The sequence below is a fragment of the Rahnella inusitata genome (genome assembly GCF_018288855.1).
Taxonomy (GTDB): domain Bacteria; phylum Pseudomonadota; class Gammaproteobacteria; order Enterobacterales; family Enterobacteriaceae; genus Rahnella; species Rahnella inusitata.
In genome coordinates this window covers 1,782,952-1,840,622 of record NZ_CP065024.1, presented here as the reverse complement: position 1 = coordinate 1,840,622, position 57,671 = coordinate 1,782,952, and the positions used below count along the sequence as shown (strand labels likewise).

33 protein-coding genes (2 of these 33 only partly in view) are annotated in these 57,671 nt (G+C 56.1%); 12 read left to right on the top strand and 21 right to left on the bottom strand.

All coding sequences use genetic code 11. The features are described from left to right. Window positions 1-438, top strand: the final stretch of a protein-coding gene (locus tag I2123_RS08570; RefSeq protein WP_112166973.1) for a gluconeogenesis factor YvcK family protein. 471 nt of this gene lie to the left of the window's left edge; only the last 438 of its 909 coding nucleotides appear in the window; the start codon falls outside the window, past its left edge; it ends in the stop codon at window positions 436-438. Between the two features lie 78 nt (window positions 439-516). Here the strand turns inward: I2123_RS08570 and I2123_RS08565 are convergent, their stop codons facing one another. The 3 genes from I2123_RS08565 to uvrB all read right to left on the bottom strand — a co-directional run bounded on the left by I2123_RS08565 (window position 517) and on the right by uvrB (window position 3,607). Continuing rightward, window positions 517-1,041, bottom strand: coding sequence for an isochorismatase family protein (locus I2123_RS08565; RefSeq protein ID WP_213052202.1), 525 nt, complete (start codon window positions 1,039-1,041; stop codon window positions 517-519). Between the two features lie 98 nt (window positions 1,042-1,139). Next, on the bottom strand, window positions 1,140-1,523 hold the full coding sequence (locus I2123_RS08560; protein ID WP_213052201.1) for a VF530 family protein: 384 nt from the start codon (window positions 1,521-1,523) through the stop codon (window positions 1,140-1,142). A 77-nt stretch (window positions 1,524-1,600) separates the two neighbouring features. Then, entirely contained in the window at window positions 1,601-3,607 is a 2,007-nt protein-coding gene (gene uvrB, locus I2123_RS08555; protein WP_213052200.1) for an excinuclease ABC subunit UvrB, read from the bottom strand. A 989-nt stretch (window positions 3,608-4,596) separates the two neighbouring features. Here uvrB and I2123_RS08550 point away from each other — a divergent pair. After that, the gene (locus tag I2123_RS08550; protein WP_213052199.1) at window positions 4,597-5,307 is read left to right on the top strand and encodes an ABC transporter ATP-binding protein; all 711 of its coding nucleotides are present in this window, start codon (window positions 4,597-4,599) and stop codon (window positions 5,305-5,307) included. Between the two features lie 18 nt (window positions 5,308-5,325). Here I2123_RS08550 and bioD read toward each other — a convergent pair whose 3' ends face one another. From bioD to bioB, 4 genes are all read right to left on the bottom strand, one after another. After that, window positions 5,326-6,003, bottom strand: a complete 678-nt coding sequence (gene bioD / locus I2123_RS08545; RefSeq protein WP_112166963.1) for a dethiobiotin synthase — start codon at window positions 6,001-6,003, stop codon at window positions 5,326-5,328. A 63-nt stretch (window positions 6,004-6,066) separates the two neighbouring features. Beyond that, window positions 6,067-6,873 carry a malonyl-ACP O-methyltransferase BioC gene (gene bioC, locus I2123_RS08540; RefSeq protein WP_112166961.1) on the bottom strand — a complete coding sequence of 269 codons (807 nt, stop codon included), beginning with the start codon at window positions 6,871-6,873 and terminating at the stop codon, window positions 6,067-6,069. Next, entirely contained in the window at window positions 6,857-8,008 is a 1,152-nt protein-coding gene (bioF, locus tag I2123_RS08535; protein ID WP_112166959.1) for an 8-amino-7-oxononanoate synthase, read from the bottom strand. Before bioF ends, bioC begins: the two co-directional genes overlap by 17 nt. Before the next feature lie 3 nt (window positions 8,009-8,011). Continuing rightward, window positions 8,012-9,049 (bottom strand): biotin synthase BioB, encoded by a 1,038-nt coding sequence (bioB, locus tag I2123_RS08530; RefSeq protein WP_112166958.1) that lies wholly within the window; start codon window positions 9,047-9,049, stop codon window positions 8,012-8,014. Between the two features lie 137 nt (window positions 9,050-9,186). On the opposite strand from bioB, the gene bioA reads away from it, so the two are divergent. Next, the gene (bioA, locus tag I2123_RS08525; RefSeq protein WP_213052198.1) at window positions 9,187-10,464 is read left to right on the top strand and encodes an adenosylmethionine--8-amino-7-oxononanoate transaminase; all 1,278 of its coding nucleotides are present in this window, start codon (window positions 9,187-9,189) and stop codon (window positions 10,462-10,464) included. Window positions 10,465-10,475: 11 nt separating this feature from the next. Here the strand turns inward: bioA and I2123_RS08520 are convergent, their stop codons facing one another. Next, complete coding sequence (locus I2123_RS08520; protein ID WP_112166956.1) at window positions 10,476-11,438, bottom strand: LysR substrate-binding domain-containing protein; 963 nt, start codon at window positions 11,436-11,438, stop codon at window positions 10,476-10,478. 156 nt (window positions 11,439-11,594) lie between these two features. Between I2123_RS08520 and I2123_RS08515 the strand changes: the two genes are divergently transcribed. Beyond that, entirely contained in the window at window positions 11,595-12,749 is a 1,155-nt protein-coding gene (locus tag I2123_RS08515) for a methionine aminotransferase (protein WP_112166955.1), read from the top strand. Window positions 12,750-12,800: 51 nt separating this feature from the next. After that, entirely contained in the window at window positions 12,801-13,580 is a 780-nt protein-coding gene (locus tag I2123_RS08510; RefSeq protein ID WP_112166954.1) for an ABC transporter substrate-binding protein, read from the top strand. Window positions 13,581-13,687: 107 nt separating this feature from the next. Here the strand turns inward: I2123_RS08510 and I2123_RS08505 are convergent, their stop codons facing one another. From I2123_RS08505 to I2123_RS08490, 4 genes are all read right to left on the bottom strand, one after another. Further along, window positions 13,688-14,857, bottom strand: coding sequence for a beta-barrel domain-containing protein (locus I2123_RS08505; RefSeq protein WP_213052197.1), 1,170 nt, complete (start codon window positions 14,855-14,857; stop codon window positions 13,688-13,690). A gap of 17 nt (window positions 14,858-14,874) precedes the next feature. Continuing rightward, the gene (locus tag I2123_RS08500) at window positions 14,875-17,052 is read right to left on the bottom strand and encodes a type I secretion system permease/ATPase (protein WP_213052196.1); all 2,178 of its coding nucleotides are present in this window, start codon (window positions 17,050-17,052) and stop codon (window positions 14,875-14,877) included. Window positions 17,053-17,102: 50 nt separating this feature from the next. Beyond that, on the bottom strand, window positions 17,103-18,479 hold the full coding sequence (locus I2123_RS08495) for a TolC family outer membrane protein (RefSeq protein ID WP_112166951.1): 1,377 nt from the start codon (window positions 18,477-18,479) through the stop codon (window positions 17,103-17,105). Window positions 18,480-18,624: 145 nt separating this feature from the next. Next, a complete protein-coding gene (locus tag I2123_RS08490) occupies window positions 18,625-34,230 on the bottom strand; it encodes an Ig-like domain-containing protein (protein ID WP_213052195.1) in 15,606 nt (5,201 codons plus the stop codon). A gap of 621 nt (window positions 34,231-34,851) precedes the next feature. Here I2123_RS08490 and rcsD point away from each other — a divergent pair. Further along, window positions 34,852-37,542 (top strand): phosphotransferase RcsD, encoded by a 2,691-nt coding sequence (gene rcsD, locus I2123_RS08485; RefSeq protein ID WP_112166949.1) that lies wholly within the window; start codon window positions 34,852-34,854, stop codon window positions 37,540-37,542. Window positions 37,543-37,546: 4 nt separating this feature from the next. Further along, complete coding sequence (gene rcsB / locus I2123_RS08480; protein WP_112166948.1) at window positions 37,547-38,197, top strand: response regulator transcription factor RcsB; 651 nt, start codon at window positions 37,547-37,549, stop codon at window positions 38,195-38,197. Between the two features lie 91 nt (window positions 38,198-38,288). Here rcsB and rcsC read toward each other — a convergent pair whose 3' ends face one another. Together rcsC and gyrA are read right to left on the bottom strand one after the other, a co-directional pair. After that, window positions 38,289-41,165: a two-component system sensor histidine kinase RcsC gene (gene rcsC, locus I2123_RS08475; protein WP_213052194.1), complete on the bottom strand. Its 2,877-nt coding sequence runs from the start codon at window positions 41,163-41,165 to the stop codon at window positions 38,289-38,291. Window positions 41,166-41,308: 143 nt separating this feature from the next. Next, window positions 41,309-43,960: a DNA topoisomerase (ATP-hydrolyzing) subunit A gene (gene gyrA / locus I2123_RS08470; protein WP_112166946.1), complete on the bottom strand. Its 2,652-nt coding sequence runs from the start codon at window positions 43,958-43,960 to the stop codon at window positions 41,309-41,311. Between the two features lie 260 nt (window positions 43,961-44,220). Between gyrA and ubiG the strand changes: the two genes are divergently transcribed. From ubiG to yfaE, 4 genes are all read left to right on the top strand, one after another. Further along, window positions 44,221-44,970, top strand: a complete 750-nt coding sequence (gene ubiG / locus I2123_RS08465) for a bifunctional 2-polyprenyl-6-hydroxyphenol methylase/3-demethylubiquinol 3-O-methyltransferase UbiG (RefSeq protein ID WP_213052193.1) — start codon at window positions 44,221-44,223, stop codon at window positions 44,968-44,970. 504 nt (window positions 44,971-45,474) lie between these two features. Then, the gene (gene nrdA, locus I2123_RS08460) at window positions 45,475-47,757 is read left to right on the top strand and encodes a class 1a ribonucleoside-diphosphate reductase subunit alpha (protein WP_213052192.1); all 2,283 of its coding nucleotides are present in this window, start codon (window positions 45,475-45,477) and stop codon (window positions 47,755-47,757) included. Between the two features lie 64 nt (window positions 47,758-47,821). Next, window positions 47,822-48,952 (top strand): class Ia ribonucleoside-diphosphate reductase subunit beta, encoded by a 1,131-nt coding sequence (gene nrdB, locus I2123_RS08455; protein ID WP_213052191.1) that lies wholly within the window; start codon window positions 47,822-47,824, stop codon window positions 48,950-48,952. Further along, window positions 48,953-49,213: a class I ribonucleotide reductase maintenance protein YfaE gene (gene yfaE / locus I2123_RS08450; RefSeq protein WP_213052190.1), complete on the top strand. Its 261-nt coding sequence runs from the start codon at window positions 48,953-48,955 to the stop codon at window positions 49,211-49,213. 167 nt (window positions 49,214-49,380) lie between these two features. Here the strand turns inward: yfaE and I2123_RS08445 are convergent, their stop codons facing one another. Beyond that, on the bottom strand, window positions 49,381-50,586 hold the full coding sequence (locus tag I2123_RS08445; protein WP_112166941.1) for a nicotinamide mononucleotide deamidase-related protein YfaY: 1,206 nt from the start codon (window positions 50,584-50,586) through the stop codon (window positions 49,381-49,383). Window positions 50,587-50,716: 130 nt separating this feature from the next. Beyond that, window positions 50,717-51,262 carry a YfaZ family outer membrane protein gene (locus tag I2123_RS08440; protein WP_112166940.1) on the bottom strand — a complete coding sequence of 182 codons (546 nt, stop codon included), beginning with the start codon at window positions 51,260-51,262 and terminating at the stop codon, window positions 50,717-50,719. 337 nt (window positions 51,263-51,599) lie between these two features. On the opposite strand from I2123_RS08440, the gene I2123_RS08435 reads away from it, so the two are divergent. After that, a complete protein-coding gene (locus I2123_RS08435) occupies window positions 51,600-53,033 on the top strand; it encodes a catalase (RefSeq protein WP_112166939.1) in 1,434 nt (477 codons plus the stop codon). A gap of 109 nt (window positions 53,034-53,142) precedes the next feature. Here the strand turns inward: I2123_RS08435 and menE are convergent, their stop codons facing one another. The 5 genes in view from menE to menD are tightly spaced (each overlapping or abutting the next) and all read right to left on the bottom strand, a layout consistent with a single transcriptional unit that may run on beyond the window. Continuing rightward, the gene (gene menE / locus I2123_RS08430; RefSeq protein ID WP_244879900.1) at window positions 53,143-54,513 is read right to left on the bottom strand and encodes an o-succinylbenzoate--CoA ligase; all 1,371 of its coding nucleotides are present in this window, start codon (window positions 54,511-54,513) and stop codon (window positions 53,143-53,145) included. Further along, window positions 54,498-55,487 (bottom strand): o-succinylbenzoate synthase, encoded by a 990-nt coding sequence (menC, locus tag I2123_RS08425; RefSeq protein ID WP_112166937.1) that lies wholly within the window; start codon window positions 55,485-55,487, stop codon window positions 54,498-54,500. Before menC ends, menE begins: the two co-directional genes overlap by 16 nt. After that, a complete protein-coding gene (menB, locus tag I2123_RS08420) occupies window positions 55,487-56,344 on the bottom strand; it encodes a 1,4-dihydroxy-2-naphthoyl-CoA synthase (protein ID WP_213052189.1) in 858 nt (285 codons plus the stop codon). The genes menC and menB overlap by 1 nt, the downstream gene beginning before the upstream one ends. Beyond that, a complete protein-coding gene (menH, locus tag I2123_RS08415; protein ID WP_213052483.1) occupies window positions 56,331-57,128 on the bottom strand; it encodes a 2-succinyl-6-hydroxy-2,4-cyclohexadiene-1-carboxylate synthase in 798 nt (265 codons plus the stop codon). Before menH ends, menB begins: the two co-directional genes overlap by 14 nt. Continuing rightward, window positions 57,125-57,671: the 3' portion of a 2-succinyl-5-enolpyruvyl-6-hydroxy-3-cyclohexene-1-carboxylic-acid synthase gene (menD, locus tag I2123_RS08410; protein ID WP_112166934.1), read on the bottom strand. Its footprint extends 1,127 nt past the window's final position; only the last 547 of its 1,674 coding nucleotides appear in the window; its start codon lies off the right edge, out of view; its stop codon occupies window positions 57,125-57,127. Before menD ends, menH begins: the two co-directional genes overlap by 4 nt.

Sequence of the window (57,671 nt, the reverse complement as noted above, 5' to 3'; positions counted from 1 at the left end):
CAGAAAATACCGCGCGAACTGCTGCTGGAGCCGCAGGTGCCCGCCACCCGCGAGGCGATCCAGGCGATTGCCGAAGCCAACCTGATCCTGATTGGCCCCGGCAGTTTCTACACCAGCCTGATGCCGCTGTTGCTGATGAACGATCTCACCACTGCCCTGCGCCGCAGCCGCGCGCACATTGTGTACATTGGCAATCTGGGGAAAGAGCTGAGCGTCGCCGCCGCCTCGCTGACCCTGGACAACAAACTGGACATGATTGAGAAACGCATTGGCCGCCGTGCCGATGCGGCGATCGTCGGGCCAAAAGTACAGGTCGGCAACAGCGCTGCTGAACATCTGATTATTCAGAGCCCGCTGGAAGCCAGCGATATTCCTTACCGCCATGACCGCGAAATGTTACGCATGGCGCTGGAAGAAGCGCTGCAAAAGATGAAGTAACATTCTGCTTAAAAAACCTGCTTCATAAAATGACAAAGGCCGCACAATGCGGCCTTTGTCATTTTTGCGGGCAATGGCTTAAAGCCAGTCCGCCAGAATCTGCGCGGTGGTTTTCACCGTCACCGGATTGCCCGGCACCGACAGTCCTTCCCAGACTTCGTTATGATGAGCGATGAGCTGCTGCGCGGTCACGTGGGTGCGGTTACTGGTGGTATGCGCATCCGACGCCACGGTCACCGCGTAGCCTTTGCTGGCCGCGACTTTGATGGTGGTATCGACACAATAATCGGTGGCGCAGCCGCAAATCGCGAAACGCGTGGTATCCAGTTCTTTGAGAACAGATTCCAGTGTCGTGCGGTAGAAGGAATCACAGGCGGTTTTGGTGACAGAGATTGCGCCTTCCGGGCGATGCAGCTCCGGTAAAATATCCCACAGCGCGCTGCCTTCGGTCATTTCTCCTTCGGCATGCTGAATGAAAATGACGCGCCCTGCCCGGTCGATCAGCTGATTGATCAGTGCAGCACGTCCGGCACGATCATACCGTTCGGATTCAAACACGCCATTTTGCATATCGACCACAATCAGTACGTTTTGCTCTGCCACAATCCTTTCCCTCCAAAATCACATCCAAAGAATGAAAAAAGCCCCGCATCACTTTACACAATGCGGAGCTTTTTCACAGGCTGATAACAATGAATTTATCAGGAGGGATCGTCTTGTTTTTTCATCAACGGATGATCGTTCCACGGACTGTCGGCAGCCGGTTTGGCGGTGCTGACTTTTGGCTTTTGCGCTTTGAATTCAGACAGCGGCGTGCGGCGTTTGCTGCGGCTCATGTCCGGTCGCAGATGGCCTTCGATGAAATCCAGATACAGTGTTTCGACTTCCTTGCGCGCCCAAGGCGTGCGGCGCAGGAATTTCAGGCTGGATTTCACACTTGGATCGCTTTTGAAACAGTTGATGTTCACCTGCGAAGCCAGCGCCGGCCAGCCGAAGTTGTCCACCAGCGTTGTCAGCAGTTTTTCCAGCGTGACGCCGTGCAACGGATCTTTCGCCGCACCGGGGTTTTGTGGTGTATCAGTCATCAGCAAGCTCACTCAACAAAATTCAGGGCGCGCAGTCTAGCACTTTTGTTCGCTGCTGACACCGCGCGCCAGAGGGTTTACGACACGGCAATAAACTGTTCGCGCAGGGCATGCAGTTCGTCGCGGGTATTGGCCGCCTCTTCAAACTCCAGATTCTGTGCATGCGCATACATCTTGCTTTCCAGCTCCTTGATGCGTTGCTCCAGCGCTTTTGGCGTAAGGGATTTGAAGGTCTGCGCCGCTTCTGCATCGCGCTTGTCTTTGTTCTTTTTGGTCTTAGGCTGACCCAGTTGCAGAATGTCGGAAATCTTTTTGTTCAGCCCCATCGGCGTGATGCCATTTTCGAGGTTGTACTGTTCCTGTTTGGCGCGGCGACGCTCGGTCTCTTCGATGGCTTTCGCCATAGATTTGGTGATCCGATCGCCGTACAAAATGGCTTTACCGTTGAGGTTACGCGCCGCACGGCCAATGGTCTGGATGAGCGAGCGTTCAGAACGCAGGAAGCCTTCTTTGTCCGCATCAAGAATAGCCACCAGCGACACTTCCGGCATATCCAGCCCTTCCCTGAGCAAGTTGATGCCGACCAGCACGTCGAATTCGCCAAGACGCAAATCGCGAATGATCTCCACGCGCTCCACTGTATCGATGTCAGAGTGCAGGTAACGCACCTTCTCGCCGTGTTCTTCCAGATACTCGGTCAAATCCTCAGCCATACGTTTGGTCAGCGTGGTGACCAGCACACGCTCGTTCACGGCAACGCGTTTGCGTATCTCCGACAGCAGGTCATCAACCTGAGTGGTCACCGGACGCACTTCAATCAGCGGATCGAGCAGACCGGTCGGACGCACCACCTGTTCCACCACATCGCCACCGGATTTTTCCATCTCGTAGGTGCCTGGCGTGGCGGAGACGTAAATACTCTGCGGCGCGGCGGCTTCGAATTCTTCAAAGCGCATCGGACGGTTATCGAGCGCTGACGGCAGACGGAAACCGTATTCCACCAGCGTTTCTTTGCGCGAGCGGTCACCTTTGTACATCCCGCCGATTTGCGGAATGGTGACGTGGGATTCATCGACAATCAGCAGGCCGTCGGCTGGCAGATAGTCAAACAGCGTTGGCGGCGGCTGGCCAGGGCCACGTCCGGACAGGTAGCGCGAATAGTTTTCGATGCCGGAGCAATAGCCCAGCTCGTTCATCATTTCCAGATCAAACTGCGTGCGCTGGCTGATGCGCTGTTCTTCCAGCAGTTTGTTATTGTCGAGCAGCACTTTGCGACGGTCGGCCAGTTCCACCTTAATATCTTCCATCGCCTGCACGATACGTTCGCGCGGGGTAACGTAGTGTGTTTTCGGGTAGATGGTGAAACGCGGCACTTCATGCTGAACCTGACCGGTCAGCGGATCAAACAGCGATAGCCGCTCGACTTCCTGATCGAACAGCTCAATGCGCACCGCCAGATCGTCCGATTCCGCCGGGAAAACGTCGATTACTTCACCGCGCACGCGGAATGTACTGCGCTGGAAAGCCTGATCGTTGCGGGCATATTGCAGCTCGGCCAGACGGCGCAGGATCGAACGCTGATCGATGATCATGCCCTTGGTCAGGTGCAACATCATTTTGAGATACAAATCCGGATCGCCCAGACCGTAAATCGCCGATACCGACGCCACCACGATCACATCGCGGCGTTCTAACAGGGCTTTAGTGGCAGAAAGACGCATTTGCTCGATGTGTTCGTTCACCGAGGCATCTTTTTCGATAAAAGTGTCCGAGCTCGGGACATACGCCTCAGGCTGGTAGTAATCGTAGTAAGAAACGAAGTATTCAACGGCGTTTTCCGGGAAGAACTCTTTCATCTCGCCGTACAACTGCGCCGCCAGGGTTTTGTTGGGCGCCAGCACCATCGTCGGACGGTTGAGATCAGCGATGACGTTCGCCACGGTAAAGGTTTTGCCAGAGCCGGTCACCCCAAGCAACGTCTGGTGCGCCAGACCGTTCTCCAGCCCTTCTTCCAGACGACTGATCGCCTCAGGCTGATCGCCTGACGGTTTAAATTCGGAATGCAGTTTGAACACTTTACTCATGACGGGCTACCTGACTGAAGAAGAAAACGCAAAAGACCATTGGCAAAAACAGGACCTGGGGCGGAGGATCAGTATGGAAGACTCCGCGTTTTTTGCCACTGCTGATTTTTACCGCCCCTATATTACTGTATATAAAACCAGCCTCCAATGACTATTCATCACACAGTGTTTAACCGGTTGGCGTACCTGCACTTTTTTAGGTTATCGGGAAAAGCTTATTTTCACCATCAGATGACATTTATCACAGAAATTTATCCTCTGTTAACTTACTGACCACAGGTTGACGAAAACTGACACTGTCAGTGCGAACGAATTGCGGCCATATTGCTTTTAACTAACCCGTTGATAAAAAAGAACATCGCTAAAAAGCCGCGAATTCGGGCAAACCGAGCACAACCCGCGTCCCGTCTCGTCTGTAGCATCTTTTCTCACTCTCATGCACAAGGTTATCCACAGGAATAGTGGATAACTCACAGCACGCCGCATACAGCGGGAGTTGGTAAAAAACATCATTCGGGCTTCCGGAGCGACTTAGTGGTCTTTTTTAGTTATTTTTTATCTTTTTTATCTCCTTATATATGCCTATTTTGCCTAGATTTCAGCGTGGATGTTCCTTGCAAAAATTAATAAGGCCGTTCTAAAGGATCTCTGAACATTCGCGCACCGGATCCTTTGCACCAAAATCAGGGGGACCGGCACTGGCAAAGTGCAGCGCTATTCTCCATATGCACCGTGAGCGATATCAAAACCTGAGCAACGCTTATGAATAATCCGAAATCCCTGCCCCGCGTCGCGTTAACAGCCTGTTAACTTCTCTTTTTGCTGCACTTTATGAAACTTGGCCTGAGAGTTGCAAATTCCCTGCTGTGAGAGATTTTATGAAGCATTCCCCTGCAGAAGGCGTGAACAGTGGAATAAAAATGTCAGAAAAATGACAGTGGCCGTCAAAGTGATGTTCAGCGGAACGCTCCGTGAGCGAGGGAGGTCTGATGTTAAGTGTAAAATCGGTTAATCAGTATTACGGTCAAAAACATATCTTGTGGGATATCAATCTCGAACTTTACCGCGGGCAATGCACCGGTTTGATCGGGCGAAACGGCGTCGGTAAAACGACGCTGATTAACTGCATCATGGGGCATCTTCCGGTCAAGAGTGGCGCGATTTTCTGGCAGTCCGCTAATGAAGAACCGCAAAGTTTGCTCAATTTGCCGGTAGAAAGCCGGGCGCAAATGGGGATTGGCTACGTGCCGCAAGGGCGGCAGATCTTTTCGCAGATGAGCGTTGATGAAAATCTGCAAATTGCCATGATGTCCAGCCGCAATAAGACGCGTCGCGTGCCTGAGCAGGTCTACGACCTTTTTCCGGTACTTAAGGAGATGGGTTCCCGCAAGGCGGGTGAGCTTGATGAGAGTCAGCAACAGCAACTGGCGATCAGCCGGGCGCTGGTTCAGCAGCCGGAACTGCTGATCCTTGATGAGCCGACCGAGCACACCAGCGCGGCGATGGCGGCGAATATGGGGAACATCATTCACCGGCTTAATCGTGATCTCGGCCTGACGCTGCTGCTGGTCGGCCATAAGCTGCCGTTTATCCGCAGCGTCGCTGACCGGTTCTGTCTGGTGGATGGCGGGCGAAACGTCGCGCAGGGCACACTGGCGCAGCTCGACGATACGCTGGTCAAAAACTATCTGACCTTCTGATGCCTGTTTTTGACGGTTTTAGTGACTCAGGCGGCCGAGATCGAGATATTGCCCAAGATTGACGTCCGGCCCGGCACTCAGGTACGGGATCTCGCCCAGCAGTGGCGCAGGCAGCATACGCGTGAGCGTATCCATGTAGGCCTGATGATGCTTCCCCGTTTCCTGAACGTCGTTGGCAATCCATCCCGCCAGCTGTAATCCGCTCTGCGTGATGGCCTGTGCGGTCAGCACGGCGTGATTGATGCAGCCAAGGCGCATTCCGACCACCAGCACCACCGGTAACTGCTCGGCAACCACCCAGTCAGCAAAGGTGAATTCTGCGGTCAGCGGCGTATACCAGCCCCCCGCGCCTTCCACCACCACCCAGTCCGCCAGCGGTTCGAGATGCCGCAGCCCTGCCGATAATACCGCCGGGTCGATCGGGCATTTTTCCAGTTCGCTGACGATGTGCGGCGAGGTCGGTTCGATAAAGGTGCACGGATTCACTTCGTCATAGCGCAACCCTACGGTGCTGAACGCCTGCAATGCCAGCGCGTCGCTGTTGCGTGGTCCTTCGGCAGTCATTTCACTGCCGGATGCCACCGGTTTGTATCCGGCGGTGGTATGCCCGGCGCGCGCGGCAGCCTGTAAAAAAGCAGTGGTCGAGACGGTTTTACCGACTTCGGTATCGGTGCCGGTAATAAAATATTTTTTCATTTTTTTGTCGTTAAGTGCCTGGTGTTGGTTTGGCCGCCTCCCCTGCGCAAGGAGTGGCGCTTTTTAACGCGGGATCAGTTCTTCCACCTGCAAAATGCCGTAGACCATCCGGTAGTTAAGCGGCAGGATGCCGTCGCGGCGGACGTAATGTTTTTCCAGCAATTGCAGGCGTTCGCGCCCGCCCAGCCCGCCGATGCGACCATTTTTAATGTGCGTTGCACCGATGCCTTTGAGGGATCGCATCAGCGACATCACGTCGGGGAATTCGGCGATGTGATCGCTGAAAGTGACTTCATGGCGATACGGCGCGCAGGCTTCGGCGATTTTGTCCGGCGTCAGGAATTTGTTCACGTGGCGGCGCCCGTCGACTTTCATCCAGGCGGCGGCCAGTTCGTTGAGCGAACCTTCAGCCAGCGTGGAGAAAATCACCAGCCCGCCGTTGCGGGTGACGCGGTGCATTTCTTCCAGCGCGCGCGGCAACGCATTGCACCACTGCACGGCCAGATTGCTGAAACAGATGTCGATGGAGTTGTCGGCGAACGGCAAACGCTCGATATCACCGGGCACATACTCGTCGGCAGAATCCAGCTCGCGGGCACGCGTTAACATGCCCTCGGAGAGATCCAGCGCAATGACATGATTGCCCTGCGCCCGCCAGTGACGGCTAAAATAGCCGGTGCCACAGCCCGCATCCACCACGGTGTTTTTCACGCCGTCCAGCTCATGCATTTTCAGATACGGCGCGGCGAGAGAGAGTAATTCCTCCCCGACATCGCGCTGCAATTGCGCGGCATTTTCATAACTGATGGCGGCGCGACTGAACGCATCGGCCACCGCTTGTTTATTCACTAATTCAGTGACTGCACCCATGAAGGGACTCCAGCAAAAAATCGATATCTTCCGGCCTGTGCGCTGCCGTCAGGGTGATACGCAACCGCGCACTGCCCGGCGGCACCGTCGGTGGACGGATGGCGCTGACCCACAACCCGCGTTCGCGCAACCTTGCCGCCAGATCCAACGCGGGCTGATTTTCACCCACAATAACGGGCTGGATCGCGGTCTGTGAACCGGTCAGCCGGTAAGGCAATCCGGCGGCACCCGCGCGAAAACGGGCAATATTGGCAGCCAGTTTATCACGCAGACCGTCGTCTTGCTGGATCCGCGCCAGCGAGGCCTGCAAGGCGCAGACCTGCGCGGCGGGCATCGCGGTGCTGTAAATCAGATGGCGGGCGAACTGCAATAAATAGTCGGCGGTTGCGTCATCGCACAACACCGCCGCTCCGCTGCATCCGAACGCTTTGCCAAACGTCACCACCAGCAGCTCCGGGCGGACGCCCTGCTGCCAGCAACTGCCGCGCCCCTGCTCACCCGTCACCCCGACGCCGTGGGCATCGTCGACCATCAGCCAGCTGCCGTGCGCCTGCGACAAACGGTGCAAATCGGCAAGCGGCGCGGCATCACCGTCCATGCTGAATACGCCTTCGGTCACGACCAGCGTCTCACCGGTCACCGGTTTTTCCAGCAGCCCTTGCAGAGAATCCGGCTGATTGTGATGAAAACGCCGCAGCTGCGACGGTGCGTGCGCAGCGGCTTCCAGCAAAGACGCGTGGCTGAGTTTATCCGCCAGCACGCGGTCTTCGCTTTGCATCAGCGCCGCCAGAATCGCCTGATTGGCCGCAAAGCCGGAGATAAACAGCAGCGCGCGCGGATATCCCTGCCACGCGGCCAGTTGCTCCTCAAACTCAGCGTGTGCATCGCTGTAACCGGTAACGTGCCCGGAACCGCCGCTGCCCACGCCATATTTTTGCGCGCCCTGCTGCCACGCGGCGATCACCGCAGCGTCCTGACTCAGGCCGAGATAATCGTTACCCGAAAAATTCAGATAACGCAGGTCGCCCTGAGTCAGAAAGCGCGCGCTGCCGCCACGGTTAGGCTGACGCACGCGAAACGCGGCGGCCTGTTTACGGGCGGAGATCGCGGCATCGATCCGCGTTTGCCAGCTCATCGGTCAGACGGCGGCGTTGTAGAATTGCGGCGTATCGGCGTGAACCAGCTGTTCGGCCAGCGCGGCCTGCTGCTGGTTATCGCCCATTTCCGTTTCGAACACCTGTGGATTGAGGCCGAGTTTGCCGAAAAGAATCAGATCTTTATCTTCCGCCGGGTTGGGGGTGGTCAGCAGTTTGCAACCGTAGAAGATCGAGTTGGCACCGGCCATAAAGCACATCGCCTGGGTCTGCTCGCTCATCTGCTCGCGGCCTGCGGAGAGGCGCACGTAAGATTGCGGCATCATGATGCGCGCCACGGCAATGGTGCGGATAAAATCGAAAGGATCGACGTCGTCGTTATCCGCCAGCGGTGTGCCTTTGACCTTCACCAGCATGTTGATGGGCACGCTTTCCGGCGGCACCGGCAGATTCGCCAGCTGCATCAGTAAACCGGCACGGTCTTTGACCGTTTCGCCAAGGCCGACAATGCCACCTGAGCAGACTTTAATGCCCGCGCCGCGCACTTCCGCCAGCGTATCGAGACGTTCCTGATAGCTGCGGGTGGTGATGATGCTGCCGTAAAATTCCGGCGAGGTATCGAGGTTATGGTTGTAGAAATCCAGCCCGGCGGAGGCCAGACGCTGCGCCTGCGTGGTGTTCAGTGAACCGAGCGTCATGCAGGTTTCCATTCCCATCTCTTTCACGCCCTGCACCATCTGCTCGAGGTAGGGCATGTCACGGTCATGCGGGTTTTTCCACGCCGCGCCCATGCAGAAACGGGTCGAACCGGCGGCTTTCGCCTGACGCGCCGATTCCAGCACCTGTTCAACTTCCATCAGACGTTCGGACTCCAGCCCGGTTTTGTAACGGGAACTCTGCGGGCAATATTTACAGTCTTCCGGACAGGCACCGGTTTTGATCGACAGCAGCGTGCTGACCTGAACCTGGCGCGGATCAAAGTGCTGACGGTGGATCTGCTGAGCTTCGAACATCAGCTCAAGGAAAGGTTTGTTAAACAGTGCCTGAGTCTTCTCAAGCGTCCATTGGGTGCGGGTGGTCATCGCGACAACTCCAAAATAAATGTTTCGTGAACGTTTTTATGGTCGGTATACTGTCAACCATTCTCGATTCGTTTTAGTTTACGGTCAACGATAATTATATTTTTTAGTTTACAACTTTGCACCCGCAGGAATCTTTTATGACCCCCGCCGATCTCGAGTTCGACCAGCGCCATATCTGGCATCCCTACACCTCCATGACCAAACCGCTGCCCGCGTATCCGGTCGAATCGGCCTGTGGCGTGATGTTGCATCTCGCTGATGGCCGCCAGCTGGTGGACGGCATGTCCTCGTGGTGGGCGGCGATCCACGGTTACAACCACCCGCAGCTGAATCAGGCGGCGGTCGAGCAAATCGGCAAAATGTCGCACGTCATGTTCGGCGGGATCACCCATCCTTCGGCCATTGCGCTGTCACGACGTCTGGTGGAGATGACCCCTGCCGGGCTGGAATGCGTGTTTCTGGCTGATTCCGGTTCGGTCGCGGTGGAAGTCGCACTGAAAATGGCGATGCAGTACTGGCAGGCGCGCGGCGAGAAACGTCAGACGCTGCTGACGCTGCGCAACGGCTATCACGGCGACACCTTCGGCGCGATGTCGGTGTGCGATCCGCAAAATTCGATGCACAGTTTGTATCAGGGCTATCTGCCGCAGCATCTGTTTGCCGATGCGCCGCAAAGCCGTTTCGGCGGGGAATGGGATGAAGCGGATATCGCGCCGTTCGCCCGCTTGCTGGAAGAGAATCACCGCAAAATTGCCGCCGTGATTTTAGAGCCCGTGGTGCAGGGCGCGGGCGGAATGCGGATTTATCATCCGACTTACCTCAAGCGGGTACGCGAGCTGTGCGATGACTTCGGTGTACTGCTGATTGCCGATGAAATCGCCACCGGATTTGGCCGCACCGGCAAGCTGTTTGCCTGCGACCATGCGGGAATTTCACCGGATATTCTCTGCCTCGGCAAGGCCCTGACCGGCGGCTACATGACGCTTTCCGCCACCCTGACCACCCGCCACGTGGCGGAAGTCATCAGCAACGGCGAGGCCGGATGCTTCATGCACGGGCCAACCTTTATGGGCAACCCGCTGGCCTGCGCGGTTGCCGACGCCAGCCTGCGCTTACTCTCGGAAAACCGCTGGCAGGCACAGGTGTTTAGCATCGAAAAACAGCTGAAAACCGAACTGGAGCCGCTGGCGGAACACCCGGCGGTGGCGGACGTGCGCGTGCTGGGCGCGATTGGTGTGATGGAAATGCGTGAACCGGTGAACATGGCGCAGTTGCAGAAACACTTCGTCGCCGAAGGCGTGTGGATCCGCCCGTTCGGCAAGCTGATTTATCTGATGCCGCCGTACATCATTTCGCCCGCCGAACTGAGCCAGTTGACCGGCGCGATGGCCAGTGCGCTCCGCGCGTTGTACTGATCCGGGCTTAATTACACCGCGCTGACCAGGCGATGTGACGTTGAAAGCAGCGCGCTCAGCTTTTCACGGCTGAGCCGCGCTTCTTCAGTGAGATAGTCAATTGCCACCGTCAGCGCGGGCGTCGGATTTTCCGGGTACAACAGCGTATAAGCCGCGCCGCTGGCCACGCACAGCGGGAATGGCGCGATCACCCTCCCCGCCTGCAAATCATCTTCGATCAGTGTCAGATCGCCAATCGCCACGCCGTAACCCTGCAACGCCGAGTTGATCGCCAGATCCAGCGTATCAAAATGCTGCGATTTGGCCGAAGGCAGGCTCTGCACGCCCTCTTCGCGCAACCACATCAGCCAGTCGCGGCGATCCCGCGTCGGGTGCAGCAGGGTTTTATCCGCTAACTCACTCACGTCCGTGCGCCCGTTGTGCCGAGGCAAAAAGTCCGGCGTACACACCGGCGTCAGCACTTCATCAAACAAATGATGCGCGCGCCGCTGGGATTCAGGGGGGCGACCAAAAATTACCGCCGCATCAAAATGCTCATTGCTGAAATCCACACCGTGCGCAATGGACGCCGTTAACTCGATGCGCATATCAGGCCGGTCGTTTTGCAGCTGGATAACCCGCGGCAACAGCCAGCGCATCGAACAGGTCGGGCATTTGATGCGCAGCGTGTCCGGGTGCGAACCGACGCGTTTTAGCGCCTCGCCCATCAGCGCCAGCGCCTGTTGCACCGGCGGTAACAGCTGCGCGCCTCGCGGAGTCAGGGTCAGCCCGCGAGCCTGGCGTAAAAACAACGGATAGCCCAGCGACATTTCCAGCCCGGTTATCTGCCGGCTGACCGCGCCCTGCGTGATGTGCAGCAGCGTCGCGGCGTGCGTCAGATTGAGCGTCTGCGCCACCACGGCAAAGGTTTTCAGCACATTGAGTGACGGTAAATTCAGGGCATTCAGATGGGACAACTCGGAAGAAAGGGCCACATTCACCTCGGTTAAATCGTCATTAAGCCATGATCTGTGATCATGCCGAGTATGACAAATTTTCTATTGTCGGCACAGGGGAACTGTTGCTTAATCGTTGAACACCCGTTTTAACCCGCTTATGGCCGTCTGGCCTGATTTATTGGGAAGCCTGCTATGAAAAGCGCACTGTTACCGCAGTCAAAATTACCCGACGTCGGCACCACGATTTTCACCGTGATTGGTCAGCTGAGCGCCGAGCACAATGCCCTGAACCTGTCACAGGGCGCGCCGAATTTCTCCTGTCAGCCATCACTTATCGACAGCGTGACCAAAGCCATGCGCGAAGGTCATAACCAGTATGCGCCAATGAGCGGCGTGGCGGCACTGCGCCATGCGCTGTCGGCCAAAGTCGATGCGCTCTACGGCTGCCATTACGATGCCGACGCCGAAGTCACGGTGATGGCCAGCGCCAGCGAAGGGCTGTATTCCGCCATCAGCGCGCTGGTGCATCCGGGCGATGAGGTGATTTACTTCGAACCCTCGTTTGACAGCTACGCGCCGATTGTCCGCTTGCAGGGCGCGAAGCCGGTGGCGATTGCGCTGTCGATGGATGATTTCAGCATCGACTGGGATCAGGTGGCGAGCGCCATTAACAGCCGCACGCGGATGATCATCATCAACAGCCCGCACAACCCGACCGGCGCGATCTTTACCGATTTCGACATCGAACGTCTGACCGCGCTGACCGAAAACACCGACATCATCATTTTGTCCGATGAAGTGTACGAACACGTGGTGTTCGACGGCGAACGCCATGAGAGCATGGCCTGCCATCCGCAGCTGGCCGAGCGCAGCGTGATTGTGTCGTCATTTGGCAAAACCTATCACGTTACCGGCTGGCGCGTGGGTTACTGCCTTGCGCCCGCTGAACTGATGAGTGAAATCCGCAAAGTGCATCAGTTTATGATGTTCTCCGCCGATACGCCGATGCAGGTGGCCTTCGCCGAAGCGATGGCCGATCCGCAGAGTTATCTCGGCCTGGCGGATTTTTATCAGCAAAAACGTGATTTACTGGCCGATGCGCTCAGTGAATCCCGGTTTGAATTACTGCCCAGCCGTGGCAGCTTCTTTATGCTGGCGCGTTTTAGCCATTTCAGCCCGCTCTCCGACGACGAATTTGTGCTGAGTCTGATCCGTGATCATCAGATAGCCACCATTCCGCTGTCGGCGTTTTACAGCAATAACAAACCTACAGGGCTTATCCGCCTGAGTTTCGCAAAAGATAACGACACGCTGTATGAAGGCGCCCGCCGTCTGTGTCGCGTCTGAGCCTTTTCACTGACTTTTATCTGTCAACATAACGCTGGGGAAGTGTGAATAATGAAAAAATTGAAAATCGCATTGCTGTTAGGCTGCGCCGTGGCCTCCTTTTCCGCACTGGCCGACGGTTCTGCGCTGAAGTTTGGTCTGGAAGCACAGTACCCGCCGTTTGAATCTAAGAGTGCCACCGGCGAATTACAGGGTTTTGATATCGATCTGGGCAATGCCGTCTGCGCCGCCGCCAGCCTGAAATGCGACTGGGTGGATACCTCATTCGACAGCCTGATTGCAGGATTGCAGGCACGTAAATTTGACGCCATTAACTCGGCCATGAACGTCACTGAGAAACGCCGTCAGGCGATTGATTTCACCGACGTGATTTACCGCGTCCCGAGCAAACTTATCGCCAAAAAAGATTCCGGCCTGCTGCCTGATGTGGCGTCGCTCAAAGGTAAACATATCGGCGTGTTGCAGGGTTCGATTCAGGAAAGTTACGCCCAGGCCCACTGGGCACCGAAAGGCGTCGATGTCGTCTCGTATCAGGATCAAAACCAGGTCTATCTGGATCTCTCCTCCGGCCGCCTCGACGGTACTTTAGTGCTGGCACCGGCCGGTCAGACCGGTTTCCTGTCGCGGCCTGACGGTAAAGATTACGGATTTGTCGGCGACGCGGTGCGTGACGATAAAATCCTCGGCAGCGGCATCGCCTTCGGCCTGCGCAAAGGTGATACAGCCACCAAAGAAAAACTCGATAAAGCCATCGCGAAGGTTAAGCAGGAAGGCACTGTGAAAACGCTGTCGAAGAAATACTTCGGGGATATTGATGTGAGTGTGAAGTAAAAGATCGCGCCATCTCACCCTTTTTAAAGAAGTTACTGAGTTGGTTTGCTTTGCTCCTCCCCCTGCGAAGGGGGAGGAGCAAACCAGATACCCCTCAGCCGCAGATCTCAACGTTCCCTCAGTGATTCCTTCACCTTATTCAATGGTTTAATCAGATAATCCAGCACACTTTTCTGACCGGTTTTGATATCCACGTTAGCCACCATCCCCGGTACGATCGGGAACTGACGACCGGCTTTGTTGGTCAGGAAGGCTTTGTCGGTGCGCACGTAGACCCGGTAATAGTACTGATCGCGCTTCACTTCATCCTGCAAAGTGTCCGGCGATACGCCTTCGACTTTGCCCTCGAGATCGCCATAAATCGACGAATCGTAGGCCGATATTTTCACCGTAGCCGGTAAACCCGGACGGATATAGGCGATGTCACGCGGGTTGATGCGGGTTTCGATCAGCAACTGGTCTTCGATAGGAACGATTTCCATCAGCTTGCCGCCAGGTTGTAACACGCCGCCGACGGTGGAGACCTGAATGTCTTTGACGATGCCATGCACCGGCGAATACAGCTCTGAGCGCGTCACCTGATCTTCCTTGCCGGCCATTACCTGCATTTCCGCATCCAGATCGGCGTTGTTTTTCACCTGCTCCTCGCGCGCACGCACTGCGTACTGGTTAATCGCATCGTCGATTTTTCCGCGCAGTTCGCTGGCCTGACGTTTCAGGCGGATCACTTCCACCTGCCCCGCCGCGCCTTTGGCCACCAGCGGCTGTGTCATATTGATTTCGTCGTTCACCAGTTTCAGCGACTGCTGGAGATTGCTGACCGTTTCATCGCGGTTCTGCTTGCGCGATAAATAGAGCTGACGCTCACGCGCCACCAGTTCCGGCGATTTCATGGTTTCCGGGCTAAATTTGAGCGGCGCGCCGGTCAGCTCGGCGCTCAGGCGCTCGGAGGAGGCGCGCAGCGTGCGCACCCGCGATGCCGCTTCACCAAAGTTGGACCGCGATCGGGTCGGGTCAAGCTGCGCCAGCAGCTGTCCGCGATTGACCACCGAGCCTTCCTGTACCAGCAGTTTTAAAATCACGCCGCCGTCGAGGGAGTCTATCTGCTGCGCTTTGCTCGATGGCGTTACTTTGCCGGTACCGACCGTCACTTCATCGAGCACCGCGAACCGGGCCCAGATGAAGAAGATCAGCAGGCTGGCGAGCGATGCCCAGATAATCCACGAGACTTTGCGACCTTCGGCTTCCAGCTCATCATGCAATGTCAAATGTGCCATGCGGTGTCCTCAGCAGCTCAGGCTGCGCCTTGTCGGTTGTCAGTGGCTGCCGCAACGGCAGGTACAGGCGTATTGTTGGCGGCGGTCGCCAGAATTTTGTCACGCGGCCCGTCGGCCACGACGCGACCGTTGTCCATCACCACAATTCTGTCCACCAGCTTGAGCAGCGCCGGACGGTGCGTCACCACGATGAGCGTCCGTCCCACCAGCCAGGTATGCAGCTGGCGGATCACGTACTCTTCCAGCGCTTCATCCATCGACGCCGTCGGTTCATCAAGCAGCACCACCTGCGGATTACGCAGGATCAAGCGGCTTAGCATCACCATTTGCCGCTGGCCGCCGGAAAGCCCGCGCCCGCCTTCATTAATCACTTTATCGAGGCTGGAGGCGTCGGCCTGCACCATCGACAGCGCGCCGCTGATGCGCAGCGCCTGCAACATTTCCTGATCGCTGGCGTGCGGATAACCGAGCATCAGGTTCTGCCGCAGCGTGCCGAAGAACAGGCGCGAATCCTGCGACAGATAGCCGAGCTGGCGGCGAATATCGGCCGGTTCGACTTTGGTCATGTCCACGCCGTCGATCAGGATTTTCCCCTGCGACGGGCTGGCCTGGCCTGAGAGCAGTTTCAGCAGCGTGGATTTCCCCGCGCCGACTTTGCCAAGGATCGCCACGCGCTCGCCGGGTTTGATCTCCAGCTGGCCGATGCCGAGCACGTTCGGCGCATTCTCCTTATCGTAGGTATATTGCAGATTGCGTACGTTGAAGTGGCCGCTCAGCGTCGGACAGTGCGACAACTCGGCATCTGCCGGGCGGTCGATGGGTTTTTTCAGCAATTCATCCAGCCCGTGCATGGCGCTTTTGGCGTGCTGCCAGCGGGAGAACACCATGGTCAGCTGCATCAGCGGCGCGATGGTGCGCGATGACAACATGCTGCAGGCCACCAGCGTACCGGTGGTGATATCGCCGCTCAGCACCAGATACACGCCGAACACCAGCATGCCGCCGTAGGTCAGCTGCTGCACCGTCGACGCCCAGCCGGTCAGGCGCGCGCCCCACAGACGCTGCTTCATGCCGACCGCTGCGCTCACTTCGTGCGTCTGTTCCCACTGACGCTGAAAGTAGGCTTCAGCCTGTAACGCTTTGATGTCTTCGATTCCTTCTATGGTTTCCACCAGTACCGCATTGCGCAGCGCACTTTCACGCATCCCCTCTTTCGCCAGTTTGGCCATCGGCCACTGGATCAAAATGCCGGGAATGACGATCAGTGGGATGGCCAGCAGCGGGATGATCACCAGCGGGCCGCCGATAAAGAACATAATGCCAAGGAACAGCAGCACGAACGGCATGTCAGCGGCAGCGCTGACGGTGGTCGAGGTGAGGAGTTCGCGCACCTGATCGATTTCGCGTAGCTGAGAGATAAAGGAACCGGTGGATTTTGGCCGGTCGTCATTTTTGATGTTCATCGCCCGCACAAAAAACAGCGAGGAAACTTTGAGATCGATGCGTTTACCCATCAGATCAGAGACCAGCGTGCGCATCAGGCGGATGATATATTCCAGCCCCGCCGCCAGCACCACGCCGAAAAACAGCACCCATAACGTCGGGAAAGATTGCGCCGGAATAACGCGGTCGTAGACCTGCATCGAGAACAGAATGCCGGCCAGCGCCAGCACGTTACCAATGATTGAGGCCAGTGAGATTTCGGCGATTTTCCGCCCTGAACCACGGAAGTTTTCCCAGAACCAGTGTTTGCGGTGCGGTTGCACGAACTGGTCGATGCGCTGATCGCGCCCGCGCGGTGCCACGCCGACTAAGAAGACCGGGCCGGTGCTTTGTTCGAGCATCATCGCCAGTTCCATCGAGCGCAGTAAATCGCCGCCGTCGCTCAGCCAGTAATCGACCGTGCCGTCATCATGCAGATTTTCCAGTACCGCAATGCCACCCTGTTTCAGCGTGACCACGGCGGGCAAGACTTCCTGGCGCCAGCGCACCTGACTCCAGCTGACCATGCCGACCTGTAAACCCATCAGACCGCTGAGGCGATCGAGCTGACGGCGCAATGGCTGATGTTCGAACCAGCGCATTTGCTGGCGAAGATAAAGCGGATCGGCTGGTTTACCGAAGGATTCGGCCACGCGCCCCATGGCGCTTATCCAGACGTCTATCGACAAAGGTGTTGCTGTCTCATTACTCATTTCAACCTCGTTATCGAATGCTTCTGGGTCATTCCCGTCGTGCCTGACCTTTACAGCGACGGGATGGTGTCACCGGTTTGTTTCTGGCGGTCGATGCCTAACATATCGACCAGATTGTCCACCGCCGCGGCGTAGCGCACCGTGGCGTCCCATCCGTCATACAGTGCGCCGATGCGCATGGTGTCAGCCTGAAAAACGTCTTGTTCGACGCTGAGTAAATCGTTCAGGCTGCGTTTGCTGAGTTTGTATTCGTCCTGATAGACGCTGCGGGTGTGCGTGGCGCTGCCGTACTGTTCTTCGCCCGCCACCTGACGCTGCTGGCCGCCTATCATGTCGGCGTAGGCGGTCGAGGCTTTCTGGTTAATGTCGAGCTTGGCTTTTTCCACGTCCGCCTGCGCCGCCTGACGCTGGCCTTCCGCCGCGCGCACTTTGGCGCTCACCGCGCCGCCCTGATACACCGGCGCATCTACCGCCAGCTGCACCTGATCGTCCCAGTAGGAACCGCCACCGCCGGTATTTTCGTAACGGGTGCGACCGGCCTGAATTTTCAACGTCGGCCAGTGCTGCGCCTCGGTCTGATTGACCAGCTGGATCGCCGCCTGTTGCTTGGCCTGCGCCGCACGAACCAGCGTGCTGTTCTCATAGGGGATTTTGTCGAGGGTGACTTTCTGATCCAGCAGGCTTTGCGGCAGATCCGGCAGATTATCGGAGACCACGCCGGTCAGTACCGTCAGCTGCGCCTGCGCCGAGCGCTGCTGGGCGCGGTACTGTTCAACCGTGGCGCGCATCCCGGCGATGCGGGTTTCGGCCTGCAATACGTCGGACTGCGAACTCAGCCCGGCATCGGCGCGCAGTCTGGCGGTGTCTTTCACACGTTCGATAGAAACAATATTATCGCGGGCCGCGAGGCTGAGTGCCTGGTAGCGTTTGACAGACAGATAGGCCTGCATCGTGCTGAGCGCGACGTCGGTCATGGTGCTGTAGAGGGAATAGCGATAGGAGTCAGACAGGTATTCCTGCTGATCGATACTGCCGCCGGTGCGACCAAAGTCGTACAGCAACTGGCTCAGCTGGATCCCGGCGGAGGCGTTATTGCTCAGGCTGCCCGCCGAGTCCGTCTGGTGAGATTTGCCCGCGGTTCCCTGCAGGGAAATCTGCGGATACCACGCACTTTTGGCTTCATCAAGATTGCCGTTGCCGACGCGAATTTGCGCCGCCGCCTCAGCAATTTGCGGGTTGCGCGCGAACGCCCGCAAAATCGCATCACGTAACGACAGGCTGGCGCGCATCTCTTCCGTCGGCGCAGCCTGCCAGTTAAATTCCGGCTGTTTGTCAGCCGCCCATACGTCGAAGTTCCCTGTTAAAGCCGTCAGGCACAAGGTGCCCAACAACACGGCTGCTCGCCGTTTCACTGTCTTATTTTTCATTACCGACACCACTTAATTACGCCGATAGATGGATTTGCTCCTTCCCCTCTCTCGAGGGGAGGTTGGGATGGGGTGTGGGTTTGGCGACTCAGTCGCCAGCAATCCCCGTCCCCGCCTCCCCCTTCGCAGAGGGAGGAGCAAAGTCTTAGTTTTGTTGAACGTGTAAACCGTGCTGTACCAGTACGTCTCCCAACGTATTGGACGCGTCCATTGCCGCATTGTGATAAACGTCGAAGGTCAGGCCATCCACCGTGCGTTGCCCGGTTTCCGTCCATGCGCCGTCGGTGCCCATTTGCAGATTCACCAGACTGCCCTCGCCCCCTTTAATCACCACTTCATCGGTCGGATTATCTTTCACCGTCAGCGCTTCATGCAGGTTCAGCGAGATGCTGTTGGTGCCGGAGTTGCCCAGATCAAAGATTTCGATATGTTCAACTTTCAGCCCGAGCAACGTCAGATCCAGGTGCTGATTGGTGCCTGCCAGCAACAGGGTATCGGTGCCGGTGCCGCCGTCGATCAGGCCGAAGTCCAGCGTGTGCACAGAGATGGTGTCGTTGCCCGCGCCACCGATGGCCTCACCGTTGGTGGCGGTCAGGTCGATCGCCACACCGCCGATGGAGAACACCGTATCGGCATGAGCGGTCGTTTCCGCTGCGGACGCCGTGGTAGTGGTCTCCGTTGTCGCCAGCGCAGAGACCAGCGTGCTCGCGGCATGCGTGGTATCGGTGGTGGACGTCGAATCGGTAGTGATACTTGCGCCCGCCAGTGCATGGCTATCGTCAGTGGTGGAGAGCAGGCTGGCCTGCGCTGCCAGTGTTTCCGGCGGTAGCGTCGAACCACCGGACAGCCCGACGTGAACGTCGAACCCGTTACCTGCCACGTCCGTGGCGCGCAGTTCCACCACGTCGCCGGTCAGTGCCGCCAGCAGCGCCGGGAGGTTCAGGATGCTGAAGGCATTGAACACCGCACTGCTGAATTTCACCGTCCATGTCCCGTCGGCCTGCACGATCCCGGACAACGTATTCCCCAGTAAGGTCACCAGCACCACACCGCCTGCGCCGATGTTGCGGCTCTTACCCGTGAGTGTCAGCCCCGAGCCCAAAATGCCGCCCAGCAAACCGGTCAGCGAACCGAGTGCGTCGAGAGACGCGACCGGCAACGCATGGGTTTTCACCGTCAGCGCCTGAGTCGTGTTGCTCACGTTGCCGAGCAAGTCGGTAATCGCGACCCCGACCTGGGTTGCACCGTCAGCAATGCCTTTCAGTTCTGCCGAGGTGAACGCCACATTCCAGGCACCGTTAGTGACCGTACCGGTATGCGTGATGCCGCCGACCGTCACGGACACCAGACTGCCGTTCGCCGCGTTGGTGGTTCCGCTCACGGTTTCGCTGCTGCTGGCTTCACTCAGGTTGAGGAAGCCATCGCCACCAAACAGGGATGGTAACGGGATGTTGATCGTCGGCAGATGCAATCCGACCGACGCCGAGCCCGTACCGGAGGTAGAGTGCCCGGCGGCATTGGTCAGGTTCGCACTGACGTTGAGCACGCCGTCCGTCAGAGCCCCCAGTATTGACGCGCCGACGTTAGCAGAGAACGTGCCGTCCGCTTTCACCAACGCACTGACGGTAGAATTTCCGACCGTCAGCGTGACGGTAGACCCCACCGCATTGGTGGTGTGGCCGGTGATGGTCTGGGTTAACAGCGCATCTGCGGCGTTCAGCAAACCGTCGCCGAAGATGCTGTCCAGCGTGATGGTTGGCAAAGACTGCGCGATAACGCTCAGCACGCCGGTTTGCGTTGCCTGATTACCGACGCCATCCACGACTTTAGCCACCACGTCAAACGAGCCGTTAATCAGGCTGCCGAGATCCAGCGTTGGCACGGCCACGCTGAATGCGCCACCGATACCGACCGTCGCCAGATACGTTTTGCCCCCCAACGTCACCGTTACCTGCGTTCCCTGCGCCACGTTGCTCGCCACACCGCTGATGGTCTGCGCCGTGAGCAGATCCACCACGTTGAGAATGCCGTCGCCGAAGACAGGGTTAAGCACAATGCCCGGTGCAGCGTGAATACCGACCGTCACACCGGCATTGGTGGTCGCCGTGTTGCCGACCGTATCGGTCACGGTGACACCCAGCGTCAGGTTGCCGTCGAGCAGATTAGTCAGATTGGCGGCATTCAATGCAGCGCTGAATTTGCCGTCGGCACCGACCGTGGCGGTCAGGTTTAACACGCCCAGACTGATGGTGACGGTTTCCCCCTCACGACCGTTGATGACCGTACCGCTTATCACCGGAGACAGCAGGGATTCAGCCAGATTCAGGATACCGTCGCCACCAAACAGCGGATCGAGCACCACTTTCGGCAGAGAATGAATGATGACGTTTGCGGAAGCTGCGCCCGAACCAAGGTTGCCCACGGCGTTGGCGACAGATGCGCTGATGTCCAGCCTGCCGTCCTGGAACAGACCGAGGTCGCCCGGTTGCAGCGTGACGCTGAAATTCCCGGCCGCATTAGTGGTCGTGCCCAGATAGGTTTTGCCGTTAACGACCACACTGACCGTCGAACCGGTCGCCACGCCGCTGGCGATCCCGCTGATGGTCTGCGTCAGCAGCGCATCCGCCGCACTCAGCAGGCCATCGGTGAACGGCGTATTGAGGGTTACGGTTGGCGCCGTGATATTGACGGTCGCCTCCGTAGTCAGGGTGCCGGTGTTGCCGTTGGTGGCATTCACATCCACTTTCACATCCAGCAATCCGTTGAGCAGATTCGTCAGCAGATTGTTTGGCACGGTGACCGAGAAGTGTCCGCTGGCATCTACCGTGGCGTTAATCGCCGGGTTGTTGCCCACGGTGACAGCCACGGTAGAACCCGCCGCCACGTTCTTCACGGTTCCGGTGACTACCTGATTGAGCAGTAAATCCGCGGCGTTAAGCAGGCCATCACCGAACAGAGGATCCAGCACAATTTGCGGCAGGTTATTCACCGCAACGGTCAGGTTCCCCAGGGTCTGGGTGGTAATGTTGCCCGCGGCATCTGCCACGGAAAGCACTACCGGCACCACGCCGTCGGCCAGCGTATCCAGCGCATGCGCCGGTACGGCAATGGAGAACACGCCGTTAACGACGTTTCCGGTGAAGGTCAGCGCACCCACTTTCAGGGTGGCCAGTGTGCCGTTGACCGCCGTGGTGGTTCCGCTGACCACCTGTTCAACACCGGTTGTGGTGGTGTTGAGCAGGCTGGTGGTGCCCGCCAGCAGACCGCCGACGGTATCAATCACCGGTGCAAGGGAAGCCACCCGAATATCCAGCGGTTCGGAATGCACGTTGCCGTACTGATCGGTGATAGACAGCGTCAGGGCATTATTCCCCTGCAACAATCCCTGCAATACGTTTGGCAGCAGCGCCAGATTCCAGTTGCCGTCTGCGCCGACAACAGAACTCGCCAGCACGGTATCGCCCAGTTTGACGTTGACGGTAGATCCTGCACCGGCATCGGTTGTGCTGCCGCTAAGCACCTGATTGACCAGCAGCGCCGCGCCGTTAAGCACCGGCAGACCGGTCAGCAGGTTGACATCAAGCAGCTGATTGAACTGGAGATTCAGACCCAGATTCACATCCGTCGTGTTACCCGCCGAGTCAGCAACTGACGCAGAAACCAGATGTGTGCCGTCACCAAGAGCCAGTCCGGTTAACTGCTCTGGCAGCAGGGTCAGTTTCCAGGTGCCATCTCCCTGAACGTTAGCGGTACCCACGGTGATACCGGCAATTTTCACTGTGACCACTGAATTGGTACCGGCATCGGAGGTGCCGCCGATCACGGTGCCCAGTAAGGCTTCGGTCAGGCTCAGGACGTTATCGACCAGATCGCCTCCGCCGCTGGTCACGCCCAGCGTCAGCAACGCGCCCACGGTATCGACCGTGAAGTTATGCGTGACGGTGGTGTTGTTACCGGCCAGATCGGTAAGCGATGCGGTATAGCTGTTATCGCCCTGTCCAAGTGCATTCCAGTCAGACGCCGGGACGCCAACACTCCAGCCGCCTCCGCCCTGCACCACGGCGGTGTAAGTTTTGCCGTTCATGGTGATGGTAACGGTACGCCCGACATCGCCCGTGTCTGCGGTGCCGCTGATGGCCTGATTCGCCGCGGCTTCGGTGGCATTAAGCACGTTGTTGTCTGCACTGATGTTGCCCGGTGTGAGTACCGGCGGCGTCAGATCGGTAAGTACGGTCTGGTTCGCTGTCGCAGTAAGCACCGTTGCTGTAATAACCGTGCTGCTGCCATCAGTAAATAAATTGGCTGGCACATTAACCGTCCATGTCCCGTCGGCCAGAACGGTCGCTGTAACTGGCGTTACCCCCACCAGAATAGCGACTTGTGAGACACCCGGAACTACACCAAGCCCGGCAGCGGCACCGGAAAGAGTGATGGTGCCGGTGTTGTGTTCAGCAAGGTTGATGTAGTTATCACCTGCGACCACGTTGAGGGAAATGGATGGCAGCGCTGGCACAGTCAGATCGACCCCAAAGTTCGGGAGAGTGTCGGTCGCGGTATTGCCCGCGACATCCGTGACAGAAACGCTGATGGTGCTGTTGTTGGTGATCGCCTGAAGCTGCACGGGTGTCAGTGTCAGCGACCAGGAACCGCCCTCGCCGACGATGGCCGTTAACGGGCCCGCCACACCAGGAATAGTGATAGTGACCGTAGACCCGACCGCAATCTTGCTGGTGGTACCCGACAAGATTTGCGGTGAAAGACTCTCGGTGTAATTCAGGCCGTCGCCGCCGACAAAGGTATTGATGTCGATGGCAGGCAGACCTGTGCCGGAAGAGGCCACAATCACGCTGCCGGTTGCCGCACCCGGGTTACCGTTCTCGTCACTGACGGTCGCGGTGATGGCCAGATTGCCCTGTGCAACCGTAGAAAGCTGAGTATTATTCAGCGTCAGCGTCCAGTTTCCGCCTGCGTCCACGGTGGTGGTAAACGGACCGGCCGCACCGATATTCACGGAGACCGTGCTGCCAAATGGCGCATCGGACGTCCCGGTGATCGCCGCGCCTGCCAGCAGTTCACTCGCATTGAGGTAACCATCGGTAAACACGTCTGTAATCGTGATAACCGGAGGCGTGAAGTCGGTAGTGAAGCTGAGCGTACTGCTGCCCGTATTGCCGTTGGCATCGGTGACGTTAACGATGAAAGTATGATCCGTACCGGTCAGCGAACTGAGTACGCCTGCCGGAATACTGACCGTCCATTCGCCCGTTGCCGGTATTACGGTGGCCGGATAGGTTTTGCCGCCCACATCAACGGTCAGGGTCACATTCTGGTTACCCAGCGCCCCTGATAATCCGCCAATCGACACCACACCCGCCGCTTCGGCAATGTTCAGCACAGGGCCGAAACTGTCGGTGATGGTCGGCGTCAGTTGCGTCACATCGGCGGTGAAGGTGGAACTCGCCGCCAGACTGGTGTTGCCGTACTGATCGGTGACCGTCGCCGTAATGGTGTGATCGCCGGTGGTGCCAAACTGCGCCAGTTGTGCCGGGGACAATTCCAGGCTCCACGTGCCGTCAGCGGCTGGCGTCACGGTAAACGGACTGCCGGTGATCCCGGCGATTGTCACCTGAACGCTTTGATCGTTGCCGGTGATCCCCGTCGCGCCGGTGATCGTCTGCGCTGTCGCGGCTTCTGCGAAGTTCAGTACGCTGTCGCCAAACAGCTGATCGATAACCGGTGCCGCCGGAAGCGAAATCTGGACGCCCAGAATTTCGCTGTCAGTGCTGGAGTTACCCACGGCATCAGTCACGGTGACGGTAACCGTCCAGTTACCGTTTGGCAGTGTTGCCAGCTGGGATGGCAGCAATGCCAGCTCCCACGTGCCCGTCGCCGCATCGACCGTGGCGGTGGTGTAGTCAGTGCCGTTGATGTTCACCACGACAGTTTGCCCGGCGGTGGTGGCACCGGTGAGGCCGCTCAGCGTCCCGCCCGCCTGCGCTTCTGCGTAGTTGATAAGACCGCCAAAACTGTCAGTCACGGTCGCCAGTGGCAGATCGTTCACGATAGTCGGCACATTAATGGTTGTGCTGTTGGAGTTACCGCCAACGTCTGTCACTACCACGGTAACCGGGGTACCGGCAGTGCTGTCAGGTAACGCAGAAAGCACGTCAGAAGGAATAGTTGCAGACCATGAGCCGTCCGGATTCACCGTGGCGATAATCTGGGTGGTACCCACGGTGACCAGCACCGATTTCACATCCGTGATACCGGTAGTGCCGCTGATAATTTGGTCTGCTGCCGCTTCAGCTGCGTTGAGTGCACCATCGCCAAACGGTTGATTAATCACCGGAGCAGGCACCGGCGTCAGGTCAACCGTCAGGCTGCCGCTGACAGAGGCGGTATTGCCGGTGACGGCGTCCACCGCTGTCACGGAAATATCCGCCGCGGAACCGAGCAGCACATTGAGCTGTCCGGCACCGACGTTCGCGGTCCAGACATTGCCGGTCACTGTGCCGTTGAACTGCACTGTACCGATGGTCAGAATAACCGCAGTGCCGTCCGGCAGATTGGACGCTGCCCCCGTGACGATAAAGCCTGCCGCTGATTCAGCAATATTGAGAATATTGTCTCCCGCCACTGGCCCAATCGTCAGCGTTGGCAGGGTGTTAATAGCCAGCGTGAAATCATCGGTCACCGTGTTGGTATTGCCATCAGCCCCCGTGACACTGACCTCGACGGTTTTCAGCCCGTCGGTGGTGATTCCCCGCAGGTCGAGCGTTGGAATGGTGACATTCCAGTTGCCGTCGTTATCAGAAACCGTGGTGTAGGTGATGCCGTTGAGTTTCACCGTGACGGTAACGTTGCTTTCCGTGATGCCGCTCACCGGCAGGCCGGTCAGCACTTCCGCAGCATTGAGGATATTATCCAGCCCGGTATCAACATCAACGGTCAGCAGCGTTGGCGTCGTGTGAACAGTAATGTCATGCGTAGCACTGGCCGGGTTACCCGCGATATCTGTCGCCGTCGCAGTGATCAGATTGTCGCCTTCCGGTAACGCCTGAGTTTGCGCCACGGTGAGTGTGACGCTCCACGAGCCGTCAGACTGCACCAACGGCGAATAGGTGACGTTATTCAACGTGACGGTGATGATATTACCGGTCGGTACGTGGGTGGTGGTCCCGCTGAGGGTCAGCGGCTGGTTGTGCTCCTGCGAGTTAATAATGTCATCGCCGGACACCGTTTTGATGGTTACGGTCGGTAAATCACCCGCCTGGGCAATCACGGTCGCGTTGTGGGTGGTACTCGCCGGGTTGCCAGAGCTATCGAGCGAGCCCGCTGTCACCACCAGAGGCCCATCGGAAAGCCCCGTCAGGGCAGATGCCGGAATATTCACCGACCAGCTGCCATCAGTACCCACGGTGGTCGGATAGCTGACGTTATTGAACAGTACATTGACCGGCTGGTCAGCTTCGATATTGGTCGAGGTCCCGGTGATAGTGAAACCGTCGGTTTTTTCCGCCACGTTGATGTAATCATCGCCCGCGATATCGGTGATGGTCAGCGTAGGCAGAGTGGCCCTGGCGGCATCCACGGTGAAGCTGCGCGTTTCAGTCGTCATGTTACCCGCCGCATCCGTGAGGGTGGCGGTTAAGGAGTACGGGCCATCAGGAAGTTGTTGCACGACGTTACCCGGCAGCGTAAAGCTCCAGCTTCCGTCGTTTTGTACCAGCGCGGTGTAAGTCACACCGTTGAAATTCAGCACCACGGACACCGGTTGTCCGGCATCGGCGATGTCTGAGGTTCCGCTGATCACCACCTGTTGCAGGGCTTCAGCCGCGTTGATGATGTTGTCGCCCGCAACGGCGCCAATGACCAGCTCCGGCGCGGTGAAATCAACGGTTATCTGGTTGGTCGCCGTACCGGAATTGCCCGCCGCATCGGTGGCGGTGACCACCATCGGCAAGGTATCGTCGGTGAGGTTTTCCAGCACGGTGGACGCAATTGTGATCGACCATTGTCCCTGCGCATCCGCCGTGGTGTTGTAGGTCTCCCCGGCAAAGGTGACAGAAACAGTTTGCCCCGGTCCGGTCGCGCCTGTGCTGCCGGTGATGATTTGATCACTGCCCGCCTCAAGCGCATTAAGATAACCATCGCCAAACGGCGCGGTAATCGACGGTGTCGGTAAAGTGGTCGCAATGGCGATGGTCACCGGCAACGTAGTGGTGTTACCCGCCAGATCGGTCAGGCTGGCATTGAGAATGTAATTACCGTTCTGCAATCCGGTCAGATCTCCCGCCGGGATGTTGGTGGTCCATGAACCATCGGGCTGCACCTGCGCCGTATAGGTCACGTTATTGAACGTCAGCTGAACGAATTGGCCTGCATCCTCCGGACTCGCCGTACCGGTCAGTTCGACCGCACCGAGAATTTCGGTCGCATTGATCGCGTTATCACCGGACACCAGCGCCACACTGAGCGTCGGTGCGGTAAAGTCCACGGCGACTGAACCGTTGACGGTGCCGCCGTTACCGGCCGCATCCGTTACGGTGACCAGAATATTGTCCACATCCGCTGGCAGCGCTTTCAGCGAATCGGACGGGATGGTGACGGTCCATGTCCCGTCTGTGGCGACGGTGCCGGTGTAATTCTGTCCGGCAATGCTTACAGTGACCGTCTGGCCGTCACCGGTCAGACCCGTGGTACCGGTGAGCGTCTGGGCGGTTGCCGCTTCAGCGATACTCAGACGTCCGTCACCAAAGGCCGGTTCAATAGTCGGCGTTGGCAGGGTGGTGTAAATACCCAGCGGCTGTTCGCTGGAGACCGGGCCATTGGCGGTCGTCACGGTGGTCACGACAACCGCCGAGGTACCTTCCGGTAATGTCGCCACCTGCTCTGGCGTCAGGGTATAACTCCAGGTGCCGTCGGCTGCGGTCTGTACCGTGACGTCAATCGTACCGATCACAATGCGCACGTCGGTTCCCTCAGGGACGTCAGAGGTGGTGCCGCTGACGATCACGCCGCTTGCCGCTTCCAGAGCATTGATTTTGTTGTCGCCCGCGATGATATCGATCCCCACACCGCCGAGCGTGGTATCCACGGTGAAGTTTTCAGACGCGCTGGCCGGGTTGCCCGCCAGATCGCTAACGGAGACATTGATGGTGACTGAACCATTCGCCAGAGCACCCAACGTGGCCGCCGGGACGGACACACTCCATGCGCCACTGGCTAACACGGTGGCAGTGAAGGTGGCATCGCCAATCGTGATATTCACAATCTGACCGGCTTCCACGTTCGTGGTTGTACCGCTCAGGGTTTGCGCCACCTGACTTTCTGCCGCATCCAGCAGGTTATTGCCAGCGAAGTCGTTGATGTCGATGACGGGCTGTGCCGCCGGATTGGCAGCCAGGCTGACGTTTTCACTGACACTGGCAGTATTACCGGCGGCATCAGATAAGGACGCGGTCAGCGGATAAGAACCGTTAACGACGTTTGCCAGCACACCGGCCGGAATGGTCGCCGTCCAGGTGCCGTCCGCCTGAACCGTTGCGTTATAACTGAGCCCCGCAATGGTCACCGTCACAATGCGCCCGACTTCAGCGGCATCGGTTGAACCGGTGACCTGAATGTCGGCCGCCCCTTCAATAGCGTTCACACGTCCGTCACCGGTCAGTGGATTTACCGTCAGGGCTGGCGGAGTGAGATCGAGCGTTATCTGGCTGGTGGTCGTCGTCGGGTTACCGGACGGATCACTGATCAGCGCCGACACGGTATAGCTGCCTGCCGGAAGTCCGGCCAGCGCGGTGGAAGGCACGGTTGTGCTCCACGAACCATCGGGAAGGACGAGCGCCGTAAAGAATTTATCGTTGAAGCTAATGGTCACCGTCTGACCGGCTTCGTCAGGCGACGTTGTTCCGCTGAGCGTAATACCGGACGTCACTTCCGCCGTACTCACCAGACCGTCACCGCCGACTGGCGTAATGGTCAGAACCGGTCCGGTCTGATCCAGCGTGACCTGTCCGGTTGTGGTGGTGCTGTTGCCCGCCGCATCTTTGAGGGTCGCGGTCAGGGTGTAATCGCCGTCGGCCACACCGGTCAGCGTGCCGCCCGGAATACTGGTACTCCAGGTGCCGTTACCCTGTACCAGCGCGGTGTACGTCTGGTTATTGAAAGTCAGCGTGACGGTTTGTCCCGCATCTTCTGGTGATGCCGTCCCGCTAAGGGTCAGACCGCTTGCGGCTTCAGCGGTGTTGATCACACCATCGGTCGCCACCGGATTGAGAAGCAGCGTTGGCGGCGTGAAATCTACATTCACGTTGCCGGTCAGCGTGCTGCTATTACCGGCTGCGTCCGTCACGGTCACGATAATTGGGTTATCCGTGGCTGGCAGATTCTGCAAGTCAGCGGAAGGCACGGTCACGGTCCATGATCCGTCAGTCGCCACAGTGCCGGTGTAAGGAACGCCGTTAATTTCTACGGTGACAGTCTGACCATCGCCGGTCAGGCCCGTTTTACCGGTGAGCGTCTGATCGGTGGTGGCTTCGGTGGACCCTAACAGACCATCGCCAAATGGCGTATTCAGGGTCGGTTCCGGCAGTGTGGTGTAAATGCCCACGTCCTGCTGGCTGGTCACGGTGCCGTTGGCCGTGGTCACCGTCGAGACGATAACGTGACTGGTACCGTCGGCCAGATTGGCAATATCCCCCGCCGGAACGGTGTACGTCCAGTTACCGTCAACATCCGTGGTAGTGGTGTAGGTGATACCGCCCAGTTTGATGGTGACCGTGGTGCCTTCCGGCACGTCTGCGGTCGTACCGTTGATGACAACCCCCTGCGCCGCTTCGCTGGCGTTGATGTTGTTATCACCGGCGATGGTATTGATGGCGATGCCGCCGAGCGTGGTATCGACCAGGAAGTCTGATGAGCCAGTCGCCGGATTACCGGCTTTATCGCTCACCGAGACGTTGACGGTCAGGTTGCCATTTTCCAGCGCATTTGCCGGAATGCTGACGCTCCATGCACCGCTGGCCTGAACAACAGCTTCGTAACTCAGTGGCCCGATAGTCACAGTGACAATCTGACCGGCTTCGACGTTGGACGTCGTACCGCTCAGGGTCTGCACAACCTGATTTTCAGCCGAATCCACGACGTTGTTACCCGCAAAGGTATTCACGCTGATGGTCGGCAACTGCGCCGGGTTCGCTGTGACGGTGACCGTTTCGCTGGCACTGCCGGTATTCCCTGCGGCGTCAGAGACGCTGGCGGTCAGGGTATAAGAACCGTTCGCCACGTTAATCAATGCATTGGCCGGAATGTTCACCGTCCAGCTGCCGTCATCCAAAACAGTGCCGGTGTAAGTGTGTCCGGCAATGGTCAGGGTCACCGTACGCCCGGCTTCCGCCACGCCCGCAGTCCCGGTGACAGGAATTAATGCGCCAGCTTCGGCGTTGTTAATGGTGCCATCAACGGCAACCGGATCCACCGTGACCACCGGCGCTACCGTATCAACAGTGACATTGGCGGTGATCAGGCTTTCGTTACCCACTTCATCTTTCGCAACGACCTGAACCGGTGCGTCACCCTGAGTAAGCGCGCCGAGATCGGCTGACGGTATGCTGACACTCCAGCTGCCATCAGCGCCGACTGTCGCCTGATAATCTTTACCGCCCAGCGTGACGGTGACTGTTTGCCCGGTGCCACTGACGCCGGTTGAACCGCTCAGTGTTTGTACACTGCCCGCTTCGGTTGCATTTAACAGACCATCACCAAATGGCGTATTCAGCGTAACAGAAGGCAGGCTGTGGGTGATCGCGTCAAAGCTCAGGCTGCTGCTGACCGGATTACCGGCCGCATCGGTCGCTGATACATTGAGGGTATGCGTGCCGTCAGAGAGTAAAGCCAGATCGCCCGCCGGAAGCTGAACGCTCCAGCCACCGCCGACGCCCACGGTAGCGGTGTAGGTTTTACCGTTGAGCGTGAGAGTAACAACGCCGTTGACCGGTACGTTGGTCGAGGTGCCGGTGAGCGTTACGCCCGCCGCCGCTTCGGCGGCATTGAGCAGGTTATCGCCGGTCAGAGGTTCGACTGACAGGCCGCTCAGGGTGTTATCGACGGTGAGATTTGTAGTGCCGCTCGCCGGATTGCCCGCTTTGTCACTGACGGTCGCCGTCAGGGTCAGGGAACCGTTTTGCAGCGCCAGCAGGTCAGCCGAAGGAATGCTGACACTCCAGTTGCCGCCCGTCTGCACAGTGGCGGTGTAGGTCACATTGTTGAGCGTGACAGTCACTGTCTGACCGGCTTCAACCTGGGTGGTTGTGCCGCTGAGGATTTGCGCCGTCTGTTGTTCTGCGCCATCCACCACGTTGTTGCCCGCAAAGGTATTGAGCGTCAGGGTCGGCGCCGTTGCCGGATTGCCATCGAGCTGAACGGTTGAGGTGACGGTGGTGCTGTTGCCTGCTGCATCCGAAATTTCAACACTCAGCGGATATTGCCCGTCCGCGACCGCTGACAGCGCGCCCGCCGGAACGGTAATACTCCACTGGCCGTTCGGCTGCACGGTACCGGTATAGGTTTCGCCATTGAGCGTCACAGATACCGTGCGCCCGGCTTCGGAAAGTGACGCGGTACCGGTGATAGCAATCGGGCCTGCCGCTTCGGCAATACTGACATAACCGTCGCCCGCAACAGGATTGACGGTCAGAACCGGAGCGGTGAAATCAGCATTTGCCGTGGAGACCACGGTCGCAGTATTTCCCGCCGCGTCGGCTGCTGTGACAGAAATTTGCAGTGGCCCCTGAGGCAATGCCTGCAAATCTGCCGCGGGGAGAGTCACCGTCCAGCTGCCATCTGCGGCAACAGTCGCCGTGTAGGTTTGCCCGCCAACGGTCACGGTCACCGTCTGGCCTTCGCCGCTTTTACCGGTGGTACCGCTGAGCGCCTGACCGGCTGCCGCTTCGGCGAGATTGAGGAAGCTGTCGCCAAACGGCGTATTCAACGTCGGCGTAGGATCAACGTTGTCGATCCCGACATTGACGCTGTTAGTCAGGACATCGCCATTGCTGCCGACAACCGAAGCGGATAACGAGGTGGTCGCGGTGTCGATCCCGGCGATATCAGACGAACTTATTAACAGACTCCATTTGCCGTTGGCGCCCACCAATGCATAACGGGTGAGTGCGCCAAATTTGACGGTGACCTGTGCGCCAACGTCAACACCGTAAGTGGTACCGCTGATGGTGATCCCCGCTGCGGTTTCAACGGCGTTAATCACGTTATCGCCGGTGACAGGGTCAATCGCGATACCGTCATCGGTGCTGATGACGGTGAAATCTTCGCTGCCGGTCGCCGGGTTACCGGCTTTATCAGCAACGCTGACGGTGATGGTTTGTGAGCCGTCAGCCAGTGCCACCATATCAGCAGCCGGAATGATCACGCTCCATTTGCCGCTGGCCTGAACTTCGGCCTGATACTGTTGACCATTGAGGGTGATGGTGACGATTTGACCGGCTTCTACGCGGGTAGTCGTACCGCTCAGTACCTGGGCGGTTTTGACTTCAGCACCATCGACAGCGTTATCGCTGGCAAATATATCGACGGTGATTGCAGGCTGAAGCGTGGCATCGGCAGCAACGTGAATTGAACTGGTATTGGTGGTGGTGTTACCTGCGGTATCGGACAGCGTCGCAGTGACGGTGAAATCACCATTCAGGCCGCTGAGCGCGCCCGCCGGGATGGTAGTACTCCAGACGCCATTGTCGCCCACGACAGCGATAAAGCTGAGTCCACCGACGGTGAGGGTGACGGTCCGACCGGCTTCACTGACTGATGCCGTCCCCGAAAGGGTCAGCTCGCCTGCGGCTTCCGCCAGACTAATCTGCCCGTCTCCCGCCAGCGGGTTCACGGTCAGGGTTGGCGCAAGGGTATCGACAGACACCGCAGTATTGAGTGTGGTGTGGTTACCGGCGGTATCGGTGACGTTGATGACCACCGCGTTGTTACCTTGCGGTAATGTTGCCAGCGCGGCAGCCGGAAGGCTCACACTGTAACTTCCGTCGGGTGCTACGGTACCGGTATAGGTTTGCCCGCCAATCACCACACTGACGGTTTGTCCGTCGCCTTTCAGGCCAGTATTCCCGGTGAGCGTCTGATCGCCGCCAGATTCCTGAGCATTGAGCGTGCCATCGCCAAATGGCGGAACCAGCGTCAGTTCGCCAGGATGCACGGCCACGTTAAAATCGGCTGTGGTGGATATCTGATTGCCGTCTGCATCTGTGGTGCTGACGGTGAGCGTTGTTGTGCCATCGGTCAGCGCCTGCAAAGCATCTGCCGGAACATTCACACTCCAGGCACCATTTGGGCCCGTCGTGCCGGTGTACGTCTGACCATTTAAGGTCACGGTGATAACGGAGCCTTGCGGCACGTTGGTTGCGTTGCCGGAAATCACCAGCGGAGACTGCGCTTCGACAGCATTCAGCTGGCCATCACCGGAAACCGGGTTGATGGTCAGAATGCCAGCGTTGTCGTCTACCAAAAATTCAGCAGGCGTGGAGGTCTGGTTACCGGCCGCATCGGTCAGCGATGCCGTGAGGGTGTATTCGCCATTGGTCAGCGCCTGCACCGCATCGGCCGGGATGGTCACCGACCACTTGCCGTCCGCGCCAACGACTGCGTTGTATTCAACGCCGCCGAGAGTAACAACTACGGTGCGTCCTGCTTCAGAAATTGAGGCCGTACCGTTCACAGTCAGCGGTTGCTGATGCTCATCACCATTGAGGATATTATCGCTGGCAATCTGTTCGACAGTGACCACTGGCGGTGTTCTGTCCACGACGACAGTCACACCCTGTGTGACTGAATTACCGTCGGTGCCGGTCACGGTCACGGAGATGACATAGGTGCCGTCTGCCAGATTAGCCAAATCAGCCGGAGGCAGATTAATGTCCCATTTACCGTCTGCACCTACCGTGCTGGTATAGCTTTTACCGTTGACAGTCAGCGTGATGGTCTGGCCTGCGGCAACATTTCCCGCTGTACCTGAGAAGATTTGCTCGAGGCGAGCTTCGGCCGCATTGAGAATGTTGTCACCGGCAAAAGCTCCCAGTGTCAGACTCGCAGCCTGACCGGTATTTCCGCCGTTATTGCCGCCGTTCTCTCCACCGGTTCCGCCATTGTTGCCGCCGTTCTCCCCGCCCGTTCCGCCGTTGTTACCGCCGTTGTTGCCCCCGTTATTACCGCCGTTATTGCCTCCCTGGCTTCCACCATTGTTACTGCTGCCACCACCGCCACCACCACCGCCGCCTGCGGCAATAGCAATGCCTGCGCCGAGGGCGACAACACCAAGGACAGCGCCGAGGATTGCAGGGTCAAAGTTGGAAGAGTCGAGCAGTAAGACACCGACGTCGGGGATGGTTTCATACGCGGGAACGACCGTGACCGCGCCTGCCGTCGCGCCGGTATCGACAAAAGCAGCGTGTTCAATCGGTTGAACACCGTCGTCAAAAATCAGCTCGCTGTGGTGGCCTTTGCCATCCGTATCGAAAAAGCTGTGATAGCGTACGGTACGGCCATCTTTCATGTGGATAACCAGATCGTTACCCACGCGTTCGTAGCTGGCGACCGCATCGCGCGTTGCGTGAACGCGCACGATGCTCAATTGGTTGAGGGTAACATCCTGACTGGCATCAGAAATCTGAGAGATTACTGCACCATCTTTACGAGCAAGAACATCAATAACTACGCCGCCGTTCTGAGCCATGTTGTACCCCTGTCTGAGTCCAGTTGTTACTCAAATCCGCCACGAACAACCCCTCCCGTCAGAGAGGTGCTATCGCGCAAACGAGAAGACCATTAAAGCAATGGATTAACTTCCAACTGGTGATGGGTAAAACGAGCGACTGCAAAACGAGCAAAAGTTGATTTTAGTGATGCTTTTTATGTGTTTCTGTTATGTCGTTTAGGAATTTTTTTACTCTAAACTCCATAAGTTATATGCATGATTTGAGTTAAGTGTATTAAAAAAAAGTTATCTTTGTGATAAATTTTATTCATGAAAGTATTAAAAATTATAAGTTTGACGTGAGTAAAATCATGGCCTAGCGGAGGGGTTTTAGATCAATATATTGATTTGTAATAGTTTTAAATTCTAAACATCAATACTGATCGTGATCATCATTAAGAAAATCAAGGATTAGCATCAAGAAATGCACATCAAAATGACTTATCAATTTTGTGACTATCCATAAAGAATTTTGGGCTTAATGTATTGAGGCTAAAAATAATTAAGACTATGCGCAATCACTGAAACTTATCGTTTCTGATAAACTGTGCGGTCTGTTTAATGTCAGGTGTTTTTTCATGAAGGAAAAGACTCATCATCATGTCAGGTAAATATTTATCGCTGACCTCAACCAACATCACGCGTTTCTTTTGGTTGTTCATTTTGCTGCTGGCACTGGGGCTGGGTCTTTACGGGTATAACTACACCAATGCTTATCTGAACGATAAACTGCGCACGGTGCAATCCACCGCCGATCAGTTGCAAAAACGTATCGATAAGTATCGTTACATGACATATCAGATTTACGACAACTTCACCGGCCAGCCGCTGCCGCCGGATGTGGTCTCCGCGCAGGAAATCCGCCTGCGTCAGGACATGTTCTATGTCTCTAAGCCGCACAAGAAAACCGACGCACTGATTTTTGGGACGCATGACAGCTCGACGCTGGATCTGACACTGAAAATCTCGTCCTTCCTCGATGAACAATGGGGTGCCAAAACGCTGCCCTATTCGCTCTATTATCTGAACGGCCAGGACAACAGCATGGTGCTGGTGACCACGGTGCCGCTCGAGGAACAGGATTCCCGCCTCAAAGAAAACTATTTCACCAGTACGCTGCAATCACGCCGTGCTGAGATGCTGCAACAGGCCAATACGCTGGACGAGCGCGAAAGCTACTCCGCCCTGCGTAAATCGCGTCAGAGCAGCGACTACAACTTTACGCTACGCACCACGTTCAATAATCCCGGTCATCTGGCGACGGTGATCGCCTTTGATTTGCCGATGAGTGATCTCATCCCGCTGAACATGGCACGGGACAATTTCCAGCTCAACGGCAGTACAGCCGCGGTGAATGAAGGCGATCCGACCGACGACAATGCCGCGAGCAGCATTGCTGTTCAGGGCTGGTCACTGGTGTTCAGCGTGCCACTGAGTAACTCTCCGCTGTCGCTGACCTATCATGTGCCGTTGTTCAGCCTGGTGGTGGATCTGTCACGTAATAACTTCTGGCTGATCCTCATCAATCTGTTCCTGATCGGGCTGGCGATGACCAGCATTTACTTTATTCGTCATCAGTACATCCGCCCGAGCGAAAATATGGCGGCGCAGTTGCATATGCAGCAGGCGCTGAATCAGGAAATCATCTCCGGGTTACCACTCGGTCTGCTGGTTTATAACTTCAGCAACCACAGCGTGATCCTCAGTAATAAAATTGCCGACCAGCTGTTGCCGCATCTGAGCCTGAATAAAATCGCTAATATGGCCGAGCAGCACAACGGCTCGATTCAGGCTACGGTTAACAACGAAGTGTATGAAATCCGCATGATTCGCAGCCAGATCTCTCCGGAAACGTATCTGTTCCTGCTGCACGATCAGGACAAAGAAGTGATGGTCAACCGCACGCTGCAACAGGCTAAGCGTGAGTTCGAAAAGAACCTGCAGGCGCGCAAACTGATGCTGCACAATCTGGGCATCGAGCTGAATCAGCCGTTGCAGGAGCTTAACGGGCTGGTGGAATCATTGGTGGCGGTGGAAGATCTTCACGAACGCCAGACGCTTCAGGGCAAATTGCAGGTCGAATCGCGCAACGCACTGACGCTGGTGGATAACATCACCCTGCTGACCCGTCTGGAAACGCAGGACTGGCAGCCGGCCAGCCAGCCGTATGTCTTATCCGCTATGGTGGATGAACTCCTGCTTGAGGCCCTGCCCCGCCTCAGCCAGAAAGGCCTCGGTTTGCTGAATCATTTCCATATTGCACCGGAAGCGATGTTCGTCGGCGATATGCAGGCGGTGAAGAAAATTCTCTCGCTGCTGCTTGATTACGCCATTGTTACCACGTCGCTCGGCAAGGTCACACTGACCAGCGAACAAGACGAAGATCGCCCGGATCAGCTGGTTTTCCACATAACTGACACCGGCAGCGGAATTTCGAAGGAAGAATTGAGCAATCTGAATTATCCTTTCCTGAGCCAGACGTTGGTTGATCGCTTTAATCACGGCTCCGGCCTGACATTTTTCCTGTGCAATCAGCTGTGTAAAAAGCTGGGCGGACAGTTGGAGATCCGCAGTAAACTCGACATCGGCACGCGTTATACCGTCCGGGTGAAACAACGGCAGCAAACGCAGGAAGTGGAAGACGAGCACGAGAAGTTGCTGACGGATGTCACCGCGTTACTCGACATCACCTCTGACGAGGTGCGCGGCATTGTGACCCGGACAATGAATGCGTACGGCGCGGTGTGTATCGTGGCCGATGAGCGACAACTGACGCGTGAATACGATGTTCTGCTGACGGATAATCCACAAAATAGTGACAAATTTACGCTGCTGCTGACCGACGATGAGTCCGGTTTCCAGTCGCTGGAAAAGCATTATATTCGCGTCAATTACAACATCAGCAGCGCGCTGATCGACGCAACCCTACTGTTAATTGAACAGCAATTTGCCGTTCCTGATGACAGTGTTTCATCCGAAGAACCCGGCGATGACTCTCTTGACCATTATGAAAAGCAGTTAAAATCAAGCGATTACTATCAGCTTTTTGTCGAGACAGTACCGGAAGATCTTGAGAAACTGTATAATGAAAACCAACGTCGTGATTTCACATCACTTTCCCAAACTGCACACCGCCTTAAGGGAGTGTTCGCTATGTTGAACCTGACCCCAGGCAAGCAAATGTGTGAAGAGTTAGAACAGTACATCGCAGATGGCGATGCATTACAGATTACTGAAACCATCAATCTTATTGATTCTTTTGTCTCCAGACTGCTCCAGCAAGGTAGCTAATCACATGAATACTATGAACGTAATTATTGCTGATGATCATCCTATCGTCCTTTTTGGCATTCGTAAGTCACTTGAACAAATCGAATGGGTGAATGTTGTCGGCGAGTTTGAAGACTCGACGGCTCTGGTCAACAGCTTAAGTAAACTCGACGCCCATGTATTGATTACTGACCTCTCTATGCCGGGCGATAAATTCGGCGACGGGATTACGCTTATCAAATACATCAAGCGCCACTATCCTCAGTTGTCGATCATTGTTCTGACCATGAACAATAATCCGGCGATCCTGAGCTCGGTGCTGGATCTGGATATCGAAGGCATTGTCCTCAAACAGGGCGCGCCAACGGACCTGCCAAAAGCGCTGGCCGCTTTGCAGAAAGGCAAGAAGTTCACGCCGGACAGCGTGGCCAAGCTGTTGGAAAAAATCAGCGCCAACGGTTACGGCGACAAACGCCTGTCACCAAAAGAGAGCGAAGTTCTGCGTTTGTTTGCAGAAGGCTTCCTGGTGACTGAGATTGCTAAAAAACTGAACCGCAGTATCAAAACCATCAGCAGCCAGAAGAAATCAGCAATGATGAAACTGGGTGTGGAAAACGATATTGCGTTGCTGAACTATTTGTCTTCCATCAGCTCCATGCCGGTCGACAAAGACTGAGTTTTCGCAAAGCAGTCTTCATGCAAAAAGACAAAAGGCACCTTCACGGTGCCTTTATTTTTGGGACAAAACCTTCAGCCAGAACGCCGCTTCAGTCTTCTTTTTTATAGCTCCCTTTGCGCACGCGTTCACTGTAATAGCTCAGCGTATCGCGCAGCGTTTCCAGCGTCACCGGCTTCGACAGACAGTTATCCATCCCCGCTTCCAGACACCGCTGACGTTGCTCGGCCAGCGCGTTGGCGGTCACGCCGATCACCGGCAGGATATGGCCCAGCTCGCGCAGTTTCTGCGTCAGGCCATAACCATCGAGGCGTGGCATGTTGACATCGCTTAACACGATATCAATCTCGTGCGCGCGCATGGCATCCAGCGCATCCATCCCGTCATTGGCGGTCACCACGATGTAACCCATTGTCCCCAGCTGATCGGCGAGCAGACGGCGGTTGATTGGATGATCATCGACCACCAACAGGGTGATATCACTGTAGTCCTGCGCGATAGCGGTTTCAGCCGCCTGGGCGTTCAGGCCGTCCTCATCCCCTGCCGTCTCAATCTGGTAAATGCGGTTGAGCAGCGCGGTGATTTCCAGCGGCGTCGAGGTGCCGTGTACCCAATATCCCGGCCTGGTTTCCACCGGCGGGCCGATATGATCTATCGAGAATTCAATCTGCGCGCGTAGCGTACCCATGTGAATAAACGGCTTATCGGTGATCAGCACGTCCTCGGCGGCGGTCGCCTGCTCAGGTTCATAGCGCTGGATATTCGCGCCGTGGTGGCGCAGCAGCTGCATCAGGTAGCTTTCAAGATACGCATTGCGTACGTCAAGCCAGACGATTTTATCCTGCCAGTGATCCAGCGGTTCCTCAGACGGGAACACCGCGCTGTAAAGCGGAATACGTACGGTGAAAGAACTGCCGAGACCCGGCTCGGATTCCACGTCAATATCGCCATCCATCAGGTTGATTAGCTTTTCGCAGATCGCAAGCCCCAGGCCGGTACCCTGGAAATGACGCTGCACGCCGGTACCGACCTGGAAGAACGGGTCGAACAGACGGGTGATTTCGCGCTCAGGAATACCGACGCCGGTATCGCGCACCTGGAATTCCAGATAATTTCCGCAGGTTCTGACATTCAGCACGATACAGCCGGTATCGGTGAATTTAATCGCATTATTGAGAATATTTGAGATGACCTGTTGCAGACGCACCGGATCGCCGTTGAACGACAGCGGTACGTTGTGCTCGATAAAGCAGTACAGCCCGAGGCGCTTTTTCACCACCAGCGGCAGATAGTTACCGGCAATGTGCGTGATCACTTCACGGCAGGAGAACTCCTGCGGCTCGATTTTCAGCTGTTCGGATTCGATTTTCGAGAAGTCGAGAATGTCGCTGATGATTTTCAGCAGCAGCGCTGAGGAGTTATTCATCGCCGTCACCAGTCGATCCACGCCCTGCGGCAGCCCCTGCGTTTGCAATAAGTCCAGATTACCGATAATACCGTACAGCGGCGTTCGCAGTTCGTGGCTGACCGTTGCCAGGAACATTGATTTCGACTGGCTGGCCTGCTCGGCGGCATTCGCCATCTCCTGCAACGACTCTTCCATCCGCACGCGCGCACTGACGTCGATCAGCACGCAAATCGCGACGTCTTCGTTGCGGTAACGTGAATGGACGAAGCTAAGCTGGATGTTATTGTTATTCTTGGTAATCACGTCAACAAAATTCACCTGCTGATCGCAGATGATACGCGTAATACGTTGACGGTCTTCCTGGGTCAGCATGCTGATGTAGTTGTGCGCCAGCTCGTTACTCAGGATATTCACGCCGTCGCTGATGCGCAGAATCGAGATCCCCACCGGCGCCGACGCGACAATTTTGTGGTTAAACTGCTCGTGCTCCTCGAGGCGGAAGGCGTTCTGCTCGGCCGGTAAAAACATCTTGCGTTCAAAGACCCACGCCAGAATAAACAGTAACAGGCCGGAGAATATATTGAGCAGCACCGCGTTAAATATCATGATCTTGAACCGTTCAATGACAATATTGAACGGCATGGAATACACCACGCTCAGCGAAGACGGCGACAGCGGCTTTTTGTAGATCAAGTCTTTGTAGCCATTCATGTAACCGAAGTACGAGCTTTCCTGCGGATAATTTCCCAGCGCAGCGGTATAACGGTCGCCTTCTGAAAGGCTGAGCAGCGGCTGATCGTCCTCATCGAGCAACGTAACGCTGGTGTGTTGCGCGCTCGGCGTGACCAAATCTTCCAGACGCAGGTTTTGCTGAATCCCCATCAGCGCTTCCAGTTTGTTGCCGATATAAATCGGCGTCAGCACATACAGATAACCGGACTCCCGGTTATTGGACTGAGAAACCCAGTACAGGCTGTTCTCTTTGTCCTGATTTTTACCGTTGCGGTATTGCAGGATTTTTTCATGCAACGATTTCAGCTGATCCTGACTTTCACGTTCAAACGGTTCGCTGCTGATGCCAAAATCCACCACACACAGGTTTTCGCCGCTGATAAAGAACACGCGATTAAGATCATAGGCATCAGAAAAATTGTCTTTCCAGTAATGAATCATGTTCCCCAGGGACGTCAGCGAGTTACGGTAACTGTCGCTGAGCTGAGAGCAATCCGAATCCGGGAAAAGGGAAAGGTAGGACGGTGGCGTATTCTTGCTGCTGATCATCCCGTTGATGATATCCAGCCCGTTCATTGAATCGCTCAGACGCTTTTCGGCCATAAACTTAATGCTGCGCATCACGTCATTGGAGTTTTTGACGTAGCTCTGCGCGAGATCGTAGTTGAGGTTATCCTCATCCCGGATCTCCGACTCTTTATTGTGGAAGATATTCAGCACATAAAAGGTGGTCAGCAGCACCCCTAACGTCCACAGCATCAGCGCCAGCACCCTGAACAGGTAGCGGGAGATTCTCAGCGTTGTTCGAAACGAAGCAAGATATTTCAAGGATTAACCATCGGTGTAACGGCTCAGTGAGCGGAATGTGAATCAGAATACACTATTGAGGGACTTTCTAAAAAACCCGGAATGAATAAAAAAGGCATAACACGTTGCCATGTTATGCCTTCCTTTCAACCGACTAAGAAAACTTATTCTTCTTCGTCGTCTGCTGGCTGATCGTCTTCACTTTCTGCTTCGTCTGGCAGATCGGCTGCTTGTGCCGCTTCCAGTTCGCCCGCTTCGGTGGCAACGCCATCCAGTTCTTCATCTTCTACCGGTTCCGCCACACGTTGAAGACCGACCACGTGTTCTTGCTCAGCGGTGCGGATAAGCGTAACACCCTGGGTATTACGGCCAACGGTGCTCACTTCGGATACACGTGTACGCACCAGCGTACCAGCATCGGTGATCATCATGATCTGATCCGCTTCATCCACCTGGATAGCCCCTACTACCGGACCATTACGCTCGCTCACTTTGATCGAGATAACGCCCTGCGTTGCGCGGGATTTGGTTGGATATTCGGCAGATTCAGTACGTTTACCGAAACCATTCTGCGTCACAGTGAGGATACAACCGTCGCCGCGAGGAATGATCAGGGAGACGACGCTGTCGCCTTCGCCCAGACGGATACCGCGAACACCGGTCGCCGTACGGCCCATTGAACGCACCGCTTCTTCGGAGAAGCGCACCACTTTACCGGCTGCAGAGAACAGCATGACTTCGTTGTTACCGTCGGTCAGATCCACACCAATCAGCTCATCACCCTCATTGAGGTTGATGGCGATGATGCCGGCGCTGCGCGGACGGCTGAAATCGGTCAGTGCCGTTTTCTTCACGGTACCACTTGCCGTTGCCATGAACACATGACGGCCTTCTTCGTACTCGCGTACTGGCAGAATGGCGGTGATACGTTCGTTGGGTTCGAGCGGTAACAGGTTGACGATCGGACGGCCACGTGCGCCACGACTGGCTTCCGGCAACTGATAGACTTTCATCCAGTACAGACGTCCCCGGCTGGAGAACATCAAAATAGTGTCGTGGGTGTTGGCCACCAGCAGACGGTCGATGAAGTCTTCTTCTTTAATACGGGCTGCTGATTTACCTTTACCGCCGCGACGCTGCGCTTCGTAATCGGTCAGAGGCTGATACTTCACGTAGCCCTGATGCGACAAGGTCACCACAACGTCTTCCTGATTGATCAGGTCTTCGATGTTGATGTCAGATGAGTTCGCCGTGATTTCGGTACGACGCGGATCGTTATACTGATCGCGGATCGCTTCCAGCTCTTCACGAATGACTTCCATCAGACGATCCGGGTTGGACAGGATGTACATCAGCTCTGCGATTTGCACCAACAGCTCTTTGTACTCATCAAGCAGTTTTTCATGCTCGAGGCCGGTCAGTTTCTGCAAGCGCAGATCCAAAATAGCCTGTGCCTGTTGCTCGGTAAGGAAGTATTTACCTTCATGAATACCGAACTCTGGCTCCAGCCATTCAGGGCGTGCCGCGTCATCACCGGCACTGGCCAGCATTGCCGCAACGTTGCCCAGATCCCATGAACGCGCAATCAGGCCCGCTTTCGCTTCGGCCGGAGATTGTGCAGCACGGATCAGTTCAATGATCGGGTCGATGTTAGCCAATGCGATCGCCAGTGCTTCAAGGATATGAGCACGGTCGCGGGCTTTACGCAGTTCGAAAATAGTACGGCGTGTTACCACTTCACGGCGGTGGCGAACAAACGCGGACAGAATCTCTTTCAGACCCAAAATTTTCGGCTGACCACGGTGTAATGCCACCATGTTGATACCGAAAGAGGTCTGCAGCTGCGTCAGTGAGTACAGGTTGTTCAGAACCACTTCACCGACGGCGTCGCGTTTGATTTCGATGACGATACGCATACCGTCTTTATCGGACTCATCACGCAGCGCACTGATACCTTCAACGCGTTTTTCTTTCACCAGCTCGGCGATCTTTTCGATCAGACGGGCTTTGTTCACCTGATACGGGATCTCGTGAACAATGATGGTTTCGCGACCGGTTTTGGCGTCCGCTTCAACTTCAGCGCGGGCACGGATCGAAATCTTGCCACGGCCGGTACGGTAAGCTTCTTCGATACCCCGACGACCGTTGATGATCGCCGCGGTCGGGAAATCTGGCCCCGGAATGTGTTCCATCAGCCCTTCGATGCTGATGTTCTCATCTTCAATGAAGGCCAGGCAGCCGTTGATAACCTCAGTGAGGTTATGCGGCGGAATGTTGGTCGCCATACCTACCGCGATACCTGACGAGCCGTTGACCAGCAGGTTAGGAATACGGGTTGGCATAACAGCAGGGATTTGCTCGGTGCCATCGTAGTTTGGCACGAAATCGACGGTGTCTTTTTCTAAGTCAGCCAGCAATTCGTGAGCAATTTTTGACATGCGAATTTCGGTATAACGCATGGCTGCGGCGGAGTCGCCATCCACTGACCCGAAGTTACCCTGCCCGTCCACCAGCATGTAGCGAAGTGAGAAAGGTTGAGCCATACGGACAATGGTGTCATAAACCGCGGTATCACCGTGTGGGTGATATTTACCGATAACGTCACCGACCACACGGGCCGATTTTTTATAGGCTTTATTCCAGTCGTTACCGAGGACGTTCATTGCGAAAAGTACGCGGCGGTGCACCGGTTTCAAACCATCACGCACATCTGGTAGCGCACGTCCGACAATCACGGACATCGCATAATCCAAATAAGAGTTTTTCAGCTCTTCTTCGATGTTAATCGGTGTGATTTCTCTGGCAAGGTCGCTCATGGAGCTGCTATCCCTCTACTGATTATTCATGGCCGCTGCCCACGTAGGCATATATAGCGCAAAGGTGTAAAACTATACCACAAACCAGCCAAACGTGGAAAACAACCGCCCCCTTTTGCCTACTATTATCCAACAGGTTTCAAACCTTTGCGCAAAGCGCCTCATTTCGTATAAAGATTCGCCATAACGACAAATCTGAACCAAAGCAGACGAAATAGGTATAATCGGCCACATCAAGATATAAGGAGTTCATCACGCTCATGACAACCACATCATCCACATCGGCTTCCGCTACGCCACAGAACATCGACCACGAAGAAATCGCCAAGTTTGAGGCGGTCGCATCACGCTGGTGGGATTTGGAAGGCGAATTCAAACCGCTGCACCGCATCAATCCGCTACGCCTGAACTACATTCTTGAGCGCGCTGATGGCCTGTTTGAGAAGAATGTTCTCGATGTCGGCTGCGGCGGCGGCATTCTTAGCGAAAGCATGGCCGTTGCCGGTGCGCAAGTGACCGGGCTGGACATGGGTGGCGAACCGTTACAGGTGGCGCGTCTGCATGCGCTGGAAAGCGGCGTGAAAGTCGATTACGTCCAGGAAACGGTTGAGGCACACGCCGATGCCCATCCGCAGCAATACGATGTGGTCACCTGCATGGAAATGCTCGAACATGTGCCGGATCCGGCTTCCGTCGTGGCTGCCTGTGCGCGTCTGGTGAAACCCGGCGGCCATGTGTTCTTCTCCACCATCAACCGTAATAACAAAGCCTGGCTGATGGCGATTTTCGGCGCAGAATACGTGCTGAAGATGGTGCCAAAGGGCACGCACGACATCAAAAAATTCATCAAACCGTCAGAGTTACTGGGCATGATCGACCGCACGTCACTGTCCGAGCGTCACATTATGGGTCTGCACTACAACCCGCTGACTGATCATTTTAAACTCGGGCCGAACGTGGACGTCAATTACATGATTCATACTCAGTCGGAAGAAAGTTCTGTCATCTGACCTGCTTTAAATCCCCGGTACGTCAAGCCCGGAAGATGCCTTCCGGGCGGACTTAAGCGCAATTCCCTCCGCTCTGCCCGCCGCAGGTTTTACTTAAACCTTAGTTTTTAGGGCGTTGGTGGAACCGGACCCGGCAACATGATTTTTTAGAATAGTTATCCAGATCAATATAGCGTTTTTTTCTAACGTTTAATAAACCGGCAGTCGATCACCTTTCGTAAAAATATAAGAAAATCGTATCTCAGATATTGACAGGTTTGTCGCGCCAGCAATGGCGGACTCCTCAGGCATGGCCCGTAAATTTCTCCCCAAGTTATCCACAAATCTGACGGTTTTGTTCACTTGCCAAAGGGCCATTCAGTCACTATCTTGTCATCAGAAAATAACAAACCCACAATATATTGTGTTTATATCCTGACCAGCACACTAAAGTAGAGTGGTGCTGCCGTGCTGTTTTTCACGGTCAGGTCGGACCCTTTATAAACCTTTGAGGTATCGCCCCGAATGAACCAAAGTCTGCTTGTAACTAAACGTGATGGCCGCACAGAACGCATCAACCTTGATAAAATCCACCGTGTCATTGACTGGGCAGCGGAAGGTCTTCAAAACGTATCAGTTTCTCAAGTAGAACTTCGTTCACACATCCAGTTCTACGACGGGATCAAAACCGCTGATATTCATGAAACTATCATCAAAGCGGCAGCGGATCTGATCTCCAAAGATGCGCCGGATTACCAATATCTGGCCGCGCGTCTGGCGATTTTCCACCTGCGTAAAAAAGCTTACGGTCAGTTCGAGCCGCCTAAGCTGATTGATCAGGTGACCCGCATGGTCGAAATGGGTAAATACGACAAACATCTGCTGGAAGACTACACGGCTGAAGAGTTCGAGCAGATGGACAGTTTTATTGACCACTGGCGTGACATGAATTTCTCTTACGCCGCCGTGAAGCAGCTGGAAGGGAAATATCTGGCGCAGAACCGTGTGACTGGCGATATCTACGAGAGTGCGCAGTTCCTCTATATTCTGGTCGCGGCCTGCCTGTTTTCCGGCTATCCGCGCGACACCCGTCTGGACTACATCAAACGTTTCTACGACGCGATTTCCACCTTCAAAATTTCTCTGCCTACGCCAATTATGTCTGGCGTGCGGACTCCGACCCGTCAGTTCAGCTCCTGCGTACTGATCGAATGTGGCGACAGCCTGGACTCTATCAACGCGACCTCCAGCGCCATCGTGAAATACGTATCCCAGCGTGCCGGTATCGGCATCAACGCCGGTCGCATCCGTGCGCTGGGCAGCCCGATCCGTGGCGGTGAAGCGTTCCACACCGGTTGTATCCCGTTCTACAAGCATTTCCAGACCGCGGTGAAATCCTGCTCTCAGGGCGGCGTTCGTGGCGGTGCAGCGACATTGTTCTACCCGATGTGGCATCTGGAAGTGGAAAGCCTGCTGGTGCTGAAAAACAACCGTGGTGTTGAAGGCAACCGCGTCCGTCATATGGACTACGGCGTGCAAATCAACAAACTGATGTATCAGCGTCTGGTGAAAGGTGGCGACATCACGCTCTTCAGCCCGTCCGACGTACCTGGCCTGTATGATGCGTTCTTCGCCGATCAGGAGGAATTCGAGCGTCTGTATGAAAAATACGAGCAGGACGCGAGCATCCGTAAGCAGAAAGTGAAAGCCGTTGAGCTGTTCTCACTGATGATGCAGGAACGCGCATCCACTGGCCGTATCTATATTCAGCACGTTGACCACTGCAATACGCACAGCCCGTTTGATCCGGCCATCGCGCCAGTTCGCCAGTCTAACCTGTGTCTGGAAATCGCACTGCCAACCAAACCGCTGGACGACGTTAACGACGAAAACGGTGAAATCGCACTGTGTACGCTGTCTGCCTTCAACCTCGGTGCTATCGAAAGCCTCGACGATCTGGAAGAACTGGCGGTGCTGGCCGTTCGCGCACTCGACGCCCTGCTCGATTATCAGGATTACCCAATCAAAGCCGCTAAACGTGGCGCGATGGGTCGTCGTACCCTGGGTATCGGCGTGATCAACTACGCTTATTATCTGGCGAAAAACGGCGTGCGTTATTCCGACGGCAGCGCCAACAACCTGACGCACAAGACGTTCGAAGCGATCCAGTATTACCTGCTGAAAGCTTCCAACGAACTTGCTAAAGAACAAGGCGCGTGCCAGTGGTTCAACGAAACCACTTATTCACAAGGCATCATGCCGGTGGATACTTACAAGAAAGATCTGGATGCGATTTGCAGCGAACCTCTGCATCTCAACTGGGATAAACTGCGTGAAGATATCAAAACGCACGGTCTGCGTAACTCCACGCTGTCCGCGCTGATGCCTTCTGAGACGTCTTCGCAGATCTCCAATGCCACCAACGGCATCGAGCCACCGCGCGGCCACATCAGCATCAAAGCGTCGAAAGACGGGATCCTGCGTCAGGTGGTGCCGGAGTATGAGCGTCTGAAAGATCAATACGAACTGCTGTGGGATATGCCTAACAACGACGGTTACCTGCAACTGGTTGGCGTGATGCAAAAATTCATCGACCAGGCGATTTCGTCAAACACCAACTATGACCCGTCACGCTTCCCGAACAGCAAAGTGCCGATGAAGCAGTTGCTGAAAGACTTGCTGACAGCCTACAAATTCGGCGTCAAAACCTTGTACTATCAGAACACCCGCGACGGTGCTGATGATGTGCAGGAAGACATGAAAGCCGATGTGGCTGATGACTGCGAAAGCGGCGCCTGCAAAATCTAATCGTCTGTTTTGATTCATCATTTTAAATAAAGCCCCTTAACCGGGGCTTTTGTCCGAGGACAATATGGCTTATAGCACTTTCTCTCAGAACAAAAATAACCAGCTGCTGGAACCGATGTTTTTCGGTCAGTCCGTCAACGTTGCGCGTTTCGACCAGCAAAAACATGAGATTTTCGAAAAGCTGATCGAAAAACAGCTGTCCTTTTTCTGGCGTCCGGAAGAGATTGACGTTTCCCGCGACCGTATCGATTTTCAGGCGCTGCCGGATCATGAAAAACACATCTTCCTCAGCAACCTGAAATACCAGACGCTGCTTGATTCCATTCAGGGACGCAGCCCGAACGTCGCGCTTTTACCGCTGATTTCTATTCCTGAGCTGGAAACATGGGTCGAAACCTGGGCCTTTTCAGAAACTATCCATTCACGTTCATACACACACATCATCCGTAACATCGTGAATGATCCGGCGATTGTGTTTGACGACATTGTCACCAACGAAGAGATCCTCAAGCGCGCCAAAGACATCTCCGGCTATTACGATACGTTGATCGAAATGACCAGCTATTACCATCTGCTGGGCGAAGGTACGCATACCGTGAACGGCAAGACCGTCGTGGTGAATCTGCGTGAGCTGAAGAAGAAGCTCTACACCTGTCTGATGAGCGTTAACGCACTTGAAGCCGTGCGTTTCTACGTGAGTTTCGCCTGCTCCTTTGCGTTCGCCGAACGTGAACTGATGGAAGGTAACGCGAAAATCATCAAGATGATTGCACGCGACGAAGCACTGCATCTGACGGGTACCCAGCACGCGCTGAACCTGCTGCGTTCAGGTCAGGATGATCCGGAAATGGTTGAGATCGCCAAAGAGTGCGAGCAGGAATGTCACGATTTGTTCGTGCTGGCGGCACAGCAGGAGAAAGACTGGGCAGAATATCTGTTCAAAGACGGATCGATGATCGGCCTGAACAAAGATATTTTGTGCCAGTACGTTGAGTACATCACCAACATCCGTATGCAGGCCGTTGGCCTGACTGCACCATTCAAAACGCGCTCTAACCCGATCCCGTGGATTAACGCGTGGCTGGTTTCTGACAATGTGCAGGTCGCCCCGCAGGAAGTGGAAGTGAGTTCCTATCTTGTCGGTCAGATCGATTCAGAAGTTCACGCCGACGACCTGAGTGATTTCGAGCTTTAAATGACGGACAGAACCATCACACTTTCAGCCGATGGCACACAGCTGGTGTGCGAAAGCCGCCATCGCAATCTGCTGGAAGTGTTTGAGCATCATAAAGTTGACATCGAGTATCAGTGTCGTGAAGGGTATTGCGGATCCTGTCGCATGCGGCTAGTCAGCGGTGCGGTGGAGTACAGTGAAAAGCCTCTGGCGTTTATCGCACAGGGCGACGTCCTTCCCTGTTGTTGCCTGCCGGTTGGGGATATAGAGGTGGAGTTTTAGTGGGTTTCGGCACACTGACAGCTTTTACGGCCTGCTCTAAAAACTAATTCAATTTCAGGTAGCGGCGTCGCAAAACCCTGCCGGTTTGCTCCTCCCTCGGCGAGAGGGGGGAGCAAACCGGGCACTGGTTTTAAAGCATTTCAGGGCTTGATTTTGAAATGAGATAACTAGACCTTCTCGACCCGGTCCAGCCAGGGATATTCCGCTACCGGATCCCACCCGTTCAGATACCGCCGCAACATATCCATCCCCACCATCGCGATAGTCTCCTGTCTCAACGTCAACCCGTGCCGCGTCGCGGTATAGCGGATGGTTAACCCGCTGGTTCCTGACGGCGTATGCAGCGCCAGACTGAGCTTGTCGCCGGATAATGCCCCGACGGCCAGTGCCAGCTGTGCACCGCTGGTTTCGGCCAGCGTTTGCGCCCGTGCCAATAAGTTTTCGAGGGATTTTTCCGGGGACGCCTCATCATCTTGTGGCTGGAGTTCGCCGTTGGCAAGCGGAACGCCGGCGCTTTGCAGACGCCAGTTCAGCAGGCCGCCGGTATAACTTTCACTGACCGCCAGACGCAGATTTTGCGTCAGCAGACGTTCGGCCAGGCGATCAGGCAGGCTGCCGAAACCTTCGAAAATGGTACTCTCCCCCGCCACTTCGCGCACACGCTCGAAAATCCGATGCATCGCCACTTCCTGAGAACGCGGGCCAGTGACTTTCAGTTCAATGATCGGCGAAGACGAGCGGTAACCCATCACCACGCCTTCAGGCATCTCGATTTTATCCAGTTCAGTCGCCAGATCGCTTTCGCCACGCCCAAAGGTCGTCAGACGCAAACACAGCGGGGCTTCCAGCGCTGGGAACTGCTTTTGCAGGCGCGGAACGATTTGCTGTTCGACCATGACTTTAAATTCAGAAGGGACGCCCGGCGTGAAGAAAATCTGGCAACGGTTGAGCCTGACGCTGAAACCGCAGGCAGTGCCGACCGGATTGTCCAGCAATTCGGCGTTGGCCGGGATCTGCGCCTGTTTGCGGTTAGACTCGGCCATCGGACGACCGCGTTCGTTGAAGAAAGCCTGCATGGTGGCAATCCATCCGGCATCCTCTGTCAGTTCAACGCCACACGCCATGGCCGCCGCCTGCGCGCTGAGATCGTCAGTGGTCGGGCCTAACCCGCCGTTAACGATCAGCACATCGGCAATATGGCTGCGCTCTTTCATGACGTTAACCAGCTCGTCCAGACTGTCACCCACCGTTTCACGGCTGGTCATCGGCAGGCCTTGATCGAACAGATAACTGGCCAGCCAGGCGGCGTTTGAATCCACAATTTGACCGTGAAGAACTTCCTCGCCGGTACTGAGCATCTCAACCCTAAGCATCACTTTCTCCTCTCGTTTTGTCCTTCCACTGTAGAAAGGCTGACGCCGAAACACAATCGCATAGGCACAAAGTGATAGTACAGACGAAAAAAAAGCCTGCTAAGCAGGCTTTATGATTCAGACGTAAACCTTAGAAATTCACTGCGCCGCCGACGTATGCGCCGTCCGCAACGATGTTATCGCGGTTGCCGTCTTTGCCGTCCAGCGCCATGTAGCGATAACCCACGCTCACGGTCACTAACGGAATAGCGGTCAGACGCACGCCCGCGTTCGCTTCTTTGTAGTTACCGATGCCGCTGGAAAGTGAATCCGGGGAATAGTAGTAGTCACCGTATAAGGTGAACATTTTGGCGATTGGGAGTTGCAGTCCGCCGCCGACGGCCGCTGCGTAACCTTCGTCACCGTCTTTCGGATTGGTGTACAGGCCTTTACCGCCAACGGTCGCCATGAAAGGACCCAGTGGAATGTTGTAGCCCAGACCCAGACCCGCAACGTCGCCGTCATCGTCGTTATGGGTGTAATCGCCGGTCAGCGCAAGACCTGGAGAAGTGGTGCCGAAACCGGCGCCCACATGAGTGTAGTGCTCGCCGACTTCACCGTTCACGCTGATAGCGCTCGCAGACGTTGCCGTCAGCAGCATGCCAAGGGCCGCGCCCGCTACAATAACTTTTTTCATCATCATTCCTGAACATTCATACAACAGTGGGGAAATATTTAGTGCGCAGTCTAAATTAATTTGCCGAAAGGTGACATCTTTCAGAGCTTTAAAAATCCCTTAGCTCGCAAATAAAATGTAAAGAAACACATTTATATTCACTATTTCTATTCTCTTAATCAGAACAATAAGCCTTACCTATTTGCCCATGATCAATGTAAGGGTACACACTAGCCGTTAAGGTAAATTTTCCCATGGAAGGGGAAACGCATGCCTGGATGCAGAAAATTTGCTGTCAGAAGTGATCGTTGATTACGCAATTCACACCCGATCTACGCAATACAAGGAAATGAGGGTTATGGAAAAGAAAGGACTGACCACCGCTGCCGGCGCGCCCGTCGTCGACAATAATAATGTCATTACCGCAGGCCGTCGCGGACCGCTTTTACTCCAGGATGTCTGGTTTCTCGAAAAACTGGCTCACTTTGATCGTGAGGTAATTCCTGAACGTCGTATGCACGCAAAAGGTTCAGGTGCTTACGGGACTTTCACCGTGACCCATGACATTACGAAATACACCCGCGCGAAACTCTTCTCAGAAATCGGGAAGCAAACCGAAATGTTCATCCGTTTCTCCACCGTCGCCGGTGAGCGCGGTGCAGCCGATGCAGAACGTGACATCCGCGGTTTCTCCATGAAGTTCTATACCGAGCAAGGCAACTGGGATTTAGTCGGCAACAACACTCCGGTGTTTTATCTGCGCGATCCGCTGAAATTCCCTGACCTGAACCACGTGGTGAAACGCGACCCGCGCACCAACCTGCGTAACCCGGCCTATAAATGGGATTTCTTCTCGCACCTGCCTGAATCTCTGCATCAGTTGACCATCGACGTCAGCGACCGCGGCCTGCCGACCTCTTATCGTCACATCCACGGTTTTGGCAGTCACACGTTCAGCTTTATCAATGCTGAGAATGAGCGTTTCTGGGTGAAATTCCACTTCCGTTGCCAGCAGGGTATTGAAAACCTGATGGATGACGAAGCAGAGAAACTGGTGGGAACCGATCGTGAAAGTTCTCAGCGTGATTTGTATGACGCCATCGAGCGCGGTGATTTTCCCCGCTGGAAGTTGTTCGTGCAAATTATGCCCGAGCATGAAGCCTCTGAACTGCCCTATAATCCGTTCGATCTGACCAAAGTCTGGTTAAAAAGTGATTATCCGCTGATCGAAGTCGGTGAGTTTGAACTGAACCGCAACCCGGAAAACTATTTTGCAGAAGTTGAACAGGTAGCAATGAGCCCGGCAAACGTGGTTCCCGGCATCGGTTTCTCACCTGACCGTATGTTGCAGGGGCGCCTGTTCTCCTACGGCGACGCGCACCGCTACCGTCTGGGCGTAAACCATCACCAGATCCCGGTGAACGCACCGAAATGCCCGTTCCATAACTATCATCGCGACGGCGCAATGCGTGTTGATGGCAACAGCGGCAACGGCGTGACCTACGAGCCAAACAGCGCCGGTCTGTTCCAGGAGCAACCTGATTTCAGCGAACCGCCATTGTCTGTCGAAGGCGCAGCGGATCACTGGAATCACCGCGAAGATGATGATTACTTCACTCAGCCACGTTTGCTGTTCAACCTGTTGTCTGATGAGGAACATCAGCGCATGTTTGGCCGTATTGCCGGTGAACTGAAGCACGCTTCGCCTGAAACACAGAGACGTCAGCTGGACTTGTTCTATAAAGTCGATCCGGCTTACGGAGCGGGCGTTGAGCAGGCGCTGAAAGGCTGATTCTTACTGCGATAAACACATCAGGGCCGCATTGCGCGGCCTTTTTTATCTGCATGAAATGAATAAACAGGATGAATATTTAATTCATCCTGCTGCTTTTAAATTGGGCTTATTGGGGGTTAATCCAGAGGGCAATGGCTTTTCTTGATACCTTAATGCCTCCGTTCGTCAGATGCTCAGGCAGCGCACAGTACTTTACTGGTTGCTGAAAACGCGCCAGTTTTTCCTGAATCCATTCAGTAAGGGTGTGAAAATCTAATGTTATTTCGGCATCAAGAACGGCGACGGGCCGCTGGCCGAACTCTTCATCATTCACGGGGATAATGAATGCCTGATGAATTTCAGGGTGTTGCAGCAATATACGTTCGATAGCTTCCGGCTGAATGTTCTCGCCTCCGCAGAAGAAGACGTTATCCAGACGCCCGCCAATATGCAGCTCTTCACCCTGCCATTCTCCACGGTCGCGGGTGCTGAACCAGCCCTCTGCGCCGGGCAATGGCGTGATTTGGCCGGATTTCCAATACCCTGCCGCCAGACTGCGTGAACGGATCTGAACTTCATTTTTCACCAGCCGTACGTCTTTACCTGTCAGCGCCTGTCCGACGCCCGGCGAACCGTCAGCGCGTTTGGCGGTTACCGTCGACGCAGCCTCGGTCATTCCATAACCGCACCAACAACGAATCCCCACGCGTTCAGCCTGTTCAGTCAGTTCCTGTGGAATGTGCGCGCCGCCCAGCAGGACGTCTTTCAGGCTTGCCGGTAATACCGGCTGCTGAAGCAATCGCCATAATTGTGTCGGCACCAGCGAGGCATGGCTGCACTCCGCCAGCGCGTCATCAAATGATTGCCCGTCGGCAACGACCACCGTGGCACCGGCAGACAGCCAGCGCCAGATAATCCCCTGCCCCGAAACGTGGAACAACGGCAGCGAAAGCAGCCACCGGTCAGCCTGCGTGAAGGGGATAAGCCCCAGTACGCCCTCTGCGCTGGCCAGATGCGCGGCTACGCTGTGCGCGGCGGCTTTCGGTAAGCCGCTCGAGCCTGAGGTCAGCGTCAGAGTAGCGATGCGAGCTGGCTGCCAGTCAGCAACAGGCTCTGAAAAAGCATGATGAAGTGCTAATAAGGGGATGTTAAGGGATAAAGGCACACCGGTAAGATCGACCATAAAATCGATATTCAGCTGTGGCAGCAGTTCATCACACAGGGTTTGCGGCAGTTGCGGATTCAGCGGCAGCAGGCGCGCACCGGCCTGCAAAAGAGCCAGATAACAGAGTAACGCGTCGGGGGTATTTTTACTGCGCAGCACCACGCCTGAACCTTCACGCACACCCTGCTGAATAAATCCGCCCGCCAGTGAATCAATGCGGCGGCATAAATCGCGCCAGCACCAGCTGATTTCCCCTGCTTTAATGGCCACGGCGAACGGCGAATGCGCCGCCCATACGCGCCATGGCCAGTCCGACATCATTGGCTCTGCCACACCACCTCCAGATCAGGTTCGGCAATCACCGGTAATACAGAATCCGGCCAGCGTCGGATCAGCTGTGCCTGCATGAGATCCAGCGTATCCAGTCCCGGCACCGCATCCGGCGTCAGCCATTGTGCGATGCGCGCCAGCTGCGTCAGCCCGAGGCTGGATTCGATAGACGAGCTGATGACAGCCTCCAGCCCGGCGGCGTGCGCCTGAGAAATCAGCTGACGGCAGCGGTTCAGGCTGCCGGTGAGGGTCGGTTTGATGATAATCGCCGCCAGCCCGGTTTCGGCCTGCACGGTGAAACCGGCGTCACGCACGCTCTCGTCCCACGCAATCGCAATGCCGGTAGCGCGGGCAAACTCACGAGACTGTTCACGGGTCTGGCAGGGTTCTTCGATAAAGACAATGCGCGAACGCAGTTCTGGCGCGACGTGGCGGGCAAACCCTTCGGATTTCGCCAGCGTCCAGCTGCGGTTGGCATCGAGACGCAAACGCAGATCCGGCAGCGCTTCCAGCAGCATACTGACGTTCAGTCCGTCGCCGACCGATTCGTACAATCCGACTTTCACTTTCGCCAGCTTATCACCCGGCAATGCGCCCAGACGCGCATACAGTTCATTCGGATCGCCATGACACAGCGGCGCACAGCGGGTGCTTAGCACGTCAGGCAGCTCACCGCGCAGCTCCGCATCGGCACAGCTCAGGCCGAATGCCACCGACGGCAAGGCGCTGAACGCTGAAGCAACCGCCGTCAGCGACGCGCCCTGCATCCACTGGCTCAGGCCGTGCTTTACCGCCTCCTGCGCCTGAGTGACATCTTCCGCGCTGAATCCCGGCAGAGGCGCAATTTCACCCCAGCCGGTTTTCTCGTCCTGCCACAGTGAAACCAGCAGCCCGTCGCGGGTTTTCAGTCGCTGATTGCGCAACACCACGCCCGCCTCCATTGGCAGGCTGTACCGGTACACCGTGGCGCGGCGCATTACGGATTCCGCTTAAATTTGCTGAAGTCAGGCTGGCGTTTTTCAACAAACGCGTTGCGGCCTTCCTGACCTTCGTCGGTCATATAGAACAACATCGTGGCGTTACCCGCCAGCTCCTGCAAACCGGCCTGGCCGTCGCAGTCAGCATTTAGCGCGGCCTTCAGGCAACGCAGCGCCATCGGGCTGTTTTCCAGCATCTCACGACACCAGCGTACGGTTTCTTTCTCCAGATCCGCCAGCGGAACCACGGTATTGACCAGCCCCATATCCAGTGCAGCGGCCGCATCGTACTGGCGGCAAAGGAACCAGATTTCGCGGGCTTTTTTCTGGCCAACGATGCGTGCCATATACGACGCGCCCCAGCCGCCGTCGAACGAGCCGACTTTCGGGCCGGTCTGCCCAAAGATGGCGTTATCCGCAGCAATAGTCAGATCGCACATCATATGCAGCACATGCCCGCCGCCGATGGAGTAACCGGCAACCATCGCGACAACAGGTTTCGGACAGGTGCGGATCTGGCGCTGGAAATCCAGCACGTTGAGATGATGCACACCGCTGGCATCCTGATAACCGCCGTAGTCGCCGCGCACTTTCTGATCGCCTCCTGCGCAGAAAGCTTTATCGCCTTCGCCGGTCAGCACGATCACGCCAATACCTTCGTCATAGCGGGCATCATCAAGCGCGCGGATCATTTCTTTCACGGTCAGCGGACGGAAGGCATTGCGCACCTGAGGACGGTTGATGGTGATTTTAGCGATGCCGTCGGTGGATTTGTGATAGCGAATATCTTCAAAATCTCCGGTGCAATCACGCCATTCGACCGGCGCATACAGTACTTTTTCATCAGGATAAATCATGCTCAACTTCCTTTAAGACAGGTGAAGTAATGAATGCCAGCGCCTGACGGGCAAATTCCGCCGGATTGTCACGATGGGCGTTATGCCCGGCATTGGCGACGGTGCGCAGTTCGAAACCCGACTGCTGCGCGAGAGTGATAAATTTGGTGTCGGCGCTGCCGCAAAGCCACGCCAGCGGCAGGGAAAGCTGATGCAGCTTCTGACGTAAATCTGGCTGAACCGACAACGACGTGGCGGCAAGCATGGCGGCGACGGTGTGGGGATTATTGTTTTCACGCAGCAGAATCAGCTTTTGGCGCTGCACATCGGTCAGGCTGGCAAACACCGGCTGGCGATACCAGGCGGTGAGCGCCTGCTTCCACGGCAACTGCACGAAGCGCGTTGCCCATTGCTGATCGTGATGACGGCGCTGCGCGCGCTCCGCCTGACAGATCAGCCCCGGATGTGCGCCTTCGACTATTACGCCCATCAGCCCTGCGCTGTCGCCCTGACAGGCGTGATAAAGGCTGATGCGTCCGCCGAGCGAATAGCCAATCAGCCAGTACGACGTAATTCCCTGCTGCTGCAACGTGTCGGTGAGCAGTTGGCTGACGTCGGCAAATCCCGCGGCGGTGAACTCTGCCGAACGGCCATGCCCCGGTAAATCCACCAGCAGACAAGGCCAGCCGGATAATTGTGCCAACAGCGGCTGCCAGTCATCGGCGCTGCCGAGCAGACCGTGCAGAAACACCAGCCACGGACGCCCTTTCACGTCGGTATTCAGGCGCGTACAGGCCAGCGTCATGACTGGCTCGCCTCGCTGACCAGACTGCGCAGACATTCCGCACCATCGGTTTCATTCACTTTCAACTCGACCAGTTTTACCCCACCGTGCTGCCAGCATTGCGTAACCGCATCGTGCAGCTCAGTCATGGAGGTCGGGCTGGCGTAATCGAGCCCGAACATCGCCGCGGCGTGCTGAAAATCAACGTTCTGCGGCATGCAGTAGAACTGCTGACGCTCAGCCTCAGGCGTGGGCAGCAGAGAGAAAATCTGCCCCCCGTTGTTGTTCACCACGATGATCACCGTCGGCGCAGAGCACTGACGCATCAGCGCCAGCGCGTTCAAATCGTAGAGTGCAGAGATATCGCCGAGCAGCACCAGCGTCGGTTTGCAGGTAGCCCGCTGAACGCCTGCCGCGGTAGAGAGCAGACCGTCGATACCGCTGGCCCCGCGATTGGCGAAAATCGGATACCCGGCGGGCAACTGCGCGAAGGCATCTGCCAGCCGGACGATCAGACTATTACCGAGAAACAGCTGGCCGTGCTCCGGTAAAAGAGACGGTAAT

Excerpts from the sequence above, each read along its gene's own strand:
- I2123_RS08560 (WP_213052201.1), bottom strand. The coding sequence starts at position 1,523 with ATGACTGATACACCACAAAACCCCGGTGCGGCGAAAGATCCGTTGCAC.
- uvrB (WP_213052200.1), bottom strand. The coding sequence starts at position 3,607 with ATGAGTAAAGTGTTCAAACTGCATTCCGAATTTAAACCGTCAGGCGAT.
- I2123_RS08550 (WP_213052199.1), top strand. The coding sequence starts at position 4,597 with ATGTTAAGTGTAAAATCGGTTAATCAGTATTACGGTCAAAAACATATC.
- bioD (WP_112166963.1), bottom strand. The coding sequence starts at position 6,003 with ATGAAAAAATATTTTATTACCGGCACCGATACCGAAGTCGGTAAAACC.
- bioC (WP_112166961.1), bottom strand. The coding sequence starts at position 6,873 with ATGGGTGCAGTCACTGAATTAGTGAATAAACAAGCGGTGGCCGATGCG.
- bioF (WP_112166959.1), bottom strand. The coding sequence starts at position 8,008 with ATGAGCTGGCAAACGCGGATCGATGCCGCGATCTCCGCCCGTAAACAG.
- bioB (WP_112166958.1), bottom strand. The coding sequence starts at position 9,049 with ATGACCACCCGCACCCAATGGACGCTTGAGAAGACTCAGGCACTGTTT.
- bioA (WP_213052198.1), top strand. The coding sequence starts at position 9,187 with ATGACCCCCGCCGATCTCGAGTTCGACCAGCGCCATATCTGGCATCCC.
- I2123_RS08515 (WP_112166955.1), top strand. The coding sequence starts at position 11,595 with ATGAAAAGCGCACTGTTACCGCAGTCAAAATTACCCGACGTCGGCACC.
- I2123_RS08510 (WP_112166954.1), top strand. The coding sequence starts at position 12,801 with ATGAAAAAATTGAAAATCGCATTGCTGTTAGGCTGCGCCGTGGCCTCC.
- I2123_RS08505 (WP_213052197.1), bottom strand. The coding sequence starts at position 14,857 with ATGGCACATTTGACATTGCATGATGAGCTGGAAGCCGAAGGTCGCAAA.
- I2123_RS08500 (WP_213052196.1), bottom strand. The coding sequence starts at position 17,052 with ATGAGTAATGAGACAGCAACACCTTTGTCGATAGACGTCTGGATAAGC.
- I2123_RS08495 (WP_112166951.1), bottom strand. The coding sequence starts at position 18,479 with ATGAAAAATAAGACAGTGAAACGGCGAGCAGCCGTGTTGTTGGGCACC.
- I2123_RS08490 (WP_213052195.1), bottom strand. The coding sequence starts at position 34,230 with ATGGCTCAGAACGGCGGCGTAGTTATTGATGTTCTTGCTCGTAAAGAT.
- rcsD (WP_112166949.1), top strand. The coding sequence starts at position 34,852 with ATGTCAGGTAAATATTTATCGCTGACCTCAACCAACATCACGCGTTTC.
- rcsB (WP_112166948.1), top strand. The coding sequence starts at position 37,547 with ATGAATACTATGAACGTAATTATTGCTGATGATCATCCTATCGTCCTT.
- gyrA (WP_112166946.1), bottom strand. The coding sequence starts at position 43,960 with ATGAGCGACCTTGCCAGAGAAATCACACCGATTAACATCGAAGAAGAG.
- ubiG (WP_213052193.1), top strand. The coding sequence starts at position 44,221 with ATGACAACCACATCATCCACATCGGCTTCCGCTACGCCACAGAACATC.
- nrdA (WP_213052192.1), top strand. The coding sequence starts at position 45,475 with ATGAACCAAAGTCTGCTTGTAACTAAACGTGATGGCCGCACAGAACGC.
- nrdB (WP_213052191.1), top strand. The coding sequence starts at position 47,822 with ATGGCTTATAGCACTTTCTCTCAGAACAAAAATAACCAGCTGCTGGAA.
- yfaE (WP_213052190.1), top strand. The coding sequence starts at position 48,953 with ATGACGGACAGAACCATCACACTTTCAGCCGATGGCACACAGCTGGTG.
- I2123_RS08445 (WP_112166941.1), bottom strand. The coding sequence starts at position 50,586 with ATGCTTAGGGTTGAGATGCTCAGTACCGGCGAGGAAGTTCTTCACGGT.
- I2123_RS08440 (WP_112166940.1), bottom strand. The coding sequence starts at position 51,262 with ATGAAAAAAGTTATTGTAGCGGGCGCGGCCCTTGGCATGCTGCTGACG.
- I2123_RS08435 (WP_112166939.1), top strand. The coding sequence starts at position 51,600 with ATGGAAAAGAAAGGACTGACCACCGCTGCCGGCGCGCCCGTCGTCGAC.
- menC (WP_112166937.1), bottom strand. The coding sequence starts at position 55,487 with ATGCGCCGCGCCACGGTGTACCGGTACAGCCTGCCAATGGAGGCGGGC.
- menB (WP_213052189.1), bottom strand. The coding sequence starts at position 56,344 with ATGATTTATCCTGATGAAAAAGTACTGTATGCGCCGGTCGAATGGCGT.
- menH (WP_213052483.1), bottom strand. The coding sequence starts at position 57,128 with ATGACGCTGGCCTGTACGCGCCTGAATACCGACGTGAAAGGGCGTCCG.